Origin of the sequence: Nocardia sp. 852002-51101_SCH5132738 (assembly GCF_001665695.1) — a bacterium.
Classification (GTDB): domain Bacteria; phylum Actinomycetota; class Actinomycetes; order Mycobacteriales; family Mycobacteriaceae; genus Nocardia; species Nocardia nova.
Genome location: NZ_LZML01000094.1, coordinates 57,672 through 105,143, shown reverse-complemented (window position 1 = coordinate 105,143; position 47,472 = coordinate 57,672). Strand labels below are relative to the sequence as shown.

Annotated in this window: 44 protein-coding genes and 4 tRNA genes (1 of these 48 cut by a window edge); 27 read left to right on the top strand and 21 right to left on the bottom strand. The window is 69.3% G+C overall.

The window, feature by feature from the left end:
• Nucleotides 1–960: 960 nt before the first annotated feature.
• Nucleotides 961–1,308 carry a hypothetical protein gene (locus tag A5789_RS12765; RefSeq protein ID WP_064901771.1) on the top strand — a complete coding sequence of 116 codons (348 nt, stop codon included), beginning with the start codon at nt 961–963 and terminating at the stop codon, nt 1,306–1,308.
• 40 nt (nt 1,309–1,348) lie between these two features.
• Here A5789_RS12765 and A5789_RS36535 read toward each other — a convergent pair whose 3' ends face one another.
• Together A5789_RS36535 and A5789_RS12760 are read right to left on the bottom strand one after the other, a co-directional pair.
• Nucleotides 1,349–1,873 (bottom strand): hypothetical protein, encoded by a 525-nt coding sequence (locus A5789_RS36535; RefSeq protein ID WP_155525673.1) that lies wholly within the window; start codon nt 1,871–1,873, stop codon nt 1,349–1,351.
• A gap of 455 nt (nt 1,874–2,328) precedes the next feature.
• Nucleotides 2,329–2,400, bottom strand: a tRNA-Val gene (locus A5789_RS12760).
• A 507-nt stretch (nt 2,401–2,907) separates the two neighbouring features.
• On the opposite strand from A5789_RS12760, the gene A5789_RS12755 reads away from it, so the two are divergent.
• The 4 genes from A5789_RS12755 to A5789_RS12740 all read left to right on the top strand — a co-directional run bounded on the left by A5789_RS12755 (nt 2,908) and on the right by A5789_RS12740 (nt 3,771).
• A tRNA-Gly gene (locus A5789_RS12755) sits at nt 2,908–2,980 on the top strand.
• Between the two features lie 23 nt (nt 2,981–3,003).
• Nucleotides 3,004–3,074: transfer RNA gene (locus A5789_RS12750), tRNA-Cys, on the top strand.
• A gap of 17 nt (nt 3,075–3,091) precedes the next feature.
• Nucleotides 3,092–3,166, top strand: a tRNA-Val gene (locus A5789_RS12745).
• Between the two features lie 146 nt (nt 3,167–3,312).
• Nucleotides 3,313–3,771, top strand: a complete 459-nt coding sequence (locus A5789_RS12740; protein ID WP_030517188.1) for an SRPBCC family protein — start codon at nt 3,313–3,315, stop codon at nt 3,769–3,771.
• A gap of 17 nt (nt 3,772–3,788) precedes the next feature.
• Here A5789_RS12740 and A5789_RS12735 read toward each other — a convergent pair whose 3' ends face one another.
• On the bottom strand, nt 3,789–4,475 hold the full coding sequence (locus tag A5789_RS12735; protein WP_227462844.1) for a helix-turn-helix transcriptional regulator: 687 nt from the start codon (nt 4,473–4,475) through the stop codon (nt 3,789–3,791).
• 234 nt (nt 4,476–4,709) lie between these two features.
• On the opposite strand from A5789_RS12735, the gene A5789_RS12730 reads away from it, so the two are divergent.
• From A5789_RS12730 to A5789_RS12720, 3 genes are all read left to right on the top strand, one after another.
• A complete protein-coding gene (locus A5789_RS12730; protein ID WP_155525672.1) occupies nt 4,710–4,958 on the top strand; it encodes a hypothetical protein in 249 nt (82 codons plus the stop codon).
• Between the two features lie 122 nt (nt 4,959–5,080).
• Nucleotides 5,081–6,499 (top strand): MFS transporter, encoded by a 1,419-nt coding sequence (locus tag A5789_RS12725; protein WP_064901773.1) that lies wholly within the window; start codon nt 5,081–5,083, stop codon nt 6,497–6,499.
• Between the two features lie 125 nt (nt 6,500–6,624).
• Nucleotides 6,625–7,809: a hypothetical protein gene (locus A5789_RS12720; RefSeq protein WP_064901780.1), complete on the top strand. Its 1,185-nt coding sequence runs from the start codon at nt 6,625–6,627 to the stop codon at nt 7,807–7,809.
• Nucleotides 7,810–7,811: 2 nt separating this feature from the next.
• On the opposite strand, the gene A5789_RS12715 is transcribed toward A5789_RS12720, so the two are convergent.
• Nucleotides 7,812–8,753, bottom strand: coding sequence for a hypothetical protein (locus A5789_RS12715; RefSeq protein WP_227462843.1), 942 nt, complete (start codon nt 8,751–8,753; stop codon nt 7,812–7,814).
• A gap of 268 nt (nt 8,754–9,021) precedes the next feature.
• On the opposite strand from A5789_RS12715, the gene A5789_RS12710 reads away from it, so the two are divergent.
• Together A5789_RS12710 and A5789_RS12705 are read left to right on the top strand one after the other, a co-directional pair.
• On the top strand, nt 9,022–10,260 hold the full coding sequence (locus tag A5789_RS12710) for an MFS transporter (protein WP_063019326.1): 1,239 nt from the start codon (nt 9,022–9,024) through the stop codon (nt 10,258–10,260).
• The gene (locus A5789_RS12705; RefSeq protein ID WP_030517195.1) at nt 10,257–10,793 is read left to right on the top strand and encodes a GNAT family N-acetyltransferase; all 537 of its coding nucleotides are present in this window, start codon (nt 10,257–10,259) and stop codon (nt 10,791–10,793) included. Before A5789_RS12710 ends, A5789_RS12705 begins: the two co-directional genes overlap by 4 nt.
• Nucleotides 10,794–10,841: 48 nt before the next feature.
• Here the strand turns inward: A5789_RS12705 and A5789_RS12700 are convergent, their stop codons facing one another.
• Complete coding sequence (locus tag A5789_RS12700) at nt 10,842–11,648, bottom strand: tyrosine-protein phosphatase (protein WP_064901774.1); 807 nt, start codon at nt 11,646–11,648, stop codon at nt 10,842–10,844.
• Nucleotides 11,649–11,729: 81 nt separating this feature from the next.
• On the bottom strand, nt 11,730–12,749 hold the full coding sequence (gene zapE / locus A5789_RS12695; RefSeq protein WP_030517197.1) for a cell division protein ZapE: 1,020 nt from the start codon (nt 12,747–12,749) through the stop codon (nt 11,730–11,732).
• A gap of 35 nt (nt 12,750–12,784) precedes the next feature.
• On the opposite strand from zapE, the gene A5789_RS12690 reads away from it, so the two are divergent.
• The 4 genes from A5789_RS12690 to msrB all read left to right on the top strand — a co-directional run bounded on the left by A5789_RS12690 (nt 12,785) and on the right by msrB (nt 17,143).
• The gene (locus A5789_RS12690) at nt 12,785–13,576 is read left to right on the top strand and encodes a pyrimidine reductase family protein (RefSeq protein WP_064901775.1); all 792 of its coding nucleotides are present in this window, start codon (nt 12,785–12,787) and stop codon (nt 13,574–13,576) included.
• Between the two features lie 32 nt (nt 13,577–13,608).
• Nucleotides 13,609–15,174, top strand: coding sequence for an alpha/beta hydrolase (locus A5789_RS12685; protein ID WP_063019303.1), 1,566 nt, complete (start codon nt 13,609–13,611; stop codon nt 15,172–15,174).
• Between the two features lie 118 nt (nt 15,175–15,292).
• Nucleotides 15,293–16,630: a glycosyltransferase family 87 protein gene (locus A5789_RS12680; RefSeq protein WP_063910953.1), complete on the top strand. Its 1,338-nt coding sequence runs from the start codon at nt 15,293–15,295 to the stop codon at nt 16,628–16,630.
• A gap of 57 nt (nt 16,631–16,687) precedes the next feature.
• On the top strand, nt 16,688–17,143 hold the full coding sequence (gene msrB / locus A5789_RS12675; protein ID WP_064901776.1) for a peptide-methionine (R)-S-oxide reductase MsrB: 456 nt from the start codon (nt 16,688–16,690) through the stop codon (nt 17,141–17,143).
• A 209-nt stretch (nt 17,144–17,352) separates the two neighbouring features.
• On the opposite strand, the gene hemQ is transcribed toward msrB, so the two are convergent.
• From hemQ to hemE, 3 genes are all read right to left on the bottom strand, one after another.
• A complete protein-coding gene (gene hemQ / locus A5789_RS12670) occupies nt 17,353–18,048 on the bottom strand; it encodes a hydrogen peroxide-dependent heme synthase (RefSeq protein ID WP_063019309.1) in 696 nt (231 codons plus the stop codon).
• A 297-nt stretch (nt 18,049–18,345) separates the two neighbouring features.
• Nucleotides 18,346–19,686 carry a protoporphyrinogen oxidase gene (locus tag A5789_RS12665; RefSeq protein ID WP_064901777.1) on the bottom strand — a complete coding sequence of 447 codons (1,341 nt, stop codon included), beginning with the start codon at nt 19,684–19,686 and terminating at the stop codon, nt 18,346–18,348.
• A gap of 152 nt (nt 19,687–19,838) precedes the next feature.
• Entirely contained in the window at nt 19,839–20,906 is a 1,068-nt protein-coding gene (gene hemE / locus A5789_RS12660; RefSeq protein WP_063019313.1) for a uroporphyrinogen decarboxylase, read from the bottom strand.
• Nucleotides 20,907–21,025: 119 nt separating this feature from the next.
• Here hemE and A5789_RS12655 point away from each other — a divergent pair, with 119 nt between their 5' ends.
• Nucleotides 21,026–21,664 carry a DUF3000 domain-containing protein gene (locus tag A5789_RS12655; protein WP_081879712.1) on the top strand — a complete coding sequence of 213 codons (639 nt, stop codon included), beginning with the start codon at nt 21,026–21,028 and terminating at the stop codon, nt 21,662–21,664.
• A 21-nt stretch (nt 21,665–21,685) separates the two neighbouring features.
• The gene (locus A5789_RS12650; protein ID WP_082940673.1) at nt 21,686–23,002 is read left to right on the top strand and encodes a ribonuclease D; all 1,317 of its coding nucleotides are present in this window, start codon (nt 21,686–21,688) and stop codon (nt 23,000–23,002) included.
• On the opposite strand, the gene A5789_RS12645 is transcribed toward A5789_RS12650, so the two are convergent.
• Nucleotides 22,990–23,793, bottom strand: a complete 804-nt coding sequence (locus A5789_RS12645) for an enoyl-CoA hydratase (RefSeq protein WP_030517206.1) — start codon at nt 23,791–23,793, stop codon at nt 22,990–22,992. The two genes, A5789_RS12650 and A5789_RS12645, sit on opposite strands and share 13 nt — an antisense overlap.
• Before the next feature lie 43 nt (nt 23,794–23,836).
• Nucleotides 23,837–25,732, bottom strand: coding sequence for a 1-deoxy-D-xylulose-5-phosphate synthase (gene dxs, locus A5789_RS12640; protein WP_063019315.1), 1,896 nt, complete (start codon nt 25,730–25,732; stop codon nt 23,837–23,839).
• A gap of 173 nt (nt 25,733–25,905) precedes the next feature.
• Here dxs and A5789_RS12635 point away from each other — a divergent pair, with 173 nt between their 5' ends.
• Nucleotides 25,906–26,643, top strand: coding sequence for an SIMPL domain-containing protein (locus tag A5789_RS12635; protein WP_082940672.1), 738 nt, complete (start codon nt 25,906–25,908; stop codon nt 26,641–26,643).
• A 115-nt stretch (nt 26,644–26,758) separates the two neighbouring features.
• Here the strand turns inward: A5789_RS12635 and A5789_RS12630 are convergent, their stop codons facing one another.
• Nucleotides 26,759–28,153, bottom strand: a complete 1,395-nt coding sequence (locus A5789_RS12630) for a class I SAM-dependent RNA methyltransferase (protein WP_082940671.1) — start codon at nt 28,151–28,153, stop codon at nt 26,759–26,761.
• Nucleotides 28,150–30,138, bottom strand: a complete 1,989-nt coding sequence (locus A5789_RS12625; RefSeq protein WP_063019520.1) for an APC family permease — start codon at nt 30,136–30,138, stop codon at nt 28,150–28,152. The genes A5789_RS12630 and A5789_RS12625 overlap by 4 nt, the downstream gene beginning before the upstream one ends.
• Before the next feature lie 167 nt (nt 30,139–30,305).
• Between A5789_RS12625 and A5789_RS12620 the strand changes: the two genes are divergently transcribed.
• A complete protein-coding gene (locus tag A5789_RS12620) occupies nt 30,306–30,977 on the top strand; it encodes a TrkA family potassium uptake protein (RefSeq protein ID WP_030517211.1) in 672 nt (223 codons plus the stop codon).
• On the top strand, nt 30,974–31,675 hold the full coding sequence (locus tag A5789_RS12615) for a TrkA family potassium uptake protein (RefSeq protein WP_064901778.1): 702 nt from the start codon (nt 30,974–30,976) through the stop codon (nt 31,673–31,675). The genes A5789_RS12620 and A5789_RS12615 overlap by 4 nt, the downstream gene beginning before the upstream one ends.
• Nucleotides 31,676–31,681: 6 nt before the next feature.
• On the opposite strand, the gene A5789_RS12610 is transcribed toward A5789_RS12615, so the two are convergent.
• The 3 genes from A5789_RS12610 to A5789_RS12600 form a co-directional block, all read right to left on the bottom strand.
• Nucleotides 31,682–32,341 carry a sigma-70 family RNA polymerase sigma factor gene (locus A5789_RS12610; protein ID WP_308248266.1) on the bottom strand — a complete coding sequence of 220 codons (660 nt, stop codon included), beginning with the start codon at nt 32,339–32,341 and terminating at the stop codon, nt 31,682–31,684.
• Nucleotides 32,342–32,511: 170 nt separating this feature from the next.
• Nucleotides 32,512–33,117 (bottom strand): DUF3159 domain-containing protein, encoded by a 606-nt coding sequence (locus tag A5789_RS12605; protein ID WP_063019529.1) that lies wholly within the window; start codon nt 33,115–33,117, stop codon nt 32,512–32,514.
• A 180-nt stretch (nt 33,118–33,297) separates the two neighbouring features.
• Nucleotides 33,298–33,720 (bottom strand): OB-fold nucleic acid binding domain-containing protein, encoded by a 423-nt coding sequence (locus A5789_RS12600; protein ID WP_051756768.1) that lies wholly within the window; start codon nt 33,718–33,720, stop codon nt 33,298–33,300.
• Nucleotides 33,721–34,027: 307 nt separating this feature from the next.
• On the opposite strand from A5789_RS12600, the gene A5789_RS12595 reads away from it, so the two are divergent.
• Complete coding sequence (locus A5789_RS12595; protein WP_064901779.1) at nt 34,028–34,756, top strand: alpha/beta fold hydrolase; 729 nt, start codon at nt 34,028–34,030, stop codon at nt 34,754–34,756.
• Nucleotides 34,757–34,799: 43 nt separating this feature from the next.
• On the opposite strand, the gene A5789_RS37805 is transcribed toward A5789_RS12595, so the two are convergent.
• Entirely contained in the window at nt 34,800–35,669 is an 870-nt protein-coding gene (locus A5789_RS37805) for a DUF3710 domain-containing protein (protein ID WP_064901784.1), read from the bottom strand.
• A gap of 1,424 nt (nt 35,670–37,093) precedes the next feature.
• On the bottom strand, nt 37,094–37,591 hold the full coding sequence (gene dut / locus A5789_RS12585; protein ID WP_064901785.1) for a dUTP diphosphatase: 498 nt from the start codon (nt 37,589–37,591) through the stop codon (nt 37,094–37,096).
• A gap of 138 nt (nt 37,592–37,729) precedes the next feature.
• Between dut and A5789_RS12580 the strand changes: the two genes are divergently transcribed.
• Nucleotides 37,730–38,263, top strand: a complete 534-nt coding sequence (locus A5789_RS12580) for a DUF3093 domain-containing protein (RefSeq protein WP_369828772.1) — start codon at nt 37,730–37,732, stop codon at nt 38,261–38,263.
• Nucleotides 38,264–38,339: 76 nt separating this feature from the next.
• On the opposite strand, the gene A5789_RS12575 is transcribed toward A5789_RS12580, so the two are convergent.
• Entirely contained in the window at nt 38,340–38,642 is a 303-nt protein-coding gene (locus A5789_RS12575; RefSeq protein WP_025351469.1) for a DUF4193 domain-containing protein, read from the bottom strand.
• A gap of 511 nt (nt 38,643–39,153) precedes the next feature.
• Here A5789_RS12575 and cei point away from each other — a divergent pair.
• The gene (gene cei, locus A5789_RS12570; RefSeq protein ID WP_030517220.1) at nt 39,154–39,831 is read left to right on the top strand and encodes an envelope integrity protein Cei; all 678 of its coding nucleotides are present in this window, start codon (nt 39,154–39,156) and stop codon (nt 39,829–39,831) included.
• Nucleotides 39,832–39,844: 13 nt separating this feature from the next.
• Here the strand turns inward: cei and A5789_RS12565 are convergent, their stop codons facing one another.
• Nucleotides 39,845–40,756 carry an inositol monophosphatase family protein gene (locus tag A5789_RS12565; RefSeq protein WP_082940670.1) on the bottom strand — a complete coding sequence of 304 codons (912 nt, stop codon included), beginning with the start codon at nt 40,754–40,756 and terminating at the stop codon, nt 39,845–39,847.
• A 118-nt stretch (nt 40,757–40,874) separates the two neighbouring features.
• Here A5789_RS12565 and ppgK point away from each other — a divergent pair, with 118 nt between their 5' ends.
• The 5 genes from ppgK (at nt 40,875) to A5789_RS12540 (ending at nt 46,928) form a co-directional block, all read left to right on the top strand.
• Nucleotides 40,875–41,633: a polyphosphate--glucose phosphotransferase gene (gene ppgK, locus A5789_RS12560; RefSeq protein WP_030517222.1), complete on the top strand. Its 759-nt coding sequence runs from the start codon at nt 40,875–40,877 to the stop codon at nt 41,631–41,633.
• A gap of 152 nt (nt 41,634–41,785) precedes the next feature.
• Nucleotides 41,786–43,177: an RNA polymerase sigma factor gene (locus tag A5789_RS12555; protein ID WP_063019137.1), complete on the top strand. Its 1,392-nt coding sequence runs from the start codon at nt 41,786–41,788 to the stop codon at nt 43,175–43,177.
• A 96-nt stretch (nt 43,178–43,273) separates the two neighbouring features.
• Nucleotides 43,274–44,863, top strand: a complete 1,590-nt coding sequence (locus tag A5789_RS12550) for a Na+/H+ antiporter (RefSeq protein ID WP_064905001.1) — start codon at nt 43,274–43,276, stop codon at nt 44,861–44,863.
• Nucleotides 44,864–45,081: 218 nt separating this feature from the next.
• Complete coding sequence (locus tag A5789_RS12545) at nt 45,082–45,933, top strand: MHYT domain-containing protein (protein WP_064905003.1); 852 nt, start codon at nt 45,082–45,084, stop codon at nt 45,931–45,933.
• A gap of 134 nt (nt 45,934–46,067) precedes the next feature.
• Nucleotides 46,068–46,928: a rhomboid-like protein gene (locus A5789_RS12540; RefSeq protein WP_181064125.1), complete on the top strand. Its 861-nt coding sequence runs from the start codon at nt 46,068–46,070 to the stop codon at nt 46,926–46,928.
• Here the strand turns inward: A5789_RS12540 and A5789_RS12535 are convergent.
• Nucleotides 46,893–47,472 carry the end of a cation:proton antiporter gene (locus A5789_RS12535; RefSeq protein WP_030517227.1) on the bottom strand. Its footprint extends 599 nt past the window's final position, so 580 of the gene's 1,179 nt are visible here — the last part of the coding sequence; its start codon lies off the right edge, out of view — the gene reads right to left on this strand; it ends in the stop codon at nt 46,893–46,895. The two genes, A5789_RS12540 and A5789_RS12535, sit on opposite strands and share 36 nt — an antisense overlap.

The following is a 47,472-nucleotide window of genomic DNA, read 5'->3' as shown; positions in this document are numbered from 1 at the left end:
GGTCCGACAGCATCTTGGACGGGTCGATAGGCTGGACAGAGGTCATCGCGTGAACTTTCTTTCCTTCAAGTGACTTGCCGGTCTTTTGAAGGATCACGCGGTGACCACCCCCTATCCGGCTACGACACGCCCGCACTTTGCTGGCGTCCGGCCATACACCATCCTGCTGGACTCAACCGAGGGCCGCTGTCGCACACCGCATCCGATGCGTTCCCGGATGCGGAACTGAGGAACGATTCGTCAGTGACCACCTCCTGGATCGCCGGACTTCCTACGGTGCTTGCGAACTCGGTTGTTCGGTAGTGTTTCGTCCCCTTCCGGCAGGTCCGGCCAACTGCTCCGGGTCTAACTGTCATCCGCCGGAAGGGGACGGTGGAACTTACTTCTTCCGGGCAGTTCACCTGCCCGGCCACTTGGACTCGTTAATTCGAACGACAGCGACTGTATAACTCGCTGCAGCGAATGTCTACACCCGACACGGCAGATTTTCGGCTGCCGGCAAGAGTGTTTATGTCACATGCATGGCCCGGGTTTCGCGGGCGCAGGGACCGGGTAGATCCGAAGTGCCCAAGCGGACGGAGGGGGCGAGGCTCATGGGCACGGCTTCACCCGGGCGCGGGTTCCAGGTCGTGGATCGGCGAAACGCAGCACGGCTATCGGGAGCCGACATGGGCAATGACCAGATACTAGAAATCGCCACCGAGGCGATCCGGCGCTCATCAGCGCGGCTGATCGCCGCCGACGCCAGACTCGCCGCATCTCAGGCCCGACTCACTCGGGCACAACAGCAGCTCGACACCGCGCGCCGCGCCGCGGCTCAGATCAGAAGGCCGCGGTTCTGCCCGCCCAGGCCCGCGAGTGGCCCCGATGGCTCTCGCGGTTGAGCGTCGGCGAGCGAGAAGTCAGAAGTGATCCGACAACCCCGAACCCAGGCGACGGCCTCGGAAATCAGCCACACCGGTGCAGCCCAAACCAGCCCGGAGCATCCAACGTCGACTCCCCCGCCACACCATCGACCAACTCGTCCAGGACGACCGCGACGGCGCCACCGCGCTCGAACTCGCCGCCCGATACGACATCTCAAAAACCGCCGTCCTGAACCTACTCACCCGAGAAGGAGCCACCCGCCGACACCAACCACTCACCGACGCCGACATCAACCACCTCGAAAACCTCTACCTCGCCGGCCACTCCCCCACCTCCTGCAGCCGACTCACCGGAACACCCGCCAGCACAATCGAAGACGCACTCCACAAACGCGGCACCCCCATGCGCCCCGCCGGCGGCCACAACAACAACCACACATGAGCCGACGCCGAGTGTCGACACGCCCGAAAGCCCAACCAATTCAAACCAATAGCGAATCTTTAGCAATCGCCGAGCTCGTCAGCCGCGCGCCGCCGACCACCTCCCCACGTCGGTGACAATCAGCACCCCAGCAGGAAAAGGCCCGGATGACCACACGTACCCCGCATGATGAAGCGACGCCAACCGTCGACGGCCGACAGACAAGCTTCCAGTAGCGATCGATACTCAAATAGGCTGGGACAGTTGCTCGTTCAGCCCGGAGCGCTACGTTCGTTGAACGGCGAATCCGCAGTTCAACGGGATCCCGATCCGGTGGAATCGCTCGGATTCGCACGGAGATCGCCGGTTCACTCGGCCCTGCAGAACGTCCACAGGACGTCGTAGAACCACATCCGATCATCGGGCCGGTGATCTGCGGGACGCCGATGCGCCCGGCGATCGTCGGGGGACCGAAGAAGTACCCGGGCTGCGGGATCGTCATGCCGAGCACCACTTCGTCCACCCCGCCCACTTCGATACTGCGGTCGGCCAGTGCGCGACTGGTGACTGCCGTCGCCAAATCCACACTCGACACCTCGCCGACGGCTCCTTGCCACCGGATGAACGGTGAGGACCAGAGCAAGCCGGCCGGGATCGCGACGTGCGCCTCAATGGAAAGGTTGCTGAGCGCTGGCTTGTCTCCACGCCCCGGTATCCGAGCCCGCCCGTGCCGGTCTGATGGCCGTACCCCGCGTCGGGCCCTGATCGCCCGATGACGTCGGCGATAGAGGACCAGCCGCCGAGGCCCCGGTGCACGGCGAAGGCCGTGAACCGGGGCGGCGGAACGGTAGACGAGGTGAACGCTGACGCAACATCACTATTGCCCCAGCAGCCCCAGGAGACACAGCCACCCAGCTGGATTCGAAACAGAAAGACCACGGCATTTCCGCTGATGAGAGTGCTACAGGAACCGAAAGCCAACTCGCAGACAGCGAATGATCAGAACCCACAAAATGCCCTGACCAGGGATTACAAGAATTGTGGTCCCAGCTGGTTTCGAACCAGCGACCTCTCGCGTGTGAGGCGAGCGCTCTCCCGCTGAGCTATGGGACCGGGGATTTCGAGAGCGGCTGGGGTGCCGTTCCGAACGAGAAGGAACCTTAACACGCATCCCCGGTGTCACACCAAATCGGGGCTTGACCTGGGTGTTTCAGCCGAGCGGCGATGGACGGAACGTGAACGGGCACAGAAGGTCTCGCGATGTCGGCTCGGCGCGTGGTCGCCCCCTCCACCGAGTGAAGCATCGCGGGAGATCGGGCGGGGCCGTGTCCGAGCGGACCGCGGTTACAGAGTTCCGCGCCGCGGAACGAGGCCCCGGGCCGGTCCGCCGCGCCGCGACGGATTGTGACCACAGGGATCGCCTGGCGCACCGGGCCGGCCGGGCGCCGCGCCGGCGCCACCGAGCCGGTGTCATCCGACGGAGCGCAACCACCCCGGAAAACACACCGGTGTTATTCACTTTTACCCCCATCTACCAGGCGATTTGTTGACGGTGCGGGTTGTGGGCTAATGTTCTCTCTCGCAGCCGGAAGGGGCCGAAAAGCCCCGGAGACGCAGCATGCGGATGTAGCGCAGTTGGTAGCGCATCACCTTGCCAAGGTGAGGGTCGCGGGTTCGAATCCCGTCATCCGCTCGAAGGCCAACCCGGCCTTGGTTGGCGGTGTGGCCGAGTGGTGAGGCAACGGCCTGCAAAGCCGTGCACACGGGTTCGATTCCCGTCGCCGCCTCTGAGTAGGCGAACCACGCGCGATTAGCTCAGCGGGAGAGCGCTTCCCTGACACGGAAGAGGTCACTGGTTCAATCCCAGTATCGCGCACCAACGAAGAACAAGTCAGCCCCGGTTTCGACCGGGGCTTTCTTGTATCCGCAGCACGGACGTGACGAGTTCGTGGACGACTGTGTCCGCCGTCTCGTCGCCTGGGATACGGTCGAGGCCCAACCAGCCGAGCGGCAAGGAGAGATGTCGTGCGCGATTCGGTAACCGTCCACATGGCCGCGTCGCCGGCGCAGGTGTGGGCGCTGGTCAGCGATATCACGCGGATCGGCGAATTCAGTCCCGAGACGTTCGAGGCCGAATGGCTCGGCGGCGCAACGGGTCCCGCGGTGGGAGCGAAGTTCCGGGGGCACGTGCGGCGCAATCAGGTGGGGCCGGTCTACTGGACCACGTGCCGGGTAGACGTGTGCGAGCCCGAGCGAGAATTCGCCTTCACCGTCCTCGGACCCAAGGGGATGAGCATCAACAGGTGGGGCTATCGGCTGGAACAGCGCGACGGCGGCACCGACGTCACCGAATCGTTCGAACTCTCGACGATCCTGCCGCTGCGGCTGTACTGGACGGCGCTCGGGTGGGCGCGCGGGCGGCGCAACCACAACGATATGGCCACCACCCTCAACCGGATGAAGATCGCCGTCGAGCACGGCTGATCCGCGGGTTCGACGCGCTATTCGGCGAATTCGACGCCCAGCACCCGATCCAGCACCCGCGCTCCGCTGTCGGTCAGCCGCAGCGTGCGGCGGGTTCCCGGCCGTTCCACCCAGCCCGCCGATTCCATGCGGGTCAGTACCGCGGCACCGAGCGCACCGCTCAGATGGTGACGTTGCTCGCTCCAGTCGACGCAGAAACGCAGCAGGGGGCGGCGCCGGTCGCGGGCGGCGTCGAGATCCACGCCCAGCTCGGCGAACAGGGGCTCGGCATTCGGGCCCAGGCGGTACGGGTGGTCGGTCATCGGCGCCGAGATCGGATCTCCCTGTGCGCGTGCGGTTCCCGCGACGCCGTCGGTGCGGGTCAGCGCCTGCCGCTCGAGCAGTGCCTCGGTGACCGCGACGCCCAGTCGCCCGGCCAGGTGGTCGTAACAACTGCGCGCCCGGCGCAGCGCCGCCGCGCGGGTGGATTCCCGCAGTGAACGCACGGGTCGCGTCGGCGCCAGCACTGCCAGCGCTTCGATCGCGGCGCCGACCTGGGCATTCGCTATGCGGTAGTACCGGTGGCGGCCGGATCGTTCGACCGTGAGCAGTCCCCCCTCCACGAGCCGGGCCAGGTGTTCGCTGGCCGTGGACGCCGCGACGCCGGCCTCCGCGGCCAGCACCGATGCCGGCAGCGCGCGCCCGTCCGCCAGGCCGATCATCATGCGCCCGGGTCGCGTCGGCCAGCAGGGCGCCGACAGCGGCGATATCGGAATACCCGTAGAGAGGTCGGCGATCGGTCATGACTCGAGTCTGCCGCGACAACACTTCGGTGCGCACCGAATCGTGGCCGTCCGCGCACGTCCGCGGCGACAGCGGGCGGACGGTCCGCCGGCAATCGGCGGGCGACCTCGCTCCACAACCTTGACTACCGTTCCGGTTCGGCCGACATTGGGGTGGTGCGTATGCGTGCGGAGGAACTCGATGTGCCTCCGGCCGAAGGATTCGATCGGATCGGAACGGTCGAGATGACGCTGAGCGCGTTCGGTGCCGGTGATATCCACGGCTCGATCGACGAGATCGCCTATGCCGCCGCCGACCTCGGTGGCGAGTATTTCCACGTCACCGATTCCTTGGGCGCACGGGTCACCGCCGTGGTGTATCGCCGCAGTCGCCGGCGTCGGCGATGGTTCCGCCGCTTGACCTGACGCTGCGCCGCCAAGGAGGCGGTGAGCGAAAGAAGCTGCGGCAGGACGCTGTTCGCTTCACCCGCTGCCTCATCGCCGATACTTCGGTCCACACCGAAAGGTTGCGCACCGACACTGCGGATATGACTTCGACTCCACAGGTTCGCAACCCGGCCGCCATCCTCACGGTGATGTGCGCCGGGATGTTTCTGGTGTTGCTGGATGTGACCATCGTGAATGTCGCGCTGCCCGCGATCGGTCGCGGCCTGCATACCGACATCGCATCGCTGCAGTGGGTGGTGGACGGATACGTGGTCGCGATCGCGGGACTGCTGCTGGCGGCGGGAACCGTCGGCGATCGGATCGGGCATCGCCGGATGCTGCTCGCCGGATTCGCGGTCTTCGGGCTGGCCTCGCTGGCGTGTGCACTGGCTCCGTCGGTCGGGGTGCTGATCGCCGCGCGGGTGGTCCAGGGCGTGGGCGGGGCGCTGCTGTTGCCCAGCACCATGGCCGTCATCGTGGACGTCTTCCCGGATCGGGCGGAACAGGCGAAGGCGCTGGGCACCTGGGCGGCAGTGTCGTCGCTGGCGTTGCCGGCCGGACCGCTGCTCGGCGGAATTCTCGTCGACCGCCTCGGGTGGCGGCCGGTCTTCTGGATCGCGGTGCCGCTGACGATCGCGGCGACCGTCGCGGCCCGGATCGTGGTACCGGCCGCACCACCGCGGCGCGGCGAGCGCATCGACGTGCCCGGACTGGCCGGATTCGTCCTCGGCCTGGGCGCGCTGGTGTTCGCCGTCATCTCCGCGGGGCACCACGCGGGGACGGCGGTCGTCGGCACCGCGGCGGTGGTCGCGGTGTGTGCGCTGGCGGGCGCCTACCTCTCGGCGCGGCGCAGCGCTCATCCGTTCCTGCCGGTGGACCTGTTGCGGCACAAGGATTTTCTCGCTCCCAATGTCGTCGCCCTGATGATGAACCTGATCTTCAACGGCATCCTGTTCATCGGCATGCTGTATCTGCAGGACACGCTGGGGCGCTCCCCCGGCGCGGCGGGCGTCAGTGTGCTGCCGCTGGCCCTGCCGCTGGTGCTGCTGGCGCCGGTGTCGGGACGATTGACCGCCCGGTACGGCCCGCGCCCGGCCATCGCGATCGGCTGCGCCCTCGCGGCATGCGGTTCGGCGATGCTGCTCACACTCGACGACCGCGGTGGCAGCGGCGGACTGCTGCTGAGCTTCACCGTGCTCGGCTGCGGCTCCGGCCTCATCACGACATCGGTGGTCGCGGCGACGGTGCGTGCCACACCGGCGGACCGGTCCGGCCTGGCGACGGGAGTGTCCAATACCGCCCGGCAGGTCGGAACCGCCTGCGGTGTCGCGATATTCGGCGCGGTGGCCGGATCGCCGACCGGGCCGGGTTTCGTCGGCGCCATCCACCGGCTGGCGGCCGGCTCGACTCTCGCGTGGATGGTCGCGCTGCTGATCACCGTCTTCGCCGTGGAGGCCGGCGAGTCGGCAGCGGCCGACTCGGGCCGAGACAGCCGCCTCACCGAACCCGCGCGCCGCTGAACCGTCGAAGCGGCTCGCCGTTGAATCGGCCACCATATCGGCGGACACGCCCGCGCTCGCGCACCCGGAACCCGCACGAAGGCATAGGCTTTCGAAAGGACGTGCGAGACAGCGAAAGGCATGTGGTGACGACCAACCGGATCGAGGAGATACAGGCCGGGTTGCTCGACGACCTGCGCGACGGCATCTCCTTCACCTCCGAGCAGATGGCCGACACGCTGGCGAACATGGTCGCGGCCCAAGCCGAGGAACGTCCCCGCGACGGCGAGCTGCTCACTCGCCGGCTCGGGCTCGACGGTGTGCGCCCGGAGACGCTGACTCTGCTGGGCGCCCGCTTCGAACTCTCGCGCGACCGGGTTCGCCAGCTCTACACCCGAGCGGCGGGGCAGCTGCTGCGGCGGGTGCAGGCCACCCGCCATCCCGATCCGGCTGTGTTCGCCGACCGGTATCCGGTCGGGTGGGGCGATCAGCGGCTGACCCGGACGCTGCTCACCGAAACCTATGTCGGAGATTGCGATATCGCCGCCCAGGATCTGGCGTATCTGAAGTTGCGGCTGGCCGGGCATTCGCTGATCGACGCCAAACGGGTGGCCGGCTTCGTCTTCCAGCGCATCGCGGGCTGGCAGCAGCGTAGTCGGTGGCATCTCGATCGCCCCCGCACTGCCGAACCCGCTGCCGGGCAACTGCTTCCGCTGCTGCGACGGGTGGACTGGCCGAGCGGCGATCCCGGCGACCTGCCCGAGCTGCCGATCACGACGGTCGACGCCGACGACGACGCCCGCGGCCACATGTTCGCCGAGAAGCTCGGCCGCGAAACCACATTCGACACCGCTCTGCAAGCCCGGCTGCTGCGCATGCTCGACGAGGGCGAACAGGTCGACAGCTACACCGAGCGGCCCGTGGCCGTCGACTTCACCGCCGACGGCGTGGCGGACTCCTACTGTCCCACCGTCGCCGCCCGACTGACCGACGGACGCGTGCTACTGGCCGACGTGGTCGCCTTGGGACAGTTGGGATTACACGCCAACCGGGTGCGGCTCGAGGCGGCCCGCGCGCACGCGCATGCCCGCGGCTGGGGATGGCTGGTCTTCACCGGCAGCAGGCTCGGCGAGCCGGATCTGTTGCGGCACACGGTGTCCGCCCGTTCGGAGAACATTCTCCGCAACCGGCTCGCCACCGGCGCCGTGCAGTGGGCCGAATTCCGGAGCCTGGTCGACGAGACCGGCCTGGAACCGGTGGACCTGATCGCGCTCGCCCTGCGCCACGGCTGGCGCTGGGATCGTGCCCCGTTCCGGCTGAGCGCGACCTGACCTCACTTCAACATGAAACCCGCCACGATGAACGTCACGATCACCAGCATCGCGAAACAGGTCATCAGCTGCCAATGCAGCACCGCTTCGCGCTGACGCGCGATCCGTACCCGCAGACCGGCCTCGAGCCGGTCGCGATCGGACAGCCGGCGTTTGACCGCGTCCAGCTCCCCGGCGACGAGTTCGGCGCGTTCGAGCCGATGCATCATCTTGTGCATCTGTTTGGCTTTGTCGCGAGTCGCCCTGCGCGCCAAGGCCAATTCGGTGCGCTGGTCGAGCAGTTCCTGCCGCTGCTGCGCGATCATCATCGCCTGTGCGTGGGTGTGGGCCTCCCAATCGCTCACCGTCGCCCACCCTCTCGTGTCCTCGTCCAGATAGCCGCAGGCCAACTCGCCCGCGACCCAGCCATCGATGAATTCCCTTATTTCCCAGGGCGTTTCCCTGGGGCTGAGGATACCGTCGGAATCGATGACCAGCCCACCCGACAATGCCCGGTACTCACATCCGGCGGCGGCGAAATCGTCCACGCCCAGCGCCGGTATCTGCCCGATCCAATATCCGGTCGGGCACAGCCACAACACCTCGTCACAGCCCACCGCCTTCAGCCGGGCCGTGCGTTTGCGCGCGTGCTCGATCGAGACCGGCGCGCTGCGCACCTCGATAGCGCACAACCGGTTCCCACGCCGCCACAGCAGACCGGGCGTCTGCGCACCCAGCGGCTTGTCCACCTCGGCATCGTCGGCACCCGCCGCCAGCAGCCTGCCGCGCAACCAGTATTTCAGCCGCTGCACATCCCAGTGACAGTTGCCACAGCCGGGTTCGCGACACCGGTCACCCGCCTGATGTCCGCGCGGATTCGGCTCCACCACAGGCAGTTTCACCGACTCCAGGGGAGCCAGCGTCGTCGTCTGCTGCCTCGTCTCGGCCCGTTCTGTCGTACTCACGCGACCACTCCCCTACCCGTGCACCAGCGGCCCGTGCGGCCCGCTGTATCCAGAGTGCCGCACGTGCCAGGGGGCTACACGTCCCCGTGACCGGTTTCGTTATCCAACCGGGAGCCCCACGTGATCATCGAGTCCGGTGAACTGCGGAATCGCCCGCGCTCGGACAGCGGCGTAATCGCGACGTTGCGAAGCCGGAACTTCTCCTGCCGGGTGCGCGGCTCGGGCGCTCCGCTACCGCCTCCGGGCTTTCACCCATTAGGCTGCGCAGATGTTCGACCGCGGATACATTCCTGTATCGACCACGCTGCGGGCCGCCCGCACCGCCAATTCGGTGGCCTTCGCGCTGCAGGGCTTCTTCCTCGCGGTCGTCCTCACCGAACTGCCGCAGCAGCGGGATCGACTCGGGCTCACCGACACCGTCATCCTGGTCGCGGTCGTGATGATCTCCGGGCTGGCCGCCGGCGGCAGTTTGCTGGCCGAGCGGGTGGCGGTGCACTGGTCGAGCCGGGTGGCGCTGCGGGCCGGGCTCGCGCTGATAGCGGTGACCGGACTGGCGATCGCGATCGCGCCGAACATCGTGGTGGCGCTGATCGCGCTCGGTTGTTACGGCGTCGCGGTCGGCATGGTCGACGCGGGCACGAATATGCAGGCGGTGTTCATTCAGCACGGATACGGGCGGTTCGTGCTGTCGTCGTTCTACGCCGCGTGGAGTGCCGGGTCGATTCTGGGCGCATTGTTCGTCTCGGGCTGCCAGAAGGTCGGAATCACCCTGCCGTACGCGGTCACCGTCGCCGCCGCGGTGGTCGCGGTGGCAAGTCTGGTGTTCGGGCCGCGGCTGCTCGGCGCCGGCCAGGCCGAGGCCCAGCCCGCCGAACCGGGCCGGGCGCCCGAAACCGTTGCGGCCGTTGCCCTGCGGGCATATCTCGCGTTGGGAATCGCGGTGGCGCTGGTGTTCGCCATCGATCTGGCGGTGGGCAACTGGTCCGCGCTGTATCTCACCGACGATCTGCTGTCCTCGTCGGCGACGGCGGCCCTGGCGCTGGCCGCCTACCAGGGCGCCTCGCTGCTCACCCGGCTCAGCGGCGACTGGTGGGTGCGCCGATACGGCGCACGGGCGGTGGTCCGGGTGGCCGCCGGGATCGGCGTGCTCGGCCTGGCACTGGTCGTGGCCGCGCCCGGACCGGCCACGGCACTGGCCGGATTCCTCATCGCGGGCCTGGGCCTGCCCGTGATCGCACCGCTGTGCTTCAGCGAGGCCGGGCGGCTGACCGAAGGCCGCGGACTGGACGCGGTGATCGCCCGGCTCAATCTGTTCAACTACGCGGGCACGCTGATCGGTGGCGGCGTGGTCGGGGCCGTCGCCGATGCGTCGAGTTTGCGGACCGGGTTCGTGATCCCGCTGCTGTTCGCCGTCGTCCTGATCGCCACCGCGCGTTTCTTCCGGCCGCGCCCGGCGCCCGGCGAGCTGTCGTCGACCCGTTCCGGACATGTTGTACTGGACCCATGACCGAGCAAGTCGTCGTCGACCGCGCCGGGATCTGGGACGCGGAGGAATTGAGCGACGTCGCGACCGCGACGTTTCCCCTGGCGTGCCCGCCGGAGTTGACCGAGGAGAACATCGACACCTTCATCACCGAGGTGCTGTCCGGCGAACGGTTCGGCGAGTATCTGAGCGATCCGCAGCGGATCGTGCTCAAGGCCGTCGTCGGCGGCGAGATCGTCGGCTACACCATGCTGATCTCCGGTGAACCGGTCGATCCCGCGGTCGCCGCGATGATCGCGGCCCGCCCCGCGCTCGAGATCAGCAAGATGTACGTGATGCCCGGCCACCACGGCAGTGGCGTCTCGACCGCCCTGATGGACGCGGTGGTGGATTACGCTCGCCGCGGCGGATATTCGGTGGTCTGGCTCGGTGTCAACCAGCGCAACGAGCGGGCCCAGCGCTTCTACGGCAAGCACGGTTTCCGCCGCGTCGGCACCAAGACCTTCACCGTCGGCAATCAGGTATGCCACGACTTCGTGATGCAACGGCAGGTGTGAATCCGGCTGTTCCGCAACCGGATTCGGCCCGCCCGTCGAAACCGCCGGTCAGGCGAGCAGTTTCGCCTTCAACGCCGCGATATCGCCGTCGGTCAGCTTCAGTCCGTCGTGCACGTAGTTGTCGAAACTGCCGTAGCTCTGATTCACCTGATCGAAGGCGGAATCCAGGGCCGACTGCAGCACTCCGTCGACCGCGTCGCCCTCGGCGGCGTCGCGGTAGTAGTTCGACAGCAGGAAGTCGTAGTTCACGGTCTCGCGGTCCACGCCGAGGATCGTCAGCAGGACAGCCGCGGTCCAGCCGGTACGATCCTTCCCGGCCGAGCAGTGGAACAGCACCGAACCGTCGCTGCCGGCGATGTCGTGCAGGACACCGGCGAACGCCTCGCTCGCACCGGGAGCCGTGATGAACGCGCGATACAGGTCGCTGCCCGCGCTCAGCGTCGAGGCCATGACCTGGGGCGGGGCTTGCCCGATCACATCGCGAATGTTCAGCGTCGCACCGACCGGCACCCGATCCGGCCCCAGCGCGCGTTCGTAGCTCGTGCGCAGATCGTCGACGACCCGCAGCCCGCGCGCGGACAGCGCGGCGGCATCCGCGTCGGACAATCTGCTCAGGTCCGCGGTGCGGAACACCAGGCCGGCCTCGACGACGTGGCCGTCGGTGGTGCGGTATCCGCCGATATCGCGCGCGTTCTGCACACTGGCCAGCCGCAGCGACCGGTCTTCGGTGTGCACCGAGACCGACGAGGGGGCCGGGGGCGGGTCGGCGGCAACCGCGACACCCAGCGCCGGACCGGCCGCGATGAGAGCGCCGACGGCGACGGTGGCGGCGAGGCGAATCGAACGATGGGCCATGTCAGCTCCGTTCAGAGGGAAACTGGACAGTCGTCCATGGTAGGGAATTCGCCTCCCGACAGTACGCTGTACGAACCGGGATCAGCCCGCCGGGACCTCGAATCGCGACAGCGCCAGCAGGCGCGAGATCGCGCGCAGATACTTCTTGCGGTAGCCGCCGCCGAGCATCTCCTCGGAGAAGATCTTGTCCAGCGGCGCGCCCGACACGGTGACCGGCGTCCCGGCGTCGTAGAGCCGGTCGGCCAGCACCACCATCCGCAGCGCCACCGCCTGATCGGTGATGGTGTGCACCGCCGAGATGTAGACCGCCGACACCCCGGCGATCAGCGAACCGTACTTCGACGGATGCAGCGTGCTCAGGTGCGTGAGCAGTGCGTCGAAGTCGTCCAGCGTGGAATTCGTTGTGGCCGCGGCCTTTTCCGACAGCAGCGCCGGATCGGTGGGTTCCGGCGCCGGCGGCAGATCGCGGTGGCGGTAGTCGGGGCCGTCGACGCGGACGGTGTCGAACAGCGAACCCAGCTTGCGGATCTCGCGCAGGAAGTCCTGGGCGGCGAACCGGCCCTCACCGAGCTGATCGGGCAGCGTGTTCGAGGTCGCCGCCACCGACACGCCGCGCGCGGTCAGTTCGGTGAGCAGTCGCGACACCAGCATGGTGTCGCCCGGATCATCAAGTTCGAATTCGTCGATGCACAGCACGCTGTTGCCGCCCAGACGTTCCACCGCGTTCGTGAAGCCCAGGGCGCCCACGAGATTCGTCACCTCACCGAAGGTGCCGAACGACTTCGGCCCCGGGGAGGCATGGAAGATCGAGGCCAGCAGGTGCGTCTTGCCGACACCGAATCCGCCGTCGAGATACAGCCCGGCGCCGTCGACCCGCTTCTTCTTCCCGAACAGTGACTTCTTACCGGCGGCGGCATGAATCTTGCCCACCCGCGCGGCGAAATCCTCGGCCGCGCGCACGGCCGCGGCCTGGCTCGGCTCCTTGGGATCGGGAATGTAGGAGGCAAAACTCACCTCGTCGAACGTGGGCGGCGGCACCATCTGGGCGATGAGTTGATCGGCCGGAACCTCCGGATGACGATCGACGAGGCGTTGTTGCACGCTCGTAGCGTACTGACGTGGTGTGATCGGACCTTATGCAGCGTGTCCCCGATGCGATCCAGTTCACAGCACTGACCACCGGCGGTGCCGGCGAGATCACCGACCTGGTTCAGCTCTACACCTATCCGGCGGCCCTGGAACGGCCGTGGATCCGGGTCAACTTCATCGCCAGCCTCGACGGCGCGGTCACCGTCGACGACCGCTCCGGCGCCCTGGGCCGGCCCGCCGACGCCACCGTCTTCGCCATCCTGCGCGATCTGGCCGACGTGATCGTCGTCGGCGCCGGGACCGCGCGCGTGGAGAACTACGGCGGTGCGCGCACCGATTCCCGGCGGCGCATGCGCCTGCACCACCACGGGCTGGGCGGGGCGCGCGACGGTGCGCCGCCGCCGGTCGCGGTGGTGACGGCGAGCGCGGCGCTGGACCCGGCGTGCCGGCTGTTCACCGACACCCAGCGCCCGCCGATGATCCTCACCACCGCCGCGGCCGACGGCGAACGCAAACGCCTGCTCGCCGAGACCGGCGCGGAGGTGATCGAGGCCGGGCAGAGCACCGTCACCGCCACCGACATCCGCCGGGTGCTGGGCGAGCGCGGACTGCTGCGGGTGCTGTGCGAGGGCGGCCCGTCGCTGTTCGGCGAACTGATCGGCGCGGGCGCGGTCGACGAATTGTGCCTGACCGTCTCACCGCTGCTGGTCGGCGGCACGGCGGGCCGAATCGCGGTGTCGCCCAATGCCTTGCCGACCCCGATGAGCCTGCGCCACGCATTGATCGACGACGACGGCACAGTGCTGACGCGCTGGGAGCGCAGCCGCACCCAAGGCTGAAACGGCGCGCCGGACCTGGCAGGCTGTAGCGCATGCGTTGGACTCGCGCCGCTCTGCTGGCATCGTCGCTGACGGTTCTGCTGACCACCGCCTGTGGTGCCGGGCCGTCGCAGCGACCGGGCGTGGCGGTGGAACAACCGCACGGCGGCTCGGGCCCGGCCACCAGCACCAGCGCCGCGCCGGCGGCGCCACCGCAGGCGCAGGTCCCCAAAACCGATCTGGCCTGGCACGATTGCGCGGCACCGACCTTCAGCTCGCTGGGCACCGGGGCGCCGCCGGCCGGGGTGAGTTTCGACTGCGCTGAGTTCTCGGCGCCGATCGATTCCGGCGGCACGGTCCTGGGCACCTTCCGCATCGCCGCGGTCCGCGCGCGCACGCCGCAGACGCCCGCCGACGCGGCACCGCTGGTAGTGACCTCCGGCGGCGATCGATCCTCCACCGCGACCGTTGCCGGTCTGGTCTCCGGGCCGGGCGCGGCGATTCTGGCGAGCCGGCCGGTGGTCGGGGTGGATCGACGCGGTATCGGCAGCTCCCAGCCGATCGACTGCCTGCCCGACGACACCCGGCAGGGGCTGGCCGACAACGGCCAGTTCGCCCCCGGTGGCGGCGACCGGGTGGATGCGGTGGCGACACTGAGCCAGAACGCCACCGTCGCCTGCCAGGACTTCCTGCAGCCCTATCAGGGCACCTTCGACGCCCCGCACGCCGCCGACGACATCGAACAGCTGCGCAAGCAGTGGCAGGTCGACCACATCGATCTGCTGGGCACCGGAAACGGCGCGCGCGTGGCGCTGAGCTATGCCGCCAAATTCGGCGACCGGCTGGCCCGGCTGGTGCTCGATTCGCCGGAACCGGCGAACACCGATGCGGTGACGCGCACCGAACAGCAGGTGAAGGGCGCCGAGGCGGCGCTGACCGGATTCGCCCGCCGCTGCGCCGATCTCGGATGCTCACTGGGCACGGATCCGCGGGCCGCGATCACCGATCTGATCAACCGGGCGGGAGCGGGACAACTCGGCGCCCTGTCGGCATCGGCGCTGACCACCACGATCACCGCGTTCCTCGGCGACCCACGCGCGGATCAGGCCTCCCGCACCACCGAACTGGCCGATGCGCTCTCTGCGGCCGGACGCGGCGATCAGGGGCCTTTGCAGGCTCTGGTCACCCGGGAGGCGGCAGCGGTGGGAGCCGACGGGCAATTCGTCTCCCGCTGCAGCGACAACCAGCAGCCCGCCACCCCCGACCGCGCCAAGCAGCTCGAGATCGAATGGGCTGCCAAGTATCCCGCCTTCGGTAAGACGGCGGCGACCGGACTGATGGAATGTTCGGCGTGGCCGGTGACGCAGGCGCCGCGACTGCCGGACAAGTTCACCCTGCCGGTGCTGGTGCTGGGTACGGCCGCCGATCCCGTCGTCGGCGGCGACGGGCGATCCTCGGTCACCGGCGCGCTGGGTGCGGCGGGCGCGCGCACCTCCACCGTGCAGTGGCAGGGCTGGGGGCATCCGGTGTTCACCCACTCGGGCTGCGCGCAGCAGAACATCGCCGGCTATCTGAAGGACGGCACCCTGCCCGCCGACGGCACCGCCTGCCCGGCCTGAGGTTATCGTGCGGCCACGCACGAAGTGGCCGGGCGCACACCCGGCAAAAGCGGTCACCGGCACGCCCGACGGCGGGTCCGCGCAACCAGCGCGCAGGTTTCCGGTGTACCGTGCCCCAGTGTTCCTTCGTCAGCTCGAGCCGCGCACCGCTCGCACCACCGCCGAAGTGTTCAACTTCGCACTGTGGCCGTTTGCGATCCTCACAGTGCTGCATCAGGTCATCGTCAAAGGGACCAACTTCTCCATCACCGACGATTTCGCGCCGGTTTACAAGGCGTCGCTGGCCTTCCTCAACGGACGCGCCATCTACGGCGAGAACTTCGACCTGGTCGACCCGCACTATCTGTACCCGCCCAGCGGCACCCTGCTGATCGCGCCGCTCGCGCTGATCGACCCGGAGAAATCGCGCTGGTGCTTCATCGCGCTCAACGCGGTGGCGATCATCCTGGCCTGGTATCTGCTGCTGCGGCTGTTCAAGTTCTCGACGAAATCGGTGGCCGCGCCGCTGCTGCTGTTGCTGATGTTCGCCTCCGAAACCGTCATCAACACACTGGGTTTCGGCAATGTCAACGGGTGCCTGCTGCTGGCCGAGGTGCTGTTCATCCACCTGCTGCTGCAGCGACGCGATCTGCTGGCCGGGCTGGTCATGGGACTCACGATCGCGGTCAAACCGACGCTGGCGCCGATGCTGCTGATACCGCTGGCGCGCCGCCAATGGCAGGTGTTCATCACCGCGATCGGCGTGCCGGTGGTGCTGATGGCGGTCGCGTGGCCGCTGACCAAGGATCCGATGGACTTCGTCCACCGCACGCTGCCCTATCTGCTCAAATCGCGCGACTACTTCAACAGCGCGATCGCGGGCAATGCCGAGTACTACGGACTGCCGGTATGGCTGACCTGGAGTATGCGCATCGTGCTCGGTGTGCTGGTGCTGATCTCGCTGTGGCTGCTGTACCGGTACTGCCGCGAGGACGAACTGTTCTTCGTCTGCACCACCGCGGGCATCATCCTGATCGCGTCCTGGCTGCTGTCGGGTCTGGGACAGCAGTACTACTCGATGATGCTGTTCCCGTTCCTCATGACGGTGGTGCTGCGCAATTCGGTGCTGCGCAACTGGCCGGCCTGGCTGGCGATCTTCGGGTTCATGACCTACGACAAATGGCTGCTCGACCACTGGCAGAGCACCGGGCGGGCGCTCGAGTACCTGCGCGTCACCTTCGGCTGGGCACTGCTGCTGATCGTGACGTTCTGCGTCCTCGGCGACCGGTATCTCGCGGCGCGGCGCGAGGGCCGGCTGGACTCGGGAATCGAACCGGCGTTCCTGTTGCCCGAGACGACCACCAAGGCCCCGGCCGCGACTGCCGATCCGGCGCCGCGCATCGATCGCCACGAGCCGCTGCCCGACGACGACACCATGGAACCGACAGCGCAGCCGGAGGCCGGTGCGCTGCGCTGACCTGCGGTGATCGGTCGCGGCCCGAGGATGGTCGCGCGACGCCACTAGACTCGCGTCATGAGCTCACAGGATGGTTCGCCCGCGACTTCATCGCTTCCGGCACCCAAGATCGAGCTGAGCCCGCAGCAGTGGCGGGCGCGGCTGACCCCGCAGGAGTACGCGGTGCTGCGCGAAGCGGACACCGAACGCGCCTTCACCGGTGAATACACCGATACCGAAACCACCGGCGTCTACACCTGCCGGGCCTGCGGCGCCGAATTGTTCCGCAGCACCGAGAAGTTCCATTCGCACTGCGGGTGGCCGTCGTTCTTCGATCCGGCCGATTCCGATGCGGTGATTCTGCGGGCCGACGACTCGCTGGGGATGCGCCGGGTCGAGGTGCTGTGCGCCAACTGCCACAGCCACCTCGGGCACGTCTTCGAGGGCGAGGGTTATGCGACCCCGACCGACAAGCGGTATTGCATCAACTCGATCGCGCTGCGCCTGCACCCCTCGGACGACGCGGCGGGCTGATCGCGGCGCCGGTTGAAAACTCACCGCCCGAGCGTGCCGGATGCGATCCGCCGACCGCTGCGGATCGCGCGCCGAGCAGGCGCGCGACCGAGCTGACGGGAAGACCCTACGGGCCCGGCCGCATCCCGGCACGCCCCGAATTTCGGGGGCACCGGCGGATCGCGCCGCGCAGGACGGTGTTTTCGAGGCTCGGGGCAGGGCGTCGAGGCTCAGGGCAGGGCGTTGACCAACTGCTCGACATCCACGCGCGGGCCGCTGAAGAACGGAATCTCCTCGCGCACGTGGTTGCGGGCGTCGGTGGCGCGCAGATCGCGCATCAGGTCGACGATGCGGTGCAGTTCCGGGGCCTCGAAGGCGAGAATCCACTCGTAGTCGCCGAGGGCGAACGAGGCCACGGTGTTGGCCCGCACGTCCGGATAGGCGCGGGCCTGCTTGCCGTGGTCGGCGAGCATGCGACGACGCTCCTCGTCGGGCAGCAGGTACCAGTCGTAGGAGCGCACGAACGGGTAGACGCAGATGTAGTTGCCCGGTTCCTCCCCGGCCAGGAAGGCCGGGATGTGGCTCTTGTTGAACTCCGCGGGGCGATGCAGGGCGGCGTTGCTCCACACCGGCGTGCTCGCGCGCCCCAGATCGGTGGTGCGGCGGAAATCGGCGTAGGCGGCCTGCACATCCTCGATCCGCTCGGCATGCCACCAGATCATGAAATCGGCGTCGGCGCGCAGCCCCGCCACGTCGTAGAGGCCGCGGACCACGACGCCACGCTCCTCGAGCGAGTCGAAGAATTCCCGCGCCTGCTTGACCACGGTGTCGCGCTGATCCCCCAGCACTCCGGGTTTGACCTGGAACACCGAGAACATCAGATACCGGATGGTCGAATTGAGAGCCTGGTAATCGAGTCGCGCCATAGCCTCCATCGTGCCACTGGGCGGTGTCCAGCAGAACGCCCGCACCCGTGTTGTTCGGCACGGTCGCTTCGCGTACAGGCGCCCGCACGCGGTCGGCCGACATCGGTTGTCCGCCACCCGTTCGATGCGCGTCGACGGCCGGAATCGGCGAGGCAAGGGCGTGGGCTCGCAGGCCGGTCTTCCCGGGCCGATGCGGGCCGAACGAGTTCTGCACGGACAGTCGGCTGGTCACTCGGCACCAGCATTGCTGTGCGCCGCCGCCGACCGGAGCGAACCCGATCGTCCACTACGAATCGATCATCGGGCCAGAATGCGTTGCGCCGCAGCGGTTCCCGAGGCGGCACAGGCCGGGACGCCGACGCCGTGCAGGTACGCTCCGGCGATCGCGAGGCCGGGCAGTGCGGCAACCGCCGATTCCAGTTCGGTGATCCGAGTGGTGTGGCCGGGCGCGTACTGCGGGAGGCCGCCGCGCCAGCGTTGCACCAGGGCCGTTTCGGGGTGGATCGCGAGACCGGTCACGGTGGAGAGGTCGGCCACGGCGGCCGCGACGAGATCGTCGTCCGACCAGCTCAGCGGGGTGTCGTCACCGAAGCGGCCGAACGAGGCGCGTACCAGCGCCACGTCGCGCTCGGCCAGATGCGGCCATTTGCGGCTGGAGAGGGTAAAGGCCTTGGCGCGCAACGGTTCTCCGGTGGCGACCAGAATGCCGGAATTGTCGGGCAGTGGGGTGTCGGCCGGCAGGCCCAGGGCGACCACGGCGGATGAGGACAGTTCGATACCGGCCGCGGCCGCGGCTGCTTCCGGAGCCACCGGCCGCAGCAACTCGGCGGTGACGGGCGCCGGGGTGGCGAGAATCACCGCGTCGGCCTCGCCGACCGGATCGATCCGCCATCCGGTGGCCGTACGCGCCAGACCCGTTGCGGCCGTATCGGTTTCGACCTTCGGCGCCGCGGCCTCGCGCAGGGCGTCGAGAAGCGCCCGATATCCGTCGCGCAGGCCGCCGAAAACCGGGGCGGTGGACGGCGGCGGCAGGGCGTCGGCGACCGCCCGGGTGAGATTCGGCGCGCCGGCGTCGAGGGCGGCGGCCAGGGTCGGCAGCGCCGCGCGCACACCGATCGACTCCGCACGCCCGGCATACACCCCGCCCAGCAGCGGATCGACACTGCGTTGCACCACCTGCGCACCGAAACGCTCGCCGACCAGCTCGGCGACCGACACGTCACCGCCACGTTCCCAGCGCAGCGGCCGGCCGGGCTCGGCGGCGATCCGGTCGAGCGTCTCGGCGTCCACCAGGCCGGCCACGGCATCGGGCCCGGTGGGAATGCCCATCAGCGTGCCTTCGGGCAGGGGGTGGGCGGTGCCGCCGGACCATATCAGCGGTCGCCGCCCGGCCGGATGCACCAGCTGCTCGGTCAGCCCCAATTCCGCGAGCAGCGCCGGGATTTCGGGCCGTCGGCCCACGAACGCCTCCGCACCCAGATCCACCGGCTCACCTGCCAGCTTACCGGTGTGCAGAATGCCACCGACCCGGTCGCGCCGCTCCACCAGCACCAGTTCGAGCTCCGAGCCGAGGGCCACTCGCAGCCGATACGCCGCGACCAGACCACTGATCCCGCCCCCGACCACCACGACCCGCATAGCTGCTCCTCAACTCGTCCCCGCGCCGGCGCGCGACGCTACCGCACCCCTGCAACGTACTCGCCTCGCGAGGGGCGCCCAGGTACCGCCTCGATGCCACGCTCACGGTTCCACGTGCGTGAGTCCGCCGCACTACTGGCGACGATTAGGGCTTACAGCGGCGTGGGCAGGCTGTGGATCAGTTCGACCGCCGCGGTGATGGCGCCGGGGTCGGTGTCGGGCAGCACGCCGTGGCCCAGGTTGAAGATATGACCGGTGGCGCCGAGGGTGATCGCCTCGTCCGCCTCGTGGGCGATGCGGCGGATCTCACGCTCGACGACCGAGCTGCCCGCGAACAGGACGGCCGGATCGAGATTGCCCTGCAAGGCTTTTCCCGGCCCGACGCGGCGCGCGGCGGCAGTCAGCGGCACCCGCCAATCGACGCCGACGACATCGGCTCCGGCCTCCCCCATCGCACCCAGCAGTTCACCCGTGCCGACCCCGAAGTGGATGCGCGGCACACCGGCTTCCCCGATCTCGGCGAAAACCCGTTCCGAATGCGGCAGAACGAATTCCCGGTACTGCGCCAGCGACAACGCGCCCGCCCACGAGTCGAACAATTGCACCGCGTCCACCCCGGCCGCGATCTGGGCGCGCAGGAATTCCACGGTGATATCGGTGAGCACACCGAGCAGCGCGTGCCAGGTCTGCGGGTCGCCGAGCATCAGCGCCTTGGTCCGCTCGTGGTTGCGGCTGGGGCCGCCCTCCACCAGATAGGACGCGAGAGTGAAAGGGGCACCGGCGAATCCGATGAGCGGCGTCTCGCCGAGTTCGTCGAGCAACAGCCGCACACCGTCGGTGATCGCGCCGACCTCCTCGCGGCGCAGCCGCGGCAGCGCGCGCACATCGTCGACCGAGCGCACCGGATTCGCGATCACCGGACCCACGCCGGGCACGATATCGAGCTCGATGCCGGCCGCCTTGAGCGGAACGACGATGTCGGAGAACAGGATTGCCGCGTCCACGCCGTGGCGGCGGATCGGCTGCAGCGTGATCTCGCACACCAGCTCCGGATCGAAACACGACTCCAGCATCCCGATGCCCGCGCGGAGTTCGCGGTACTCGGGCAGGGACCGTCCGGCCTGCCGCATGAACCAGACGGGACGGCGGCCGGGTCCGGCGCCGGTGGCGGCGGCGAGGAAGGGCGCATCGGGCAAGCGGCGGCGGGTTGGTGTGCTCATCCCCGCTATCGTATGCCGCCGCCGGGCGCCTACCCGCGCGGCCGTACACGCCCGGTCACAGCGCCCGTAGCGGCGCGCCTCCGCGTGCCGGACACCGGAGAGGTCTACCGTTCACAGTCGTGACACCGCTCGACTTCCGCGACGGCGCCGCACCGACCCCGGGCCCTGACAGCGAACCAGCCCAGTTTCGCGCCGCGGTCGATGCGATGGGCACCGCATCCGTCCATCCTCGGATCGAGCTCGCACCGATCCGGCCCCCACAACGCCTGGCACCCTATTCGTACGCCATCGGAGCCGAGGTCAAGCATCCCGACACCAATGTCATCCCGGTCGATTCCGACGACGACGCCTTCGGCCGCCTGATTCTGCTGCACGACCCGAACGGGCACGAGGCCTGGCACGGCGTTTTCCGATTGGTGGCCTACATCCAGGCCGATATCGACGCGGCCTTGGCCGGCGATCCGCTGCTGCCGGAGGTCGCCTGGAGCTGGCTGGTCGACGCCCTGGAATCGCGCGGTGAGGAGTTCACGGCGCTCGGCGGCACGGTGACCTCCACGAGTTCGGTCCGCTACGGCGATATCGCCGGGCCACCGCGCGCCTATCAGCTGGAGTTGCGTGCCTCGTGGACGGTCGGCTCACCCCAGCTGGCCCCGCATGTCGAGGCGTTCTGCGAGGTGCTGGCCTACGCGGCGGGACTGCCCCCGGCCGGCATCACCCATTTGCGGCCGCATCCGCAGATTGCCGACGACCAGTTCTGAGCGACACGTAGAGTTCGGGCTATGCCCGAAGCCGACGAGTCCGACACCATCTCGAGGACATCACCCGCATCGCAGCACCAGCCCGCGCAGCAGGACGCGGACAGCGTGGTTCCTCTGCTCGCCCCGGCCGACGGCATTCCTCCGGTTCTCGATTCCGCTCGTGAGATCGCGGAAGCGGCCGCCGCGCTGGCCGCCGGTTCCGGCCCGCTGGCCGTCGACGCCGAACGCGCCTCCGGATTCCGCTATTCCAACCGGGCCTATCTGATCCAATTGCGCCGGCGCGGCAGCGGGACCTTCCTCATCGACCCGATTCCGGATCCGGCCGCGGTGGACGCCTTGGCGGCGGTGATCAACGACCTGGAATGGGTACTGCACTCCGCCGACCAGGACCTGCCGTGCCTGGCCGAACTGGGGCTGCGACCGGCCCGGCTGTTCGACACCGAACTGGGTGGCCGGTTGGCCGGATTCGAGCGGGTCGGATTGGCCGCTATGGTGGCGCGGCTGCTGGGCCGGGAACTGCGCAAGGGACACGGCGCGGCCGACTGGTCGACCCGGCCGCTGCCGCAGGACTGGCTCAACTACGCGGCCCTGGACGTGGAACTGCTGGTCGAATTGCGCGACGAGGTCGCGGCAGCGCTGAGCGATCAGGGTAAATCCGATTGGGCCGCACAGGAATTCGACCATGTGCGCACCGCCCGGCCCGCGCCGCCGAAGCCGGATCGCTGGCGGCGCACCTCGGGCATCCACACGCTGCGGCGGGCGCGGCAGCTCGCGACCGTCCGCGAATTGTGGACGGCGCGTGACGGTATCGCGCGTCATCGCGATGTGGCCCCGGCGCGGATTTTGCCGGATTCGGCGATCATCGCCGCGGCACAGGCGGATCCGAAGACGGTGCCGCAGTTGCGCGTCCTGCCGGTGTTCGGTGGTCCGCGGCAGCGCAGATATTCGCGGGAATGGCTCACCGCGGTGGAACGTGCTCGCGCGCTGCCGGATTCGGAGTTGCCGCCGATGTCGCAGCCGTTCGACGGTCCGCCGCCGGTCAATCGCTGGGAGCGCCGCGATCCGGTCGCGGCGGCTCGCCTGGCCGCCGCCCGGGCGGCGATGAACGGACTGTCGGAACGACACGCGGTGCCGGTGGAGAATCTGCTGACTCCCGATCTGTTGCGCCGGCTGTGCTGGGACGGGCTGCCCGAATTCCGCACCGGCGCAACGCCGTCGGACCCCGCGGCCGTGATCGACAAATATCTCGAGGCCGGGGGCGCCCGGACCTGGCAGCGCGAACTGGCGGTTCCCGAGCTGGCCGCGGCGCTGTTCCCGGAGCCGGCTCAGTCCTCGTAGACCGGTGTGCGCCGGTCGCGGCGCGCGCGGATGGCCTCGTCGAAATTCTCGGTGGTCAGCCGCACGTACAGTTGCGCCGTACCTTCGTGCTGCATATGTGACTCCAGGCTGCCGGCCTCCATCCCGCTCCACAGCATGCGCTTGGTGAGCTCGGTGCCGACCCGGCTGTAGCCGATGATGCGTTCGGCCAGTTCGTAACACGTGTCGAGAAGTTTGTCGGCGGCGACCGTGCGGGAGACCAGGCCGATCCGCTCGGCCTCGGCGGCGTCGATGTCACGGCCGGACAACATGATCTCGAAGGCACGGGAGGCGCCGATCGCGCGCGGCAACAGATAGCTGATGCCGAGTTCGGCGGAGGTCAGTCCGTTGTTGATGCCGGCGGCACGGAAATAGGCCTGCTCCGATGCGATGCGGATATCGGTGGCCATACTCAGGCAGAACCCACCGCCGATCGCGGCCCCGTTGATCGCCGCGATCACCGGCTGATGCATGCGCCGCAGTGTGGTCATCACATTGTCGAGCAGATCCATCGAACGGCGCGCCACGGTGGTGCGGGTGAGGCCCTCGATATTCGGGACCCGGCCGGCGCCCTGCAGATCGGCGCCGGAGCAGAACCCGTGGCCCGCGCCGGTGAGCACGACGACGCGAACCTCGTTGTCGGCGGCCACGGACTCGAGCGTCTCCCGCAGCGGGATCATGACGTCGAACGCCATGGCGTTCATGCGTTCGGGCCGGTTCAGGGTGACCAGCGCGATCTGCGGGCGAGGCTTCTCGACGAGCACGAACGACATGCAGACTCCTACCGGCGACGAAAACTGTAACCGGTTTCAGAATCTACACCGCACCACCGGTCAGCCACCGGGTAACGCGCTCGGCGATGTTCTCGGCCGTCAGGCCCAGCTCCTGATGGATCTGGGCGCGCGAGCTGTGCTCCAGGAACTGCTGCGGCACGCCGAGTTCGCGGGTCGGCACGTCGAGTCCGGAATCGCGCAGCCGCGCGGAGACGGTGCATCCGATACCGCCGTGCAGGCCGCCGTCCTCGACGGTGACCACCATGCGATAGTTCTCGGCCAGTTTGACGATGGTGTCGGAGACCGGCAGCACCCAGCGCGGGTCCACCACCGTCACCGAAATCCCGCGATCCGCCAGCAGATCCGCCGCGGCGACCGCGGTGGCGCCGAGCGCGCCGACCGCCACCAGGAGGACGTCACCGCGCACCGCCTGCGCCGAGGAGCCTTCCGGCATCCGCAGCACGTCGACACCGTCGAGCCGTTCCAGCGCCGAAACCTCCTCGACGACAGGGCCTTTCGGGAAACGCAGGGCGGTCGGCCCGTCGGCGACGGCCAGCGCCTCGGCCAGTTCCTCGCGCAGGGTCACCGCATCGCGCGGGGCGGCGACGCGGATGCCGGGCACGATGCCCAGCACCGACAGATCCCACATGCCGTTGTGGCTGGCCCCGTCGTCACCGGTGATGCCGGCGCGGTCCAGCACCAGGGTCACCGGCAGCTTCAGCAGCGCCACATCCATCAGCAGCTGGTCGAACGCGCGGTTGAGGAAGGTCGAGTAGATCGCCACCACCGGATGCAGACCACCCAGCGCCAGGCCGGCGGCGGAGGTCATCGCATGCTGCTCGGCGATACCCACATCGAACAGCCGGTCGGGGAACCGCTCACCGAACGGCGCGAGCCCGGTCGGACCCGACATGGCGGCGGTGAGAGCGACGATATCGTCGCGCTGTTCACCGTGGCGGATCAGTTCCTCGGAGAACACCGATGTCCATCCGACGGTCTTGCCGCCGGTCGGCTGTCCGGTCTCGGGGTCGATGGCGCCGATGGAATGCATCTGGTCGGCGACGTGGTCGACCGCGGGCTGATATCCGCGGCCCTTGAGCGTCACCGCGTGCACCACGACCGGGCCGCCGAAATCCTTGGCGCGGCGCAGCGCGGCCTCGAGCGCCACCGGATCGTGCCCGTCCACCGGGCCGACGTACTTGAGCCCGAGATCGCTGAACAGCTCCTGCGGGGCGACCGCGTCCTTGATGCCGGCCTTGAGCGCGTGCAGCATCGAATAGGCCGAGCTGCCGACGCGCGGAATGCCCTGGACGAACCGCTTGGTGGCGTCGAGCGCCTGCTCGTAGGCCGGTTGCATGCGCAGCGCGGTCAACCGGTCGGCCAATCCGCCGATGGTCGGCGAATACGAGCGGCCGTTGTCGTTGACCACGATGATCAGCGACCGATCCGGGCCCGCGGCGATATTGTTCAACGCCTCCCAGCACATGCCGCCGGTGAGCGCACCGTCACCGACGACGGCGACCACGTGGCGATCCTGCCCGGTCAGCGCGAAGGCCTTGGCCAGACCGTCGGCATAGGACAGCGAGGCCGAGGCGTGCGAGGACTCCACCCAGTCGTGCTCGCTCTCGGCGCGGCTCGGGTAGCCCGACAGGCCGCCCTGTTTGCGCAGCCGATCGAATTTGTCCTTGCGGCCGGTGAGGATCTTGTGCACGTAGGCCTGGTGGCCGGTGTCGAAGATGATCGGGTCGGCCGGGGAGTCGAAGACCCGGTGCAGGGCGATGGTCAATTCCACCACCCCCAGATTCGGGCCCAGATGACCGCCGGTGACCGCTACTTTGCGGACCAGGAACTCCCGAATCTCCTCGGCCAGCTCGCGCAGCTGCGGCACCGTCAGCCGGCGCAGGTCCTCGGGCGTATCGACCCGGGAAAGAACTCCCACCGTTCTCGCTCCCTCTCCGTGGCTCATCTGTTTCGAACAGTCTACGGAGCCGCGTCGGGCCCCGACGACGGGAACGACCGGCGAGCTGCGACATCCGATATCGGTGTGAGGCTCGACATAGATCAACCGCATTACAGTGGGTGACTGCCCGTCCCGCCCGCAGGAAGGACGATATGACCGCCGAGCAGCAGCGAGCCGATATTTCAGGGCAGCAGCGAGCCGATATTTCCCGTCCCGCCACCGTCACGACGTTCGGTCACGGGGTGGCCACGGCGACGCCCGATCGGATGCAGGTATCGATCTCGATCGAAACGCGCGCCGAGGCGGTGGCGGCGGCCTACGGCCGGGCCGGTGAACGCACCGCCGCGGTCACCGGCGCCCTGCGCGCCGACGGCGTCACCGCGAGCGATATCGCCACCACCGGATTGTCCGTGCGGACCGAGACGACCTGGACCGAGAACGAGGGCACACGCATCACCGGGTACGTGGCAACCACATCGCTGACGGTGAACCTGCGCATCCCGGCCGATCCCGCCGCCGCTGACGCAGCTTCCGATCCCGCGGCTGCCGATCCCGCGGCCGTGATCGCCCGGGCCGTGGAGGCGGGGGGCGACGATGTCCGCTTGGGCGGGCTGAACCTCACCGTCGCCGACCGCGCCGACCTGCTGATCCGCGCCCGGGAAGCGGCGTGGGACGACGCCCTCGACCGCGCCCGCCGCTACGCGGTCCGCGCCGAACGCGCGCTCGGACCGGTGCTGGAGATCACCGAAAACGCCGCGGCGACACCGGAACCCCGCGGCGATATCCGTTTCGTAGCCGCTCGATCAGCGGCCCCGGGCGCCCCGGTTCCGGTCGAATACGGTGAGCACGAGGTCACCGCGGATCTGCGGGCGACCTGGCAGTTGAGTTGAACCGCAACAGATCTCGCCGGCAGTAGGTCGCCGTCTCCGACAGCTCCCCCGTTACCTACGCCCGCGACGCCTGTCCGACGGGATCACCGGCCGACCTCGTCGACGCCGCCGCTGTCTACGCCCGTTCGAACAGCGCCAGGCACTCCACATGATGCGTCGCGGGGAAGGCATCGAAGGCGCGCAGCTCGCGTACTCGGTAACCCGCCTCCCGGTAGAGTCCCACGTCTCGCGCGAAAGCCGCTGGATCGCAACCGATGTGGACGATGCGCGCGGGCGCGGCGGCGGCGAGCGGGGTGATGACCTGTTTCCCGGCGCCCGCACGCGGCGGATCGAGGACGACGACCTCGGGGGCGCGCTCCTGGGCGGCGATCCAGCGTTCGACCCGATCGGAGCGCAGGTCGACGGCGGGCAGGTCGCGCAGGGCGGCGGTGCCGTCGGCCACCGCCGAGCGCGCCGATTCGACGCCGAGCACGGATCCGCCGGGACCGGTCTGCTCGGCCAGGCGCGCGGCGAAGACACCGGCGCCGCAGTACAGATCCCATGCGGTGGCGCCCGGAGCGAGGTCGGCCCACTCGGCCACCACATCCGAATAGCGTTGCGCCGCATCGCGATGCGGCTGCCAGAAGCCGGTCGCGGAGACCTCCCAGCGGCGGCCGGCCACATACTGCACCGCCCGTCCGCTGCCGGACACCACGCGCTCCGCGCGCCGCGCATGCGCGGCGGCACGGCGCGCGGCGGTCGCGCGGCGATCGCCGCCACGCCGCGGGGGTGCGGCCGGCGGCGCGAGTTCCACGATATGGCGCAGGCCGTCCGCGTCGACGGCGATCACCAATTCGGCGCCGGGAGTCCACGCGCGGTCGGCGATGCCGTCCATCGCGCCCGAAACAGGTTGGGGGCAGCGCAAATCCGTGATCACGTCACTGCTGCGATACCGATGTACGCCGGCACGGCCCTCGGCATCGACAACCAATCGCACCCGAGTGCGCCACCCCACCTCGGGCGCCTCGCCGCCGGGGACGACCACGGTCGCATCCTCGCGGAGCCGGTGATCGGCATCCGGTTCGGACCCGGCCGCCGGCACGCGGGAGCGTCCCGCACCACCCGCCTCGGATCCGAGACCGGTCTCGCGCACCGGGAGCGTCTCCACGACGATGTCGGTCTCCCAGTGCGCGAGCCGCCGCAACTGCTCGCGGACGACCGACGCCTTCAGGGCACGCTGCGCCTGCGGGGTGGCGAAGGCGAAATCGCAGCAGCCGGCGCCGCCGGGACCCGAGACCGGGCAATTCGGCGCCACGCGGTCCGGCGACGCCTCCAGAATGTCGATCGCCTCGGCGCGGCAGAACGAGCCGCCGCGGTCCTCGGTCACCCGGGCACGCACCAGTTCCCCGGGCAGACCGTGCCGGACGAAGAGCACCCGGCCCTCGTGCCGGGCGACGCAGAAACCACCGTGGCCGGGTGGTCCCAGCCGCACCTGCAGGGTGCGTCCGGACCAGTCCGGCCCGGCACTCACGAACGATCCTCGTAACCGCGGCGAACCGAGCCCGGGGCGTTGACCACTTCGGGGCGGCGTGCCTTGGCCGACGAACTCAGCTGCCACGGCACACTCGTCACCATCACGCCCGGCTCGAACAGCAACCGGCCCTTGAGCCGCAGCGCACTCTGGTTGTGCAGCAACTGCTCCCACCAGTGGCCGACCACGTATTCGGGGATGAAGACCGTCACCACATCGCGCGGCGAATCCTTGCGCACCCGCTTCACGTAATCCACCACCGGCTTGGTGATTTCGCGGTAGGGCGATTCGATCACCTTGAGCGGCACCGGAATATCGCTGTCGGCCCACTCCCGCACCAGCGCCCGGGTGTCGGGTTCGTCGACGTTGACGGTGACCGCCTCCAGCGTGTCCGGGCGGGTGGCCCGGGCGTAGGCGAGCGCGCGCCGCGTCGGCAGATGCAGTTTCGACACCAGCACGATCGAATGGGTGCGGCTGGGCAGCACCCCGGTGAACTCCTGCTCCTCGAGCTCGCGCCCGACGGTGTCGTAGTGGCGGCGGATCAGCCGCATCAGGCCGAAGATCGCGGCCATGGTGACGATCGCGATCCAGGCGCCGGCGAGGAATTTCGTGATGAGCACGATGATCAGCACGGCGCCGGTCATGGTCAGGCCGATGGCGTTGATGACGCGTGAGCGCAGCATCCGCCGGCGCACCGCCGGATCGGTTTCGGTACGCAACAGCCGCGTCCAGTGCCGCAGCATGCCGGTCTGGCTCAGCACGAACGAGACGAACACACCGACGATGTAGAGCTGGATCAGCCGCGTCACCTCGGCGCCGAACAGGACCACGAACGCGATCGCGGCGCCGGACAGGAACAGGATGCCGTTGCTGAACGCCAGCCGGTCGCCACGGGTGTGCAGCTGCCGGGGCAGGAACCGGTCCTGCGCCAGGATCGAGCCGAGCACCGGGAAGCCGTTGAAGGCGGTGTTCGCGGCCAGCACCAGGATCAGCGCGGTGACGATGGTGATGTAGAAGAAGCCGAGCGGGAAACCGTCGAAGATCGTGTGCGCCAGCTGAGCGACCAGCGTCTTCTGTTCATAGCCGGCCGGCGCCCCGACCAGATCGGACGAGTTCGCCGCGAAGACGACACCGAGCTTGCGCGCCATCAGGATGATGCCCATCAGCAGGGTGACGGCGATGACACCCAGCATCAGCAGTGTCGTGGCGGCATTGCGGGATTTCGGCTTGCGGAACGCGGGCACGCCGTTGCTGATCGCCTCCACACCGGTCAGCGCCGCACATCCGGAGGAGAACGCGCGCGCGATCAGGAAGGTGAACGCGATGCCCTGCAGATGTGACTCGTTGCCGTTGAGACCGAATCCGGACGATTCGGCGTGCAGGTCGTCGCCGAAGACGAAGATCCGTACCGCCCCCCAGGCCAGCATCAGGAAGATCCCGATCATGAAGCCGTAGGTGGGAATCGAGAACGTGGTCCCCGATTCGCGCACCCCGCGCAGATTCATGGCGGTCAGCAGAACGATCGCCGCCACCGCGAACAGCACCTTGTGGGTGGACACGAACGGCACGGCGGACCCGATGTTCGACGCCGCCGAGGAGATCGACACCGCGACGGTGAGGACGTAGTCGACCATCAACGCACTGCCGACGGTGAGCCCGGCCATCGGTCCGAGATTGACCGTCGCGACCTCGTAGTCACCACCACCGGACGGATACGCGTGCACATTCTGCCGATAACTGGCGACCACGACCGCCATCACGGTCGCGACCGCCAGCCCGATCCACGGCGTGTAGACGTAGGCGGACAAACCCGCCGTGGACAGCACGAGGAAGATCTCCTCGGGCGCATACGCCACCGACGACAGCGCGTCGGAGGCGAAGACGGGCAGCGCGATCCGCTTGGGCAGCAGGGTATGTCCCAGGGAATCGCTACGGAAAGGGCGGCCGACCACCATACGCTTGACGGCCGTCGTCAACTTGGACACTCGGCACAGCATAAGGGCAGGACCGGATGTGACATAGCGGGCGGTTCACTCGCGTTTCGGTCCCGGCCGATGGGGGAACATGCTGCGGGGAACCGTCAACGGGTACGGTTCCCTCGAGAGGGAACCAGACCGAACACCACGGTTTCGGCGGAATTGGGGTTGACACGGTGTACGTAGTGATCATGGGGTGCGGCCGAGTCGGCTCCGCATTGGCACGCGCCCTGGTCCGGATCGGCCACGAGGTAGCCGTGATCGACCGGGATCCGGGCGCATTCCTGCGCCTGGGCAAGGACTTTCCCGGTGAGCGGGTCACCGGCGTCGGCTTCGATCGGGGCGTGCTGATCCGCGCGGGCATCGAGCGCGCCGGCGCGTTCGCCGCGGTGTCCAACGGCGACAACTCCAACATCATCTCCGCACGTGTGGCCCGCGAGACCTTCGGGGTGGAACGGGTGGTGGCCCGCATCTACGACGCCAAGCGCGCGGCGGTCTACGAGCGGCTCGGCATTCCCACGATCGCCACCGTGCCGTGGACCACCGACCGGTTCCTGCGCACGCTCACCGGCGACGAAACCACCGCCACCTGGCGCGATCCCACGGGCACCGGCTCGGTCACCGAACTCGTTCTGCACGAGGACTGGTACGGGCGTACCGTGCGGGATCTGGAAGATGCGGTACCGGTGCGGGTGGCCTTCCTGGTCCGCTTCGGGCAGGCGCTGCTGCCCACCAGCAAAACGGTGCTGCAGGCCGACGACACGGTCTACATCGCCGCCGTCTCCGACAAGGTCGGCGAGGCCGTGGCCGTCGCCGCCACCGCCCCTTCGAGCGAGGACAAGTCGTGAACGTAGCGATCGCGGGAGCAGGCGCCGTCGGCCGCTCCATCGCCCAGGAATTGCTGCGGGGCGGGCATCGGGTCACCCTGCTCGAGCGGCGGCTCGACCACATCGACCCGACGGTCGCCACCTCGGCCGTCTGGATGCACGGCGACGCCTGCGAACTCGAACTGCTCGAGGAAGCGGGCCTGCAGGACTACGAGGTGGTGATCGCGGCCACCGGCGACGACAAGGCCAATCTCGTGTTCAGCCTGCTCGCCAAGACCGAATTCGGGGTGCGCCGCGTGGTCGCGCGGGTCAACGATCCGCGCAACGAGTGGCTGTTCGACGGTTCCTGGGGTGTGGACGTCGCGGTCTCGACACCGCGGCTGCTGGCCTCGCTGGCCGAGGAAGCGGTCTCGGTCGGCGACCTGGTCCGGCTGATGACGCTGCGTCAGGGCCAGGCGAACCTCGTCGAGATCACCCTGCCCACCGACACCGCGCTGGCCGGTCGCGCGGTGCGTACGCTCTCTCTGCCCCGCGACGTCGCCCTGGTGACGATCCTGCGCGGCGGCCGGGTGATCGTCCCCCAGCCCGACGATCCGCTGGAGGGCGAGGACGAGCTGCTGTTCGTGTCCACGGTGGAGGCCGAGGACGAACTGCGCCGCAGTCTGGCCACGGAACCGGCGGGCGCGACTCCCGCCGGCGCGGAGCCGCCCGCGATCTGAATCCGCTCAGGCGGTTTCGGGGAGCAGTTGCGCGCGCAGCTTGGTCAGCGCGCGATGCTGCATGACCCGGACCACGCCGGGACTCGTGCCGATGGCCTCGGCGGTCTGCGCGGCCGTCCAGCCGAGCACGATCCGCATCACCAGCACCTCCCGATGGGCCGGCGCGAGAATCTTCATCAGCTCGCGGGTGGCTTGGCGGCGTTCCAGGTTGAGCGCCAGCTCCTCGGGTCCCGGCGCGGTGGAGGCGGTGTCGGGGAATTCGGCCACCGGATAGGACGGATGCTGCTGGGCGCGGCGGAACGCGTCAGCCACCTTGTTGGCGGAGATGCCGTAGACGAACGCCAGGAACGATTTTCCCTGATCGCGGTAGCGGGGAATCGCGGTGACGGTCGCGATACAGATCTCCTGCGCGATGTCGTCCGCGGTGACGTGCGGATTGTTGCTGCTTCCGACGCGTGCGGCGCAATAGCGGCGCACCAGCGGGTGCACGATCCGGATGATCTCGGTGACCGCGCGCTGGTCGCCCGCGGCGGCCGGGCCGATCAGGCGGTCCAGTTCGGCGGCGGCGCGGCGGCTGTCGGACCCCGCGGGCGCCGATCTCGGCGAACGGACTCCCGCGCCCTTCGCCGGGCCGGGCACCGTCACCGTGTCGTTCTCGGTATCCACCGGGGATCCTCTCGCCGATCGCTACTGACTGACACGATCGTGCGCCGAATCCGGTTCGTGGAATAGATACCCCAGGGGTGGGTTCTGCCCACCCCATCGTTGTCCGCCCCCAGAATCGGGGGCATTACCCGACTCGGAGTCGGTTCGGTCCGCCGATACTGTTCGGCGCGCTATTCGGTGGCCGAGGAGACCGGCATATGGCCGGCGCGGCGCACCGCCCACACCGTCACCAGCAGCGCGACCGCGGTCAACGGCCAGCCCATCGCGATGCGGGCGGCGGCCAGCCAGCCGGTGCTGTCGGTGTCGTAGAAATGATTCTGCACCAGGTACCGGGCGCCGAAGACGATCACCCACACCACCGTGGCCAGATCGTAGAGTCGCATCGCGCGCCGATCCGAACGCCAGCTGTGGCCGTGGCCGTTGAGCACACCCCAGATCACGCCGGCCAGCGGCCAGCGCACCAGCAACGACACCAGGAAGACCCCGGCGTAGACCAGACTCGCCCAGATGCCGAAGAGGAAGTAGCCCTTCGCGGCGCCGGTGCGGTGGGCGATGAAGGCGCAGACCGCGACACCGATGAACCCGGAGATCGCCGGCTGGATCGGCGACCGGCGGATCAGCCGCCAGATCAGGACACCGGCGGCGGTGGCCAGCGCCGCCCAGATGGCGGCCGTCAGGCCCCACAGCGTATTGGCGGGGACGAACACCACCACCGGCAGCGTGGAGTAGATCAGTCCGCTGATACCACCGAGTTGTTCGAGCAGCGTCTGCTCGATCTCCTCCTCGCGGTCCTCGCCGGTGTAAGAATCGTCGTCCTCGCCGGCGGCGGGATGACGCGGAGCATCACCGCCGGACTCGCGTAGGCGGTGACGGCCGCGCCCCGCAACGGGGTTCGCGCGGTGTCCGGCCACGGCGGCCGGGTCGGCGCCCTCGTTGTTGTGGGGTATCGGCATACGTCAGGAATTCTCGCGGAGTTCGTAGTAGGGGTTGAACATCACCTTGGCGCCATCGCGTTCACCGATGCGGCCACGGACCAGGATACGGCGTCCCGATTCGACACCGGGTATGCGGCGCCTGCCGATCCATACCAGGGTCACCGCGTCGGTGCCGTCGAAGAATTCGGCCTCCACCGAAGCGCTGGCCGACTTCGGACAGGCCTCCACACTGCGCAATCGCCCCAGCATGGTGACCTCTTCGCCACGTCGGCATTCCGCCGCCCTGCACGCGCCCGACGCTTCGGAGGTCTCCGCCAGCTCCTCCGCATCGAGTACGTCGAGATCGGCCGTCAGACGACGCCCCAGACGCCGGAAATAACCGCTGTCGGGGCCTACCTTGCCCGCGGCACCGGAACCCGCCTTGTTTCCGCCTGTGAAAGGCATCTTGCAACACTTCCTGCACTACAGACGGCGTGGGTCACACGTCGTCGGTTTCCCACACGACCGGCTGATGGGCCGTACACCGCCACTGTAGATGCACCCGGACGCCCTCGCTACGGGAGCCCGGCACCACCGTCACGGCGCTGACCGCACCGTTTGCTGGGTTCCCCGCCGATCCGCGCGCGAACCCTCGGATTCGAGTGGTCGACAACACGTTTTTCGCGCACCGGAAGGGCGCGCCGGACCGCCGGGCTCCGCCGGTGATCGGAGGGGCGCGAGGCTCATCCGGCCCAGCGGCTAGGCTGCGGCCGTGGCAGAACTACCCCGTGCCGGCGGCTCGCGCCCGGCCGTCGTCGTCGCCCTGCCGGGCACCGGATCCGATGCCGACTTCGCCCGGCGAGCGTTCGAACCCGCTTGTGCCGCAATGGATCTGCCGTTCATCGCGGTGGAGCCGCAGCCGCGGGCCGTGGTCGCGAGCTGCCGGGCGGCGCTGGACGAGGCGGCCCTCCTCGGCCCGGTGCTCGCCGCGGGGATTTCGCTGGGCGCCGCGATCGCGGTGGAATGGGCCGGCGCCCACTCGGAATCGGCGTTCGGGGTGGTCGCGGCCCTGCCGGCCTGGACCGGTTCCGATATCACGGGGTGCCCGGCGGCGCTCAGCGCGGCGAGCACCGCGGCTCAGCTGCGCGCCGACGGCTTGGAACCGGTGATCGAACGGATGCGCGCGGGCAGCCCGGCCTGGCTGGGCCGGGCGCTGACCCAGTCGTGGCGCACGCACTGGCCCGATCTGCCGTCGGCGCTGGAAGAGGCCGCCACCTATGCCTGGCCGGACGCGGAATCGCTTGCAGCACTGCGCGTTCCGACCACCGTCGTGGCGGCGGTCGACGATCCGGTGCATCCGCTCGCCGTCGCCGAACAGTGGTACGAGCTGATCCCGCGGGCGCGCATCCACCGCATCACGCTCGACGAGCTCGGCGCCGATCCAGGGATTCTCGGCGCCCGGGGCGTCCCGGACCTGGTCACGCAGGAACTGCGGGCCTGACGGCTTCCGGGCGCCCGGCCGTATCGCGGGCGCCCGGAAGCGGTCAGTTGAGACCGAGTTGCTGCATCGCCGAGCCTTCGGCGCCGCGGCGCGGTCCCTGCTGCTCGGCGGTGACCACCGGGAAGGTGCCCGTCGCGGCCGCCTCGGCCGCGGCCGCCTGCGCGGCCAGCGCCTGCTGCTGCGCCTCGACCTGCTGCTGATGCGCCGCGATCAACTGATCGGCGAGTTCCTGCGGCAGCACCACCGGCAACGGTTCCCGCACCGGCATCGGCTCGTCGCCGCGGCGCACCACGGTCTCGGCGAGAATCGCGCGGGCCGCCTCGACCAGCGGGCCGCCCTCGTCGGCGGCGCCCGAGGGCCCCGCCGCCACCAGCCGGACCATCCAGCGGTAACCGTCGACGCCGATGAAGCGCAGGTCGGCGCCCTCGGTCACCGCGTGCAGTTCGCGACCCCACGGCCCGGTCTGCACCGAGACCTGCGCGCCGTCGGCCCGCAGCGATTCCGCCAGATCCGCGGCGACGGTCCGCCACTGGCCCGGCGATTTCGGTGCCGCGTAGGCCGCCACGGTGAGACGTCCGTGCGGGGTCGCGAGATGAACCGCCTGCGGCGTGCCGTCGGGCGTCATCTCCACCTGCAACTGACCGCCGTCGGGGACCGGCAGGAGCACCGAACCCAGATCGAGATGCTGGTCGGAGATCTCGGCGAGAATCTCGGCCACCTCGTCGTAATCGAAGGGCCCGGTCCGCGGTGCGGAATCCTCGCCCTCGCCGGCGTCGCGGTCCTCGTCCTCGTACTCGTCGGCGTCGTATTCGTCGGCGTCGTCGTCGAAGCCCTCGGTGTCGTCGAGACTTTCGGCGTCGTACGCGTCGGCCTCGGCATAGGCCTCCGCACCGGCATATGCGGAATCGTCCACGTAGCCGGGGGTTTCGACGGGATCCTCGGCGTAGGCAGCGGCGTAACCCGGAGTTTCGGCGTACGAGTCGGCGCCGTGCGCACCGGAGGACTGCCGGTAGGGGTCGGCTACCGCGAAACCACCTGTGGCCGGGCCGGATTCGGCGGTGTCGTACCCGCGACCGGCGTAGGGGTCCGGCGCCGCGGCATGCGGCTGCGCGGGCTCGCGATAGCCGGGAGCTTCGACCTCCACCGGGCGATGCCGCCCCGTCTGCGGGTGGCCGTACTCGACGTCACCGGCATCGGGGCGCTGCTGTCCGGGCACGACGGGGTGCCGGCCGGTAACCGTCGGCGCGGGCGTACTCGTCGGCTCCGCGGCGCGTCGCGGCGGAGGTGGAGCCCCGGCGGGTGAGCCGGCCGGCGACGGTCGGCCGGGACCACCCGGACCGCCCGGCGCCGGACGTCCGGGTCCCGGAGGAAGCCGTGGCACCGAGCCCGTCGGGGGCCCGGCCGGGTTCACACCGGGCGGAATCCGCCGGACCGACCCCGTCACCGGACCGCCCGGTGCGGGCGCTGCGCCGGGAATTCTCGGCACGGCACCCGTGCCACCCGGCCCCGGAGGATTGCGTCGAGTCGGGCCCGTACCGGCCGGGGGACCGGGATTGCGCTGCATCGCACCGGAGTCCAGCGGGCCGCCGGGAATCCGCGGTGTGGGTCCGGTACCGGTCGGACCGCCCGGGATCCGAGGTGTTGCACCGGTTCCCGCCGGGCCGCCGGGAATCCGCGGGGTCGCACCGCTCCCGACAGGGCCACCGGGAACGCGCGGGATCGCGCCGGTGCCGACCGGCCCACCGGGGACGCGCGGCATCGCCCCCGTACCCGCCGGGCCACCGGGAACGCGCGGGATCGCGCCGGTTCCGCCCGCCGGCCGCGGCGGCAACTGGCCGGAAGGGATGCGCGGAATGGGGCCGGTGTCGTCCATATCCCCCGGCACCGGCGGCAGGTCCGGACGCGGTCCGCCCGGCGCGCGCCGCGGCGGACGGACCGGCGCGTCACCGCGTGCCGGAGTACCCGGGCGCGCCGGCATTCGTGCGTGCGCGCCCGTCTCGTACGGGTCGGGCCGCGCACCGGGATACGGCGCAGCCGGACGTCCCGGCGTCCCGTACCCGGGCGGAGTCATACCGTGGTCCGGCTCCGCGCGGCCGTGCCGCCCGGTGCGCCCGCCCGCAGCTTCCGCGCTCGGCCCGGCCGGATAGTCCGGCTCGGAATAGCCGGGGCCGTAGGCGGATTCGCCGTAGACTCCGTCGTCCCCCAGGTCCGGCGCCCGGTGCGTACCGGTCCGGTAGCCGCCCTCGGCGTATCCCTCGTCGTAATAGGAATCGCCATAGCCGGTGTCGTCCCGCTCGGAGTCATGATCGGATCGATGATCTCCACGGCCGAACATGTTCATACCTCCCCTCCGGCGCGGCCCGCCCCGCCGGATTGCGGCGACAGACTGTGGTGTCCGCCGCTCGACCCGTAACCGCCTGCGCCGCGCGCTGTTTCGTCGAGCTGGTCGACCTCCACGAAATCCACCAGTTCCACACGCTGCACCAGCAATTGTGCGATCCGATCGCCGCGGCGCAACTGAATCGCCGTGCGCGGGTCGTGATTGATCAGGCAGACCTTGATCTCGCCCCGGTATCCGGCGTCGATCGTGCCCGGCGTGTTGACGACGGACAGACCCGTCTTGGCGGCCAGCCCCGACCGGGGATGAATGAGGCCGACGGTGCCCTCCGGCAACGCGACGGCGATTCCGGTGCCGACGAGCATCCGCTCGCCCGGCTCCAGGATGACGTCTTCGGTGGTGCACAAATCCACTCCGGCATCGCCCGGGTGCGCGCGCGTGGGCACCGGGACGCCGGGATCGAGCCGCAGCAGAGGTATGGGTGCAAGTCCGGTCACGTCCAGCGAGCCTACGCGTCCGGCGGCCGGGCCGTGGGAGCGCCGGGCTCCGATGTGGCGGCACCGAGCGGCCGCGGTCGCGGACAGCCCGGACCGGCTCCCGCCGACAGCGAATATGTCGGCCTGACCTAGCATGATGTGGTGTCCGACCAGTCCCACGCAGTACCTCCCCACGAGTCCTCGGCGCGCGCACACGCCGATACCCCCGCCGCGGTCTATTCCGAACGGCTGTGGGTTCCGCTGTGGTGGTGGCCGGTGGCGCTGGCGGTGACCGGTCTGCTGGCCGCCGAAATCCATATGGGAGCGCCGGGTATCCGGGCGTGGCTGCCGTATGTGCTGCTGTTCCCGGTGCCCGTCTGGGCGCTGCTCTGGGTGAGTCGCCACCGGGTCGAGGTGGCACCGGATGCCGACGGCATCCTCGAATTGCGCGCGGACCGGGCCCATCTACCGGTAACGTATGTATCCCGGGCGGTACCCGTACCGGCCAGCGCGAAAAGCGCGGCACTGGGTCGTCAGCTCGACCCGGCCGCGTTCGTCCAGCATCGCCCCTGGATCGGGCCCATGGTCCTGCTCGTCCTCGACGATCCGGACGACCCCGCTCCGTACTGGCTGATCAGCACGCGTAAACCCGAGCAGGTGCTGGCCGCGCTCGGCGTGCCGAGCGCGGGCTGACGGGACCTGCCGGGCTGTTTGTCGTCGTTTCTCTCAGCTACCCGCGGAACTGATCCGCTGCGGCCGCACGGATCGCTCAGGCCGCGCAATCCATGCAGATCATCTGCCCGCCGGCCTCGCTGGCGAGTCTGCTGCGGTGGTGAACCAGGAAGCAGCTCGAGCAGGTGAACTCGTCGGCCTGCTTCGGGATGACCCGGACCGAGAGCACCTCCTCGGACAGATCCGCGCCGGGAAGCTCGAACGACTCCGCGGTATCGGATTCGTCGATATCCACGACGGCGGACGCGGCCTCGTTGCGACGAGCCTTCAGCTCCTCGAGCGAGTCCTCCGACACTTCGTCGGATTCACTGCGCCTAGGTGCGTCATAGTCGGTTGCCATGTCGTCTTCCCCTCGTCCTTACTCCGTATATCCCGGACCGGCTCCGCCGAACGTCGATCCCTGTCGGAATCGCCGGCGATGCCGCCCCGCCGTGGTGTACGTCACGTGTACACCGCTCGCCGCCCGGCCGGATCACCCTGATCCATACCGGATCGCGCTCGGTCAACGCAGGACATGCCCTGGTTGTTCCCGAAATCGCTTCCCTGATTCACATCAGCCGATTCGTATCGGGCCGCCAGACAATAGCGGACGCCGGGGCAAAAGTCGCAATCAAAACTCGAGCGAGTCGAAACCGACGGGTAATCGTCACTGCGACAGCACAGCTGTGGCGATACGCCATCGCTTCGTGCTCGGCGGCGCCTCGGCCCGTGACCCGATCGCGACGCGGGCGGCCGCGCCGATCGTTACCATCCCGATATCCGGCATCGCCGTAGCTGCCTGTTTCCGCGCCGAACCGGCGCGCAGGTGTCCGCGTGCGCGACTGTCGCCCGCCAACTCGTAAGGTGTGCGTGTGGTTTCACTGATCACCGAAGGCAGCGCGGTCGACAACAAGGGCCGTCCGTTCCTGCGGCGCCGCTACCAGCCGTGGGTCGCACTCATCGCGGTTCTCGCCCTCATCTGCGCAATCGTGTGGATCAAGGCGCTGACCACCGCCGACACCACCCATACCGCGATGGCCTGCAATTCGCCGGCCCCCGCCACGGATGCGAACTCCCCGCAGCCCGCGCCGCTGGGCGAGGTGGTGTCCCCGTCGCGGCTGCACGATGTGGAGCCGGCGCCGCTGGCCCAGGCCAAGGTGCGGGTGCTCAACGGGTCCGGCCAGCGCGGCCTGGCCGAGCACATCGCGTCCAAGCTCGGTGACTACGGCTTCGCCAGCCCGCCGGCCCCGGTCTTCGGCAACGATCCGGTCTATCTGAACGGCGACCTGGTCTGCACCGGCCAGATCCGCTACGGCGTGAGCGGTCGCCCGGCCGCGGCCGCCGTCCAGCTCGTCGCGCCGTGCGCGGAGCTGATCGAGGATCAGCGCACCGACGACACCGTCGACCTGGCCCTGGGCACGCTGTTCGGCAACGATCTGCAGCCGAGCACCGATGCCGAGGAAGTGCTGCGCGCCTTGAAGAATCCGGCGCCCAACGGCCCGGACGTCGATTCGGCGCTGCTGCAGGCCGCCCGCACCGCCCGCTGCTGAAGCCGAGCCGCGCTCACTCCTCGGGGATGGGCGCGGCGACACCGAGCCGGTCGAACAGGTCGGCGAGCTCGTCGGCGATGCCCGCGGCGGCGGCCACGGTCAGCTCCCCCTGCGCGCCGGTGGAGTCCGCGCCGGGCAGCCGCAGTACCGCCCCCGCCTCGGCCGCGATCAGGGCTCCGGCGGCCCAGTCCCACGGATTGAGGCCGTGTTCGTAGTGGGCGTCCACCCGACCCGCGGCCACCATGCAGAGGTCCAGGGCGGCCGAGCCGATCCGGCGGATGTCGCGGACTTTCGGCAACAGCTGCGCCACGAGTTCGCCCTGCCGTTCCCGTCGCGCCGCGCCGTAGCCGAAGCCGGTGGCCAGCAGAGCCAGCCGGACGGAGTCGATATCGTTGCAGCGCAACGCGATCGGCTCCTCGTCGCCGCCGGCCAGGGTGGCACCCGTGCCCAGTCCGGCGCTGTAGGTCACCCCACCGGCCACGTCGACGACGGCACCGGCAAGCGAACGGCCGCCGCGCATCGCGGCCACCGATACCGCGTAGGCCGGGATGCCGTACACGAAGTTGACCGTGCCGTCGATCGGATCGACCACCCACACGATCTCCCCGGCGGCGCCGAGGCTGCCACCGCCCTCCTCACCGAGGACCCTCTCCCCCGGGCGCGTCTCGGCCAGCAACGACCGGATCAGCTGCTCGGTTTCGGTGTCGACCACGGTGACCGGATCGGTGGGCGTCGATTTGGTGCGGACCGAGTCGTCCTCGGTGCGCCCCGGGCCGAACACCTCGGGACGGCGGCGGCGGACGTGTGCCGCCGCGGTCTCGGCCAGATAAACTGAAACACGGCGTAATTCGGCGATTTCGGCAGGGTCGAGGACGGGCGCTTCCGCGATGTCGGCGGGTGAATTCGTCTCGGGCACGGTTTCCATCCGACCACAGATCCGCCCGGACTCGCATCCGCGCGGTCGCGGCCACGGGCGCTGCGCGCGGTGTAACGTGCCGCTGGCACCTTCATCGGCCTAGACCACAGGGAACGAGGAGTTCGCGATGTCCGCTCGGGGGCAAGCATTCGGAATCGATATCGGGGGTAGCGGGGTGAAGGGCGCGGTCGTCGACCTCGCCACCGGCGACCTCGCCCACGAACGGATCAAGATCTCCACGCCCCACCCGGCCACCCCGAACGCCATCGCCGAAACCGTCGCCAAACTCGTCACCCAGGCCGACTGGGACGGCCCGGTCGGGCTCACCCTGCCCAGCGTGGTGGTCAACGGCATCGCCCGCACCGCCGCCAACATCGACAAGAGCTGGATCGACACCGACGCGCGTCAGCTGTTCTCGCTGGCGCTGGGCGGACGCGACGTCGTGGTGCTCAACGACGCCGACGCCGCGGGCCTGGCCGAGGACCGCTACGGCGCGGCCCGCAACATCGACGGCCTGGTGATGCTGTTGACCTTCGGCACCGGTATCGGCTCGGCGCTGCTGAACCACGGCGTCCTGGTGCCCAACACCGAACTGGGCCACATCGAGGTGCACGGCAAGGAGGCCGAGCACCGGGCCGCGTCGTCGGTGAAGGAACGAAAGAATCTGTCGTACAAGGAGTGGGCCGCCGAGGTGACGAAGGTACTGGTCACCCTGGAGGACCTGTTCTGGCCGACGGTCTTCGTCGCCGGCGGCGGGATCAGCCGCGATGCCGAGCACTGGATCCCGTTGCTGGCCAATCGGACTCCGGTCGCGGCCGCCCATCTCCGCAACACCGCGGGTATCGTGGGCGCCGCGATGGCCGTGGATAGCGGGATCGCGCCGTGAGCACTCGTTGCCGATAGTTACAATGGAACGAGACCGGCGGTGAGCCGGAAAACAACCCCGGCACGTAGAGCCGGGTTCAACCCCGACAGAACCGCTCCGCCGGATGATTACTCTGGCGTGACGCCGCACGAGACCGTCACGAAAGGGCGTACGTGGTAGCCACGAATACCCGACAGACCGCCGAATCGGCCGACGCTGCCGACTCCGCAGAAGGCACCGCAGCACGGCCGGTCCGCAAGGCTGCCGCGAAAAAGGCCCCGGCCAAGAAGGTCGCCGCGAAGAAGGCCCCCGCCAAGAAAGCGGGAGCCAAGGCTGCAAAGAAAGCACCCGCCAAGAAGGCCACCACGAAGAAGGCGGCCCCCGGCGCGGACAACGAAGCCGACGAGCATCTCGACGACGAGTCGCTGGAACTCGACGACCTCGGTGACCTGGAGGTCTCCGAGGACGATCTGAGCGACGACGGCGAAGAGCTGGTCGAAGAGACCGCCGAGGACGAAGAGGCCGAAGCCGAGGACGAGGAAGCCGACGAGCCCTCGGAGAAGGACAAGGCCTCCGGCGATTTCGTCTGGGACGAAGAGGAATCCGAGGCCCTGCGCCAGGCCCGCAAGGATGCCGAGCTCACGGCGTCCGCGGACTCGGTGCGCGCCTACCTCAAGCAGATCGGCAAGGTCGCGCTGCTCAACGCGGAGGAGGAGGTCGAACTCGCCAAGCGGATCGAGGCCGGTCTCTACGCCACCGAGAAGCTGCGCGAATTCGCCGACAAGGGCGAGAAGCTGCCGGTGGCCACCCGCCGCGATCTGCAGTGGATCATGCGCGACGGCAACCGTGCCAAGAACCACCTGCTCGAGGCCAACCTGCGTCTGGTCGTCTCGCTGGCCAAGCGCTACACCGGCCGCGGCATGGCGTTCCTGGACCTGATCCAGGAGGGCAACCTGGGTCTGATCCGCGCGGTGGAGAAGTTCGACTACACCAAGGGCTACAAGTTCTCCACGTATGCCACCTGGTGGATCCGGCAGGCCATCACCCGCGCGATGGCCGACCAGGCCCGCACCATCCGTATTCCGGTGCACATGGTCGAGGTCATCAACAAGCTGGGCCGCATCCAGCGCGAGCTGCTGCAGGACCTGGGCCGCGAGCCCACGCCCGAAGAGCTCGCCAAGGAAATGGACATCACGCCGGAGAAGGTCCTCGAGATCCAGCAGTACGCGCGTGAGCCCATCTCGCTGGACCAGACAATCGGCGACGAGGGCGATTCCCAGCTGGGCGACTTCATCGAGGATTCCGAGGCGGTCGTCGCGGTCGACGCGGTGAGCTTCACCCTGCTGCAGGATCAGCTGCAGTCGGTGCTGGAAACCTTGTCCGAGCGTGAGGCGGGCGTGGTCCGGCTGCGCTTCGGTCTCACCGACGGCCAGCCGCGCACCCTCGACGAGATCGGCCAGGTCTACGGGGTCACCCGTGAGCGCATCCGCCAGATCGAGTCGAAGACGATGAGCAAGCTGCGCCACCCCAGCCGGTCGCAGGTGTTGCGCGACTACCTGGACTGATATCCGCGATTCCGATGATGCCGCCGAGGTTCCGCCTCGGCGGCATCGTCGTTATGTCCGGGGTATTGCCGCGACGGCCCCATAGTGTGGGCTGTCGTGGATCAGTTGGTGTTGGTTTTCGTGCTGGCGTTCGCGACGATCCTGGCGCAGCCGCTGGGCCGGCGGCTCGGTTTGGCGCCCGCGGTGCTGATGACGGTCTTCGGGCTCGTCATGGCGGTGCTGCCGTTCGTGCCGAATATCGCGCTGGCGCCCGAGCTGATCCTCCCGCTGGTCCTGCCGCCGTTGCTCTACGCCTCGGCGCGGCGCACCTCCTGGCAGCAGTTCGCGTCCAACGCGGGGGCGATCCTGTTGCGAGCGGTCGGTCTGGTGGTGGCCACCGCGGCCGCGGTCGCCGCGATCTTCCATCTCTGGTATCCGGCGCTGCCGGTGGGCACGGCGTTCGCCCTGGGCGCGGTGGTGGCGCCGCCGGATCCGGTGGCGGTGAGCGCGATGGCGAACCGGCTGGGCCTGCCGCGGCGTCTGGTGGCGGTGCTCGAGGGTGAGGGCCTGTTCAACGACGTGACCGCGGTGGTGATCTACGACGTCGCGGTGCAGGCGGTGGTGACCGGGCAATTCTCGGCCTGGCGGACCGCGGTCGACTTCGTGGTCTCGGCGGTGGTGGCGATGGCGGTCGGGCTCGCGCTCGGCTGGGCCGGCAGTGCCCTGATGCGGCGGCTGACGGAGGCGCCGTGGCAGGTTGCCCTCGGATTGCTACTCCCGTTCGCCGCCTACGGGCTCGCCGAGGCCGCGCACGGTTCGGCGGTGCTCGCGGTCCTCGTGTGCGCGCTGTATCTCACCGATGCCGCAACGGATTTCAGCGATGTGGGATACCGAATCGTCGGCGATTCGTTCTGGGACGTAATCGACATGCTGGTCACCGGATTCGCCTTCGGACTGGTGGGCCTGGAGTTGAGCACGGTGCTCGCCACCACCGGTCCGAACTGGCCACGCCTGCTCGGCGGGGCGGCCGCGGTGGTCGGCGTGGTGGTTGCCCTGCGGGTGCTGTGGCTGCTCGCCAGTACCGCGCTGTTTCGCGGATGGTGGCGGCGCCGGCGGGTGGACGAGCCGTACACCTGGCGCGAGACCGTGGTCACCTGGTGGGCCGGCATGCGCGGCGTGGTGACCGTCGCGCTGGCGCTGGCGTTGCCGCTGACCACCGATTCGGGCGCGGACTTCCCCGGCCGCACCGAGGTCCTGTTCATCGCGTTCGTCGTGGTGCTGTTCACGCTGCTGCTGCAGGGTCCCACGCTGCCTCTGGTCGCTCGCTGGACCGGGGTGAAGGCCGATACCGAGGTCGAGCGAGCCATGGAGCGACGGCTGTGGACGCGGATCCTGCGCGCGGAACTGGCCCGGCTGGAGGACATCGCCGACACCGAGGATCTGCCCGACGAGGTGTATCAGCGGCTGCGCGACAGCGTGGAACGCCGGTTGATGCGCGCCGACCCGGAAGCGGCCCAGGCCGCCGACGGCACCAAGACCGTCGAGCACGCCATGCGGCTGACCGGCAAATTGCGCACCATCAGCAACGACGTCCTCGACGCCGGCCGCGGTGAGGCGCTGGCCGCCCGGCGCGAACCGGGTATGCCGCCGGATCTGGTGGACCGGGTGATGCGCCGGCTGGATCTGCGCCCGCCGCCGCTGCTGTGAGGTAGCGGACTCGCGCGACGGTCGAGTCCCCTGGACACCCTGCGGCGATCGATCCCCGGTCCACGGACACGCGACGCGAACTGGCCTCGCGCTCCGGCAAACACCAGCTATTTTCCAGGACTAACGTTCGGGAAATTTACTACCTGCGAGTATATAGCTAATGTGCGGACGGTCACCGGCATGGGGATGCGGTGACGCACTTTCGGCAAGGAGTCCGCATGCTTCAGATCGACCAGTTCACCTACGGGTGGTTGACACCCGCACTGGCCTACGTCATGTCCGTCATCGGTTCGTTGCTCGCGTTGCGCTGTATGGTGCGCGCGCGGGCCAACCCCGAGCGCCGCGGATGGGTCGTCACCGCGGCCGTGGCCCTGGGCGGTACGGGCGTCTGGGTCATGCACTTCATCGCGATGCTGGGTTTCTCGGTCCACGGGGCGACCATTCGCTACGACATCCCGATCACGTTGATCAGCGCCGCGATCGCGGTGGTCGTGGTCTGGATCGGCCTGTCGCTGGTGATCCGCCGGCGGGGCGACACCTCGGCGCTGCTGACCGGCGGGGCGGTCACCGGGCTGGGTGTGGCCGCGATGCACTACGCCGGCATGTACGCGATGAAGACCGATGTCGCGATGCACTACGACGCGTGGCTGGTCCTCGTCTCCATCGTGATCGCGGTGGTGGCGGCGACCGCGGCGCTGTGGTTCGCGCTGCACGTCGAGGGACTGCTCGCGACCATCGGTTCGGCGATGATCATGGGCGTCGCGGTCTGCGGTATGCACTACACCGGCATGTACGCCATGCAGGCCCATATGGCCGAGCACATGCAGGCGCCGTCGGGGGCGCAGGCCAATCAACTGCTGACCCCGCTCATCATCGGCGTCAGCATGGTGACGCTGCTGCTGTTCCTGCAGGTCGGCATCACCGATATCCACGAGCCGGATCTGTCGCGCATCCGTGGGCAGCACGCGAGCCGTTACTGGCCCAGCAGCACCGAGTCCGACTCCCCGGCGACCGGGTCGTTCGCTCGCGAGGAGTACCCCGGCGAGCAGACACACCGGCACCGCCGCTAGCCGCCGTCGGCAGGGCCCGCGCAATGCGGTGACCGCACAGCTCACCGGCGGGAAACCGCCGCGAGGCGAACCTGTGGCACCGGATTGCGCGGGTCGGTGGGCGGACCGGCCCGCCGCGGGCGACACTGGCATACGTGGCGTCTTCCGCTTTGAATCACTACCGGTCCCCATGGGCCCGGACGCTCGACCTCGACACCGGGCGCCGGCAACTGCTGGACTGGTGGCACGGCCCGGATCGGATCTACCGGGCCGGGAAGGCGGTCCACGACCATCTGGCCGGTGCGCCGGCCTCCTGCGCCTACGCGTTCACATTGTTCGTCACCTGGTGGACGCTGCGCGGGATCAGTGATTTCGCCGGGCACCGGCTGATCCTGTCGGCCTCGACGAATCTGCACAATATGCGCCGGGAGCCGGTACAAGTGCTGGTCGCGTCGGCGTTCTGGACCGACGGCGGATTTCCGTGGGTGATCATCATCGGCTTCCTGACGGTGATGGCCTTCGCCGAGCGCTGGCTGGGGACGTTGCGCTGGATCATGGTGTTCGCCTGCGGCCACGTCGGCGCCTCGATGATCGTGGTCACCGGCATCGCCTTCGCGGTGCACCACGAGCTGATTCCGCTGCGCATCGCGGTGGCCTCCGATGTGGGGTCCTCCTACGGTTTCACCGCGGTGCTGGCCGCGCTGAGCTTCCATCTGCGCGGTACACCCCGGGCCGTGTGGGCGGTCGGGTTGCTGGCCTGGTTCGGCTTCGCCGCCTGGCACGGGCGCACGTTCACCGACTACGGCCACCTGACGGCGCTGTTCATCGGCTTCGTGGTCGGGGCGGTCGCGGTGGCGTTGTCGCGGCGGCTCGAGCGGATCCGCGACCAGCGGCCCGCGGGCACCCGCCGCGCACCGGGCGACACCGCGCCCCGGCCGATCGACCATCCCGCGCCCGCCCTGGTGAGCGAGGACGAGCCCTCAGCCGACGGCCGGAGCGAGCCGACGCTGCATTGAGCGCACCACGGGTTCGACCACGCGCGCCGCGACCGGGCCGAGGATCGCCATCAGCAAGACGTAGGCCGAGGCCAGCGCCGCCAGCTTGCCCGGTACCGCACCGACCGAAACGGCAAGTCCCGCAATGACGATCGAGAATTCACCGCGGGCCACCAGGGCGGCGCCGGCGCGCGCACGACCGAGCCGTCCGATGCCCTGCCGCTTGGCCGCGAACCACCCGGTTCCGATCTTGGTCAGCGTGGTGATCACGGCCAGCAGCACCGCCCAGCCGAGGACCTGCGGGATCTTGTGCGGATCGGTGTTGAGGCCGAAGGCCACGAAGAAGATGGCGGCGAACAGATCCCGCAGCGGTTCCAGGAGTTTCGCGGCGCTCTGCGCGGTGGATCCGGAGATCGCGATACCCAGCAGGAACGCGCCGACCGCGGCCGAGACGTTCAGCGCGGAGGCGAGGCCCGCGACCAGCAGCGCGGCCCCCAGCAACTGCAGCAGGAACACCTCGCGATCCTTGCTGTCCACGATCGAGGACACGAAGCGCCCGTAGCGC

What these genes read in the sequence shown, in the direction of transcription:
- A5789_RS12735 (WP_227462844.1), bottom strand. Translation starts at nt 4,475, where the DNA reads ATGATGATCGGCCTGGCGGACGGGCGCGCGCTGCCGGCATCGGTGCTG.
- A5789_RS12725 (WP_064901773.1), top strand. Translation starts at nt 5,081, where the DNA reads ATGACTTCGACTCCACAGGTTCGCAACCCGGCCGCCATCCTCACGGTG.
- A5789_RS12710 (WP_063019326.1), top strand. Translation starts at nt 9,022, where the DNA reads ATGTTCGACCGCGGATACATTCCTGTATCGACCACGCTGCGGGCCGCC.
- A5789_RS12705 (WP_030517195.1), top strand. Translation starts at nt 10,257, where the DNA reads ATGACCGAGCAAGTCGTCGTCGACCGCGCCGGGATCTGGGACGCGGAG.
- A5789_RS12700 (WP_064901774.1), bottom strand. Translation starts at nt 11,648, where the DNA reads ATGGCCCATCGTTCGATTCGCCTCGCCGCCACCGTCGCCGTCGGCGCT.
- A5789_RS12690 (WP_064901775.1), top strand. Translation starts at nt 12,785, where the DNA reads ATGCAGCGTGTCCCCGATGCGATCCAGTTCACAGCACTGACCACCGGC.
- A5789_RS12685 (WP_063019303.1), top strand. Translation starts at nt 13,609, where the DNA reads ATGCGTTGGACTCGCGCCGCTCTGCTGGCATCGTCGCTGACGGTTCTG.
- msrB (WP_064901776.1), top strand. Translation starts at nt 16,688, where the DNA reads ATGAGCTCACAGGATGGTTCGCCCGCGACTTCATCGCTTCCGGCACCC.
- hemQ (WP_063019309.1), bottom strand. Translation starts at nt 18,048, where the DNA reads ATGGCGCGACTCGATTACCAGGCTCTCAATTCGACCATCCGGTATCTG.
- A5789_RS12665 (WP_064901777.1), bottom strand. Translation starts at nt 19,686, where the DNA reads ATGCGGGTCGTGGTGGTCGGGGGCGGGATCAGTGGTCTGGTCGCGGCG.
- hemE (WP_063019313.1), bottom strand. Translation starts at nt 20,906, where the DNA reads ATGAGCACACCAACCCGCCGCCGCTTGCCCGATGCGCCCTTCCTCGCC.
- A5789_RS12650 (WP_082940673.1), top strand. Translation starts at nt 21,686, where the DNA reads ATGCCCGAAGCCGACGAGTCCGACACCATCTCGAGGACATCACCCGCA.
- A5789_RS12645 (WP_030517206.1), bottom strand. Translation starts at nt 23,793, where the DNA reads ATGTCGTTCGTGCTCGTCGAGAAGCCTCGCCCGCAGATCGCGCTGGTC.
- A5789_RS12635 (WP_082940672.1), top strand. Translation starts at nt 25,906, where the DNA reads ATGACCGCCGAGCAGCAGCGAGCCGATATTTCAGGGCAGCAGCGAGCC.
- A5789_RS12600 (WP_051756768.1), bottom strand. Translation starts at nt 33,720, where the DNA reads ATGCCTTTCACAGGCGGAAACAAGGCGGGTTCCGGTGCCGCGGGCAAG.
- A5789_RS12575 (WP_025351469.1), bottom strand. Translation starts at nt 38,642, where the DNA reads ATGGCAACCGACTATGACGCACCTAGGCGCAGTGAATCCGACGAAGTG.
- A5789_RS12565 (WP_082940670.1), bottom strand. Translation starts at nt 40,756, where the DNA reads ATGGAAACCGTGCCCGAGACGAATTCACCCGCCGACATCGCGGAAGCG.
- ppgK (WP_030517222.1), top strand. Translation starts at nt 40,875, where the DNA reads ATGTCCGCTCGGGGGCAAGCATTCGGAATCGATATCGGGGGTAGCGGG.
- A5789_RS12545 (WP_064905003.1), top strand. Translation starts at nt 45,082, where the DNA reads ATGCTTCAGATCGACCAGTTCACCTACGGGTGGTTGACACCCGCACTG.